Genomic DNA, 57,671 nt, shown 5'->3' on the forward strand with positions numbered 1-57,671 from the left:
CTTTAAACAGCGCTCTACTCCTGCGTATGTGCACTATCATCAGAATCATTTTCTCAACAGTGATGAAGTTTTTGAACTCGATTTTTATCTTCCGGTGAGCTTCTACTAACCGACCTAAAGCTACCTATTTGGCTCGCTAGCGTAAATTCACTTAATCGATGGTTGTGCTGTTTTCTTGAACCAGACTTTGCTCTTTTGTTGAGAAAAATTAGCACAACTAATGGCAGCTAACGATTCTATGCAGGTGAACTAAGATAAAGGTGCTTTGTTGATAATTTACCCCAGTAAATGATGACAACGTACGGATTAAACGATAGCATCCCGTTCTAATTGCAAATAGTTCTTAATATCACTCGCTAGAATATGACCATTACCCACAAAGATTATCTAAAAATCGCTTTCCCTTTCATCATCTCAACGGTGACTCAGCCTCTGCTTGGCGCGGTGGATACCGCCGTGATTGGTCAGCTTGGCATCGCTGAACTGATCGGTGGTGTGGCGATTGGCACCATCATTATGAACACCATGTATTGGTTGTTTGGCTTTTTCCGTGTCAGTACGACCGGGCAAAGTGCGATGGCATTGGGTAAGGGCAGTCGCTCTGATTTAGCGGGTAGCTTGATGCGTCCGTTTGTGCTGTCTGGTTTGGTGGGTTTGATCTTTATCTTGATACAACCGCTCATCTGGCAAGGCGCAATGTGGGTGATAGAGCCTGAAGCCAATGTGGCCGAGCACGCGCACATCTATTTTAGTGTTTTGATTTATGGCGCACCTTTTGTTCTGCTTAACTACACCATTATTGGTTGGTTAATGGGGCAGGCGAAAGCCAAAGAAGTCCTTTACACACAAGTGTTTGGTAACGTGTTGAACATTGTTTTAGATGCGGTGTTCGTGCTTTATTTCGACTTGGGTGTCGCCGGTGTGGCATACGCAAGTTTGATTGCACAAATCACCACCTTTGTGATTGGTATGACGCTGGTGATGAAGACCAGCAACATCTCGATCTCTGAGTTCCTGCAAGGCTCGAAGATGACCAAGAAAGACCTTTCGACAATCATCTCATCAAATACTGACCTACTGTTACGCACGATCTGTATCTTAGTATTTTTTAACATGATGGCGCGCACAGGCTCAAAGTTGGGTACCGATGTTCTGGCTGCTAACGCAATCTTGATGCAAGTAACCTTTATTGTGAGTTACATGTTTGATGGTATTGCCAATGCATCGAGTGTGTTTGCGGGTAAAGCGGTTGGTCAGAAAAATGCTTCGATGTTGGATCGTGTATTAAGACTCAATTTTCAATGGACGGCCGGTTTTATTGCTGCGTTAACGTTATTGACCTTGGTATTTAAAGACAACATTGTTTTCTTGTTTACCGATATCCCAACGCTTGTTGCGCTATACCAAGAGATGGCACCGTGGTTGATTGTGTTCCCGCTGGTGGCTGGCTTTGGTTTAACGGTTTACGGCATCTTTACTGGAACAGGAACTACACGTCCGGTTCGAGACTCTAGCATCGCTACCTTGACGGTATTCTTGGCTGTACAGGCGTTTTCGGTCGATTTGTGGGGCAATCATGGTCTGTGGTTGGCGTTTACTTTGTTCTATCTTGGGCGTATTGCCTTCTTGTATCCGTTCATCGCTCAAGTTAAGCGGAAATGCCTTCCAATGACATAAGTAATAACAGCGACCACAAAGCTGAGGTCATATAGAATCATTACGAAAGCGCCTGACTGTTTCTTGTAGTTAGGCGCTTTTTTGTACCTAACGGATTGTGACCATAGATGGTTTCACAGGCAATTTTTTGCGATCCGGTTCAATGTTCACTTTTCATCATACAGGCTTAATGATAGAGTTGTTATGTTATAACATCTACTTATGAGTACTTGCGTGAACGCCCCACTTTTGTCTGTTGACCGATTAACGATCAAAACCTCTTCGAGAACACTTTTCCAAGATATCCACTTCGATGTGTATCGAGGTGAGCTGCTGGCGATCATGGGCCCATCAGGTATTGGTAAGTCGATGCTTTCACGCGCGATTGCAGGTTTTCTGCCGGAAACGGTTGAGGTTGAAGGTCATATTTCTCTGTCTGGTGAAGCGGTATGTGGTTTGCCTATGCTGCAAAGAACCGCAGCACAACGACCTGCGGTTATCTTCCAAGACGCCCTTCAAGCATTGAACCCTCTCGTTTCCATTGAAGGCCAACTCAGTTTGGCATTGACAGGCACTCGCACTAAGCTTAAATCGCAAGACAAAACCAAGCTCACCGAATTGCTAGTACAACTCGGTTTCCCTAACCCAGAAACCATCTTGCCGTTATACCCGAGTCAAATCTCTGGAGGGCAACGTCAACGAGTGTGCATTGCGATTGGGTTGCTGAGTAACGCCGATATCATCATTGCAGATGAACCAACCAGTGCGTTAGATCCGGTGACAGAGCAAGAGATACTCAAGCTGATTCGCGACAATGTTAAACAGCGACAAATTGGTGGCCTGCTTATCACTCATGACCTGCACAGCGCGCTCGCGTGTGACAAGTTATTGGTGATCGATGATGGCGGAGTGGTGGCTTATGGTGCACCGAAACACGCGCTTGAATCGAGTTCTCACGCTTTCTGCTGTTCATTGAGAGACCTAATCGAATGAGCTCGACCTTATCACTAAATTCAGAAGTCTCACCGTCAATGCCTGTGATTGATTCAGAAACACAAACACCGATTGAGATTAAGTTCGAGAATGTCGGTGTGCATTACTACTCAATACCGAGTTGGTTAGGTGGTAAGGCGTTTAAAGCGCTACAGAACATCGACCTCAATGTTGAAGACAAAAGCCTAGCTATTGTTGGACGCTCTGGTGCCGGTAAATCAACGCTGATTGAACTGCTGTTTGGCCTTAAAGAGCCAACGGTGGGGCGAATCAGCCTGTTTGGTCATTCGCTGCCGATTCGCAATAGCAAAGCGCAAGCCGCGGTGTGTCGCTTGATTCAATTGGTGCCTCAAGAGCCACACACCAGCCTCAATCCTTATTATACCGTTCGACAGATCTTAGCCGAGCCGCTAAGCAACTTAGATGTTTCTGGCAACCATGAAAGCATTATTGAAGAGACGCTGTTGGATGTGGGCTTACCTGCCACTTTGTTATCACTGAAACCTAATCAGCTTTCTACAGGCCAAGCTCAACGTGTGGCCATTGCTCGGGCGCTTGTCGTTAGACCCGCAGTGTTGGTAGCCGATGAACCGACCGCCAGCCTTGACCCGGTGAACCGTCAAAGGCTGTTAGATTTACTCAATTCATTGAAAAAGAAGCGCGATATGCGCATCGTTTTGGTGACACACGATTTAGGCGCAGCAAAGGCGCTTTGTGAAGAAGTTCTGGTTCTTGACCATGGCGAGATGGTGGAGCATGGACCGACACCTCAAGTGATGAGCGTACCTGCTCATCCCGCGACTCAGTTGCTGATTCAATCTCAGCCTCTTTCGAAATCTACTTGTTAATACAACCTTATTTATTACGAAATACAGCTTATTAACAAAATACAGCTTATTAACGAAGCACAGCTTACAGAGAAAAATAACTATGCGTTTTAATTCAATCAAACTAGCCTGCGCTCTAGCGCTGGCTCTGCCTTTGACGGGCTGTTTTGACTCTCAACCAGAGTCGAGCGATGCGGCGGTCAAATCTGAAATTCGTGTTGCGATGATGCAGCCACCAAGAACAGGTCTATCACCACTTTCTGATGACGCGTTCAAACTATCGCGTTGGAGCACGGCTGAAACGCTAGTTAACCTGAGCCCAACTTCAGAAGCTGAGCCAATGCTGGCAACAGATTGGAAACACGTTGATCCACTGACTTGGCAATTCACGGTTCGCCAAGGTGTTAAATTCCACGATGGCTCTACATTAACGGCAGAGTCTGTTGTGAACTCACTACAGAAAGCGTTGGAAGCGGCACCTAAGCCACGCATCCTAGATGGCGTAGAGCTAGAAGTGAAAGCAATGGACAACTACCGCGTAGAGATCAAAACCAGCTTTGATGACCCTCTTCTACCAAGTCGTTTATCAAGCCCTCAATTAGCGATTCTTGCAGCAAGCGCGTACCAAGAAGATGGTCGAGTTAGTCCAATGGGTGCAGGTACAGGTCCGTTTGAGTTGACTGAAATCAACGGCACAACTAGCGCGAAACTAAAACGTTTCGATGGCTACTGGGGTGAAAAAGCGCAAGTTGAATCTGTGATTGCTGAATACGTTCCTAACGGTTTTGCGCGCGCTGCGGCTCTAAGAACAGGCACGGCAGACATCGTTGAAGCGGTGCCAGTTTCACAAATCGCGACCATTGATCCTGACCTGCTTTACGAAGTAGCAATGCCTCGTACCAATACGCTTTACCTAAACAACAAGTCGGGTGTATTTAGCGATATTAACTTACGTAAAGTAGCGGCTGCTGCGGTAGACCGTGAACAAATCGTGAATACCGTTTATGAAAACCACGCGGATATCGCGCAAGGCCTATTAGGTCCTGCACTTGCTTGGGCTGAGCCGATCCGACCTGAAGGCCAAGCAATCGACAAAACGCTAAAAGCAAACGGTGAAAGCATTGTTATCGGTACCTTTACCGACCGAGCTGAGCTTCCAGAAGTGGCAGCGCTGCTTAAACAGCAACTTGAAGCGGCTGGTTTCAAAGTTGAGCTGGATATTCGTGAATACGCTCAGATTGAAAACGATGCACTGTCAGGCAAGTTCGATGCGTTCATCCTTTCTCGTGCAACCGTTCTAGATTCTGGTGACCCAGTGGCTTACATGATGAGTGACTTTGGCTGTAAGGGTTCATTCAACCTTGGTCAATTCTGTTCTCAAGAAGTAGACCAAGCACTGACTCACGCTGATCTGCAACCACTAGGTGCACTGCGTCAGCAAGCGATCATCGAAGCTGAGCAAAAAATCCTGAACGACTTCGCTGCTATTCCACTGCTTCACGAACGTGTGATTCAAGGCGAGAGCGAGCGTGTAAGCAATGTAGTTCGTGACCCAAGTGAACGTCGCTTGGTTGATCAAACGACACAAGTTAACGCGGCAACACAGGTTAACTAAATAAATGCTATCTGCTGAAACTCTGCGTCGAACCTTATTTATCTTGACGCCTTGGCTATCAAGAATCGCCTCACTGATCGTGGTGGTGATTCTTGTTGGCTTGATGCCTGACATTGCAGGCATCGACCCAAGCCAATCCATCCTGCGTGCGAGAGCGGGGCAACAACACCTGCTTACGCCTGAAGCTTTAGCGGCGGTACGTGCTGATCTTCAGCTTGACCGTTCGGCAAGCGAGCGCCTGATCGACTGGGTAGGAAGTGCCTTTTCGGGTGACTTAGGTAAGTCATGGATCGATGGATCTTCGGTTGCATTAGGCATTCAAAAGACAGCGTCTACGTCTTTGTTTCTGATGTCTAGCGCATTGGTGATGACTTTCGTACTGTGCGGTGCAGGCTTACTGGCTACCTTGCGCAGTTGGAAGAAGGGCAAACTAGGGCAGAGTTACAGCAGTTTAAGCACCGTATTAATATCCTTGCCAGAGTACGTGGTGGCCTCGGTATTAATACTGGTGTTCTCTATCTGGTTAGGTTGGCTACCACCGTATGGTTGGCAAGGCTGGCAAGACATTTGGCTACCGAGCTTAGCGCTCGCACTGCCTGCTAGCGGCCTGTTTAGTCGCCTACTCAGAGACAGTTTACAACGCGTTCTTAATGAACCTTGGGTGATCACGTGGCTCAGTGCCAACGTTCACTCCAATCAAATTATTCGCTTTGCGCTGAAAAGAGCGCTGAGCAGCCTGATCCCACAGATCGCGATGATCGTGATCGGTTTGACTGGTGGCGCGGTCGCGGTTGAGCTTATCTTCTCGATTCCGGGTATCGGACGCATGATTCTTGGTGCTGCTAAGGCGCAAGATCTACCTATGCTGCAAGGCGGCTTATTAGTATTGCTGCTGTTTTCGATTGCCGTGAGCAGCATGAGCTTGTTTGTTCAGCAGTTGATTCTTGGTCACAGCCTGAAAAGCGGTAAGCTCATCAGTAGTCACTCTTCGTTTCGTTTTACGCAGAGCCGAGCTAAACGTGTTACTGCTTTTGCGATCTTCTCGTTCCCAATTACTATCGTAGTTTGGGCAGCATTTCGTGACCCATATACCAGTCAATTTGCTCGCTTAGCGGATCCAAGTTGGCAAGCTCCATTGGGTGCGGATGGCATTGGTCGAGATCTGTTAGCGAGAATCGGTTCAGGTATGGTTTCGACCTTCCAAGCCGGTATGTTGGCGACGTTTTTGAGTTTGGTGACAGGCATTATCATGGGTTTCAATACCCGCTTTAGCCAAGGTCTTATCGAGATAACTAAGGGTATCCCTTACATCATTGCAGGGTTGCTAGTTGCGGGCTTAACGGGTATGAATCCGAACAGCGCATTAATCGCGATAGTATTGGTATCTTGGGCGCCATTGGCGGCTCATTGCTCAAGCTTGATAGTGGAAGCAAAGGCTCAGCCTTATACTCATCTCGCGCCGCTGTGGGGCACGAGCAAGCTGAGAATCTTCCGTTTTTATCTGTTGCCTTACGTATTGCCACCGTTGCTAAGACACGCGATGTTGAGGCTGCCGGTGATAACACTGAGTCTGACCTCGCTGAGCTTCATCGGGTTAGGGGCCAAACCACCTGAACCTGAGTGGGGTTTGATGATTGCAGAGAACCTGCCATACATTGAGCGCGCACCATTAGCAGTAATGGGCCCAATTGTTGGGCTGATTTTATTAGGTGTGGCCATTAATATGATGTTTGATGATTAACGAAAAGAGTCGGTTGCTTAAGTTTTCGACGGGTGATTGGATTGGGTATTCGATTTAGTATTTATGTTGTAATCTTAGGCCTGCTTTTTGGAAGCGCTTTTAGCGCTGCTCGAAAGTTAAACAGACCCTAGTTAAGTGTAAAGGATTCAACATGTATCTCGTTTTGTATTGCCACAATATTGGTATGACCGATTTTTCCTTCTTTGAAACGGAAGACTTTGACAAAGAAGATGGCTATATCGTAAGAGGTAAATGGCCGAACGAGAAAGCGTTTCGTGACTACTTAACTAAAGAGTTTGGTGACATGATCGAATTCAAAGTGATCGACTTAATCGCCAAAGGTGCAGAAGCAGAACACTACTCACCAGAGGAGTTGATGAGCTTATCTCTCTAACTGTCAGCTCGTAACAACTAGCTAAATAACGTTTTATCAAACGAATAAAGAAATGGCAGCCTGATTGGGCTGCCATTTTTTGTTTTAAGCTAGAGCGCATCGCTCGGAGTAAGCGCGAAGCTATTGCGCCACTTCGTCAACCAAGTACAAGATTGATTGATACGGAATGCCACTGTGATGTGATAAACCAATCTCACAGGTTCGGCTGTTGCTGAATCCGCGAGTGCAGTTGCTCGGCACTTGTTCTTTGAGTGGATGTACTGCCGCCTCATTCAGCTCTGGTGTGGTAAAGCCTTTATCACCCGCCCAACCACAACATTGAATATGCTCTGGAACAATCACTTCTTCGGTACAGGCTTTAGCAAGGTTTAACATTGCACCTTCTAAACCCATTCGGCGAGAGCTACAAGTGACATGCAGCATCACTGTCTCTTTAAGTGGCTCAAATGTTAGATGTTCAAGCAAATATTTGTTCACAAACCCTGTCGGCTCTAGCACCTCTAGTGGCTTGGTGAATTGCTCAATACTGCGTTTGGCACATGGGCTGGTGTCCATTAGTACTGGGTATTCACCTTGACGACTGGCTTGCCATAGCACTTCTTCCAACTGCTGAGCCTTCGATTGAGCTAAGTCGGTCATGCCTTTGCTGTCATAAGGCATACCACAACATTGGTCATCGAGCTTCTTCGGAAGAATAACCTCAAATCCGGCTTTGTTAAGCAAAGACATGGTCACTTCAGTAAGAGGGCGTTGGTCGCCCGCATCACTCTGCTGTCCCATGGTGCGACTCGCACAGGAAGGGAGGTAGACCACCTTCTTATGATTGCTTGAGGATTCTGCCGTCACTGGTGATGAGACTAGCGAGTGGCTATTGGATTGCGGCATCTCAGGCATCCAAACGGGTGTCGCGCCTTTAGTCATTGAGCGTAGGCCGTTGGTTAGCTTGCCGACGGTATTTGCGCCTAGTACTTTGCTCGCCACTTGGTTGGTTTTGAGGCCAGCCTTGGTCAGCTTGGTGGTGGTCGAGAAGTGACCTGCTGTCCACTTAGCAATTGGAGTGAACTTTTCATATTTAGCGATACGAAGCTTCTTCACTAAATCGCCAGTGTTGATGCCTACAGGGCAACGCTCGGCACACAGGCCTGTTGCGGCGCAGGTATCAATACCTTGGTATTCAAACGTCTTCTCTAGCTCGCTTGCTTCTATCTCTTCTCCTGCCGCACGACGGCGTTGTAGCTCGCGATATAAAACAATACGTTGGCGAGGTGATAGAGTCAGCGTACGAGACGGACACACAGGCTCACAGAATCCACATTCGATACAGCGGTCGACAAGGTCATCAGCTGCAGGCATCGGCTTTAGGTCTGTGATGTGGGAATTTGGATTGTCGTTGATGATAACGCCGGGGTTGAGTAGCCTTTCTGGATCGAACAGTGCTTTGATCTGTTGCATTAAGGCATAGCCATCTTTGCCCCATTCCAATTCTACATAAGGTGCCATGTTACGGCCCGTACCGTGTTCCGCTTTCAAAGAGCCTTGGTATTTCACAGCGACTAGCTCGGCAACGTCATCCATGAATCCGCCGTAACGGTCGATCTCTTCTTGGCTATCGAAGCCTTGGGTAAACACAAAGTGCAGGTTGCCTTCGAGGGCGTGACCAAAAATGATCGCTTCGCTGTAGTCGTATTTGTCGAACAACTCTTGCAGCTCTCGAATACCATTAGCGAGGTTTTCGACAGGGAAAGCCACGTCTTCAATGATAACGGTCGTACCGACTTCACGCACGGCGCCAACTGCTGGGAACATGCCTTTTCGAATCCCCCACAGAGTCGCGACTGTCTTTGGATCGGAAGTGAAAGGCACCGATTCAACAATCGTGTATTCAGTCAATGCGTCCAAAATTGATTTACATTGTAAATCTAAGTCCTGCTGGGAGCTGGCGTGTGATTCAACCAAAATAGCCGCGGCTTCTAGATCCAAGCTTGGCATAAATGCAGGCATACCCGGTTTATCAGCCACTGAACGCAGTGCTCTGCCATCCATCAATTCAACGGCAGCAACGGGTGTTTTTGATAGCGTAGTAACGGCTTTACTTGCTTGTTCGATGTCGGCAAACACCAACAGGGCCGAAGCTTTGTTTGGGTGTTCGATAACCGTGTTGTAGGTGATCTCTGCGATGAAGCCTAGCGTGCCTTCTGATCCAATCATCAGGTGTTTGATGATCTCAATTGGGTCGTGGTAATCGACCAATGCATTAAGCGCGTAGCCAGTGGTATTTTTGAGGCGGTACTTGTGGCGGATTCTGTCTGCCAGTTCTTGATTCGAGCTAGTCTGTCTGTGTAAATCAACAATACCTTCAAATAGCGCTTTGTGTGATTGCTTGAACGCCTCGACGCTGGCGTTATCTGCTGTAACAAGTAGGGAACCATCACTCAATACGATTTTCATGCTCTCGACGGTGCGATAAGAGTTTTGCGCAGTACCACAACACATGCCACTGGCGTTATTCGCCGCTATACCACCGATTTTACAAGTATTGATTGAAGCTGGATCTGGGCCGATTTTACGTTGGAAAGGGGCAAGGTATTTGTTGGCATCTGCGCCAATCACACCGGGCTGAAGAATGATCTGATTGCCGTTATCGACAATCTCGTGGCCTCGCCAGTCGTCGGTTAGAGTGATGAGTACCGAGTCTGAAACGGCTTGCCCTGAAAGGCTAGTGCCCGCGGCGCGAAAGGTAAAATGAATGCCCAGCTCGCGACAGCTTTGAATGGTGAATATGACTTCGTCTAAGTTTTTGAGCCTTAGAACCATTTTCGGCACCAAGCGATAAAAACTCGCATCGGTGCCGTAAGCCAAGCGCTTTGCCTCTTGCGTGACAATGCGTTCCGTTTCTATTTTTTGAGCCAGTATCGCTTCAAGCTGCTGATAAGCTTGTGCGTCTATTACTCGCTCATGAGATGTGTTTGTCTCCATCTTTGCTTCCTTGTGCTTCTTATTTGGCACTGATTTGTTTTTAAACGGTGTCACAACGGCAGTGGAATTGCTGTGACACCGATTGAACTTCAGTCGAAGTAGACCAAAGCATTAGTTTGAATCTAAATCAGAATCGTGGCGTCTTAATCTAGCCCTACCAATGATTCACGGGTTAAGTCTTTGATTGTCTTTGCGCCCGTCAGTGTCATGGCTACGCGCATCTCTTTGTCGTACAGATCAAGTAGGTTCTCAACGCCTGCTTGTCCTTGTGCTGCTAATGCGTAGACGAAAGAACGGCCAAGTAGGGTGCAGTCTGCGCCCATCGCCATCATACGAACTACATCTAAGCCAGTACGAATACCAGAATCGACCAGAATCTTGGTGTCGCCTTTTACTGCATCTGCAATTGCAGGTAATGCTTTAGCACTTGATAGAACGCCATCAAGCTGACGACCACCGTGGTTTGAAACTACGATACCGTCTGCGCCAAATCTCACGGCGTCTTTTGCATCTTCTTCATCAAGAATGCCTTTGATGACCATCGGGCCGTCCCAGAAGTCACGGATCCACTCTAAGTCTTTCCATGAAATCGACGGGTCAAAGTTGTCACCCAACCAACCGATGTAGTCTTCCAGTTTGGTTGGAGAGCCGCGGTAAGTAGAGATATTGCCAAGGTCATGCGGTTTACCTAACAGGCCAACATCAACGGCCCAGCTAGGATGACGCATAGATTGAAATACGCGGCGTATTGCTGCATTTGGGCCACTCATTCCTGAGTGCATGTCACGGTAGCGAGCGCCGGGTACAGGCATGTCTACCGTAAAGACCAGTGTTGTCACGCCAGCCGCTTTTGCACGTTCCAATACGTTCTTCATGAAGCCGCGATCTTTTAACACGTAAAGCTGGAACCACATTGGGCGTTCAATCTTAGGTGCGACTTCTTCGATTGGGCATACCGATACGGTCGACATCGTAAAAGGGATGCCCTTGTTGTCGGCTGCTTTTGCTGCTTGGACTTCGCCACGTCGTGCGTACATACCCGTTAGGCCAACCGGAGCTAATGCAATCGGCATCGCCAGCTTTTCGCCGAACAATTCGGTTTCTAAATTTAGGTCCGACATGTCATTAAGTACACGCTGCTTGAGCGCGATCTCTGCAAGATCGGCCGTGTTGCGGCGTAGGGTATGTTCTCCGTAAGAACCGCCGTCAATGTAGTGAAAAAGAAACGGTGGTAATTTTGCTTTTGCTGCGGCGCGGTAATCAGTCGATGCGGATATGATCATAATTTCAGTCCTAAATTCTTGGGATGTTGCCCTTCTGTGAGAGCTTGGCTTGGGCTGCTTGTTATTCTTGATAAAGTGGCGTTAATACCCGAGGGTGTTGATGTGTTTTAGTATCCATTCCGAAACTCATCAACTGTCTTATTAGACGGTGTTGCAGTCGGGGAATTGAGTATTAACGCCAAGTGCTTTTGTAACGACTTATGGTTTACATAAGTGCGTCTGTCATTTTGAAGCCGTAGATAACCACTAGGCCGATGATTCCTGTCATTACTAAGTAGTAGAACGTTGGGATGATAGTCTTACGTAGTGTTGCGCCTTCGCGTCCTAACAAGCCTACGGTTGCCGATGCGGCTACCACGTTGTGAATCGCAATCATGTTACCTGCTGCAGCACCAACGGCTTGCAGAGCAACAACCACAGCACTAGAGATAGACAGTGTTTGTGCTACTTCGAATTGGAACTGGCTGAACATCATGTTTGAAACGGTGTTCGAACCTGCAATGAAGGCACCTAACGCACCAACTGTTGCGCTTAACGCTGGGAATGCGCCGCCAACTAGGTCAGCTGCAAAGTTTGCAGTGGTTACTGGCATACTTGCTAAATCAGCGCCGTTAACACCAGAGTTAATGAAGATACGCACCATTGGGATGGTGAACACCAGTACAAAGCCTGCGCCAATCAGAGTCTTGCTCGACTCACCAAAAGCTTTAGCTAGTGGTGTTGTGCTGCGTGATTGCATGAGAACAGCAACCAGTGCGACGAATACCAAGATACCGCCAGGTAGATACAGAGGTTGAATCGCAGTGCTTACGCCTGTCTCGCCTAGGATGTTGCTGAACGAAAGGCTAACGCTCTTAAGCAGGCCTTTGAACTCAGGGCTCACACGGCTAGCAACTAGAGTGACAGCGAGCAGCACGTAAGGTGCCCATGCCATCGCCATGCTCATCTTTTTATGATCTTTGTTGTCGTCTAAATCGATCTTCAAAGAACCTAGCCATTCTGCTGGCCATTTATCTTCGCTTTCAAAATCCCATTTTGATTTAGGTACTAGGAAGCCACGTTTTGCTGCCGTTACAACAATTGCAAGGCCAACCAAACCACCAATTAGTGATGGGAATTCAGCGCCAAGGAAAACACCTGTTAATGCGTAAGGAATGGTGAAAGCGGCACCTGCGAACAGTGCGAACGGTAGGATATCAAGACCTTCAGTCCAGCTCTTGTTCTTACCGAAGAAGCGAGTCAGCATCATCGCCATCAATACAGGAATCATCACACCAACGCAGGCGTGGATGATCGCTACACTTGACGTAATTTGCTGTAGATAAGCGTCCCATGTTGAACCATTTGCAATCAGGCTTTCACCAATGTTGTGCGTATCCAAACCTTTGTTTACGCCAACAATGATAGGTGTACCAACCGCGCCGAATGATACTGGCGTAGATTGAATCATCATACCCATCAGTACCGCGGCTAATGCTGGGAAGCCGATGGCAACCAACAATGGAGCGGCGATTGCAGCGGGTGTACCGAAGCCAGATGCACCTTCAATGAATGAACCAAAACACCAAGCGATGATGATCGCTTGTACACGACGGTCTGCTGATATGTCAGTAAAGCCGTTACGGATGGTGGTGATAGCTCCGGTGTGTTTCAAAGTGTTTAATAAGAAGATGGCGCCAAACACAATCCAGAGAACCGACACGGTTATGCCGAAGCCTTGGAATACTGAAGCTAACACGCGAGTGCTAGACATATCCCAAGCAAATAGGGCGATAGCAACGGTTAATGCAAATGCCACTGGCATCGCTTTTTTTGCTGGCCAGTTAAGGCCAACCAGCAGAATCGCTGCAACAACTATTGGCGAAAAGGCCAATAGAGCTAGTAGGGTTTCACTCATGGGTACTTCCTCGTACTTGTTTTCAAACGTTCATGTTTGAAGTGAATAACACGTTATTAGTTTTGTAGGTGTAATCTGAATCTCGAGGATTCAGTTGTTGTAATTAGAGTCGCTTTATTTGTAATCGATGTGATTGCAAAAGCTGTTTTTGTAATTGTTTTGTTAATTTGGCGTGAATTTACCCCTTTATTTTTTATTGATATAGGGAAATAATGAAAATAATTAATTCCAAAATTGGCATAATCAGATGCGAGCAGACGATTTGATCCTGTTTTCACAGGTCGTAGAATTGGGCAGTTTTAGTAAGGTTGCAGAGCAAAATAACCTTACAAATTCGGTAGTTAGTAAAAGAATTGCACGTTTGGAAGAAGAGATTGGCGTGCAATTATTGTATCGAACCACGCGTAAATTGACGCTTACCGAGGCAGGTAAGGCAATGCTACATAGCGCCAAAAATGTGAAGCAGGCGGCTCAAGAGGCTATGGACGCAGTTTCAGGCTTTGGTGAAAATGTTAGTGGTCATATCAAAATGTCAGTGCCTACTATCTCGGGGGATTTGATTCTTGCAGACGCTGTTGCCGAGTTTTGTAATATGCACCCAGGTTTAACGGTCGATATGTCTCTAAACAATCGCTTTGTCGATTTGGTTGAGGATGGTCTCGACTTGGTCATTCGAACCGGTTATTTGGAAGATTCCAGTTTAATTGCTCGTCATATCCTTGATTCGCAATGGGTGGTGTGTGCTTCTCCATCTTATATCGCCAAAAACGGTAAGCCGATGCAGCCCAAAGATTTGGTGGATCACAACTGCCTGCAATACGCTTATCAAACAACGGGCGCTAGTGAGTGGCAATTTCTACATAGTAAAGATGGCTTTACTGATAACGACAAATACATAGTGCGTGTTTCAGGCTCTTTTTCTACCGATAACGCGACAGCACTGCGTAAAGCCGCGTTGGGCGGTCATGGTGTTGCGTACGTGCCGCGTTGTCTGGTGTATCACGATATTAGAAATGGGCAGTTGGTGGATATCTTTCCAGATTTAGTTGGCAAGAAGCTCGGTATCTATGCGGTGTACCCCTTTACGCGCCAGCCACCGAACAAGATTAAGTTATTGATTGAACACATCAGAACACGTTACCTGACGATTTCACATTATTTTTAATAAGGATCACGATGAGCTATTTAAAAGAGTATCAATATCCAATCACCAACAAACAGATCGTCAGCGATGACTATTTTAGCCAGATAATCGAAGACCCGTATCGTTGGTTAGAAGACGACAGAAGTGATGAAACCGCCCAATGGGTGGAGAGTCAAAATGAAATCACGTTCGATTACCTTGCTCAAATTCCGTATCGCGCTGAACTGCGAGAAAGGCTGGCGAAAGCGCAAGACTATAAAAAGAGCTCGCAGCCGTTTGTACGAGGAGATTACACCTACTTCTATAAGAACGATGGCTTGCAGAATCACAGTATTCTCTATCGTCAGAAAGAAGGTCAGCCGATGGAAGTATTCCTAGATCCGAACACTTTCTCGGAAGATGGCACTACATCTCTGGGTTCGGTGTCGTTTTCTAAAGATTACAGCCTAGTGGCGTACAGCATTTCAGAGGGTGGTAGTGACTGGCGTAAGATCTTTGTGATTGATACCGAGACTAAAAAGCAGCTTGAAGCCGAAATCACAGACGCTAAATTTACCGGTATTTCTTGGTTGGGTAATCGTGGCTTTTATTACTCTAGCTACGATAAACCAGACGGTAGTCAGCTTTCAGCTCGTACTGATCAACATAAGCTGTATTTTCATGAATTGGGTACCGAGCAAGCCAGCGACAAAGTGATTTTTGGTGAAAATAGTACTGAGCAACATCGCTATGTTTCGGGTTACACCACCGAAGACGACCGCTATTTGATTATTCTTGGGCAAGAGTCGACGTCGGGAAATCGCCTGTTCTATATCGATTTAAACTCACAGGAACAATCACTGAACACGCTGATTGATCATGTTGATAGCGACACTTACCTCATAGATAATCGAGATGAAGTCTTTATTCTGTATACCAATCTCGATGCGCCGAACGGCAAGGTGGTGAGCTTTGATAATCGCAGTAAACAGTGGCTTGATATCATTTCCGAAAAACCACAACCATTAGATATCAGCGCAGGTGGCGGTTACTTATTTGCACATTACATGGTGGATGTGGTGTCTAAGATTGAGCAGTTGGATTACCAAGGAAACATCGTTCGTGAAATCCACTTACCAGGTCTCGGAACGACCAGCGGCTTAGGTGGAAAAAAAGAGCAAACTCAGCTTTATTACACCTTTACCAACTATGTAACGCCGCCAACGATTTTCTCTTTTGATGTTGAATCAGGCAGCTCTGAAATCTACCAAAGCTCTGAGTCTCCGTTTGAATCGGACAAGTTTGAGTCTAAACAAGTCTTCTATACCTCGAAGGATGGCACTCAGGTACCTATGCTTATCTCTTATAAAAAGGGATTAGTGTTAGATGGTAATAATCCAACTATGTTGTACGCCTATGGCGGCTTTAACGTGAGCCTAACGCCTTCTTTCTCGGGTACGGTGGGCAGTTGGTTGGAATTGGGAGGTGTGTATGCAGTGCCGAACTTACGTGGTGGTGGCGAATACGGCAAGGCGTGGCACAAAGCTGGCACTCAGCAGCAAAAGCAGAATGTGTTTGACGACTTCATTGCCGCAGCCGAGTTCTTAATCGCAGAAAAGTACACCAGCCGCGACAAGCTGGCGATTCGCGGCGGTTCTAACGGTGGTTTGCTGGTGGGTGCTTGTATGACACAAAGGCCTGAGCTTTTCCAAGTGGCTCTGCCTGCTGTTGGGGTGCTAGATATGCTGCGTTACCACACCTTCACGTCTGGTGAAGGCTGGGCGTACGACTACGGTACATCAGCGCAAAACAAAGAGATGTTTGAATACTTGCTTGGTTACTCACCCGTTCACAATGTAGTACATGGCACAGACTATCCAGCGACTCTGGTGACGACCGCAGATCACGACGACCGCGTAGTACCAGCGCACTCTTATAAGTTTATTGCTGAATTGCAAGATAAGCATAAAGGCAGTGCGCCCGTCATGATTCGTATTGATGTCAATGCAGGCCATGGTGCCGGAATGCCGTTGAGTAAAGCGATCGATCTCACTACTGATATTTATGCATTTACTCTGTTCAATATGGGAATAGAGTCCATAGATTCACTTTAGCGAATACTTGATCTTAGATAATTAGGTATTTGACTCAGACCAAAAGCCCTCAAAATCTACCTTAGATTTTGAGGGCTTTCATATATATGAAAATCAATCAAAATTGCACCCTGTTCTTGTCTCTTTACCACACCCTTTTTCGTGATAGTGGCCACCATTACTGATGAAATGAAAGCGATTTCAAGCTGTATTATTGCGAATTTCTACGTCTATCTACCTGATTGTAAATAGATAACTATATCTGGTGATAACTCTAAAAGTTTCATGGCATTTGGGCTGATTTATCAGTGTGAACAGCAACTAACTTTTCAACGCTTTCATTGCTTAATATTTCCCTGTCCGATGAAAACTCAAAAAAATAATAGGGAAATAAAATGCAAAAATTTAAGCTTTTGCCAATAACAGTCGCAGTGGCGGCATCGCTTGCTTCACTCTCTTCTTTTGCTGCTGATACTGATATCGAAGCATTAGAAAAACGAATTCAAGAGTTAGAATCTAAGGTTGTAGAAATTGATTATGTGAACGATCAACAGCCAGCAGTTCTGACTCCAGACACGAAAGTGCCAGAAGGGATTGTATTCTCTGGTTACGCTCGTTACGGCGCACATTACTCGGATGGAGACAATCGCTATGTTGAAGTTGGTAGCTCAGGCCGCTCTCTTGGTCGTTTAGGTAACGAAGCCAACGGCGGTGAGTTTCAATTAGGAAAAATTTTTCAAGCAGATAGCGGTGCGAAGTGGGACGTAGTGCTCATGCTTGATGATTGGAACAACGATCAGTGGGGTTCTTCTGGCGGCGTAAACTTGAAGAAAATGTACGCTGGTGTCACTAATTTCGTTGAGAGCCAACCTGAGCTATACGCATGGGCTGGTCGTGATTTCCATCAGCGTCCACAACAAGGTTTGAACGATTACTTCTGGATGTCTCACGATGGTCAAGGTGCGGGCTTTAACAACTTAAACCTTGGTGGCATTAAGCTAGACATGGGTTTTGTTGGTGCGGTTGATAGCGAAGACGGTGCTCTAGGTAATGATTCAGGCCGTTATGGTATTACGTCGAAACTTCACGGCATCAATGCTGGTATTGGCAACCTAGATTTGTATGCTAACTATGGTTTCGCGTCTGAAGAAGCCGATACTATCGGGAATAAAGTAAGCGATGAAAATGCATGGCAAATCGGTGCAACTCTTGGCTTAGGTGATTCCAACAAGTTAGTTGCTAAATACGCTGACGGTGCTGATAACTCAGTATTTGAGTTAGCGGGCGATAAGCAAGTTATCTATGTAAGTTTAGAAGGTAACTACGCAACGAGCGATCAATTCATTATTGATTACCTTATATCGTACAAAGATATCTCTGGTGACGATGCAACAGAGCAGAGCGAATACGCTGGTATAGTTCGTCCACAATATCAATGGGATGACACGCATTCTACATGGTTAGAAGCGGGCTACGCGATGGAAGATCGTGATGATGGTTCTGAGAAAAACGGTTGGAAAGTCACGCTATCTCAAAACGTATCACTTGGTGGTCTACCTTGGAGTCGTCCAATGCTACGTTTCTACACAACAGTGGGTGATGTGGAGACTAAAGGCACAACTGAAACGGTTACTGCAGATACACTTGCATTCGGTGCAATGTTTGAAGCTTGGTGGTAATCACAAGCTAGAAACAGCAGCTCTTTGAATTAGGCATATTTTCAAAGAGCGATGCTTTCAAATATCCATGCTTATTAAGAGCATACGTTGAAATACCTATGCTTTTAAAGAGTAAGTAATACTGTCCATTTTAGCCCTAAAGGCAGATTGATTAGGGCACGTTTCAATTAACTCCATTCTTGGGCACATTTTTGTGCCCTTTTTTTCGCCACTAGCTCAAGGAATAACTATGAGACTTTCTTCCATTGTGTCTCGAGTTTATCTGGGTTTTTTTGTACTGATCGCAATTATGTTAGCCTCTGCGTGGCTAAGTATCAGTAGCAATAAGAACATCACAACTCGAATTGAAAATATCACACAGCAAGCCACTCCACTAATGCTTCAATCGTCGGCACTTACTATTGGATTCTTGGACATTAATCGCAGCACGATTCCCTATTTATCCGCCAATTACATTGATGAACTCGAGCCATTAAAGCAAACCATTTTGAATAATATCAATCTGTATCAGCAGCAATTAAATTGGTTTGAAGGCAAGGACGCAGCAGGTTCACCAATTGAATCCATGCTCAATAAAATTAATGAAACGGGAGAGTCTACGTTCGAGAAGATCGAACAAGTTTTGAATCTCTATGTATCGTATTTGGATGGCAAAGACCTTGGCTCGATGAAACAAGAGCAATTCCAGTCTGTCGTGGGGCAGCTTAATAACAGCTTAGTGAATCAATTAGCGAGTGCGGATTCGGAGAACACGCAAAAAGCAGTCGAAGCCTTGTTGGTGCAATTGAGTTTGATTGCCGCAGAAGCAAATGAGGCCTTTTCGCTGCAAACCTCATCTGAGGTTCGTAGTATCGAACGCCGTCTGCACAGTCGTAAAGAACGATTTGAAGAAGCGGTCACTGACCTAGAGGCATTAAATCCAGTTTTGATGCGACGTAGCAAACAGTCTTTGTCGTTACTCGCTTTGCATGCCTTTTCTGAGCAAGGCTCAGTTGCAACCCACATGGAGACTGTAAAAAGACATGAGGTTATCGCGCAACAAAGAGTGGATATAGAACAGCTAATTGACGTTCAGTTAGCTCATTTCGATGAGCTTTCTATGTACGCGGAAAACACCGCGACACGTTTATATCAAGAGTCGATAGATTCGTCTAATCAGGCGCTTTTGATGCAATTCATCATCTCGGCATCATCGGTTTTCGTTGCTATGTTGATCGGGTTGAACATTGCCAAAGGGATCCGTAAGCCAAGTAAACTTGTGCAAAGTGCTTTAGACCAAGTCGCCAATAAGGATCTGAGCTCTAGGGTTGAGTATCGATCAAGCAATGAATTTGGTTCAGTCAGTGACAAAGTTAATTTGGTGATTAGCCATCTAGCTCAAATGATTGAGAACATGCGTAATTCGTCGATGCATTTACAGCAAGCTTCCTTGGAGAACCAAAGCACTAGTCGTTCACTACGTGAAGCGATGCAAGACCAGACCAATCAAACTGTGATGGTGGCAACTGCGATGGAGCAAATTGAGTGTTCTGTAACGGAAATAACCCAAGCGGCCAATCAAACTTTAACCCTAGTGACCGAAGCGGTGTCCAGTTCAAGTGATGGTCAAAAGACCATGGATAAAAGCGTTGAGATGATGAGTGGTTTAGAAAGTCAACTGGCTGAATCGACAGTGACTATTGCTCAGCTGGAAAAAGAGAGTGCTAGCATTGGTTCGATTCTCGATGTGATATCGGGGATATCAGAGCAAACGAATCTATTGGCACTTAACGCGGCCATTGAAGCGGCACGAGCAGGAGAGCAAGGAAGAGGCTTTTCTGTGGTTGCCGATGAAGTTCGAGTATTGGCTGCGAAAACCAACGCATCGACTCAAGAGATTCACCATAAAATTGAACAACTGCAAACCAGTTCTAAGCTAGCCGTTGAACAAATCAATCAATGTGTGGTGGGTATGGTTCAATGCGTAGCACAAACTGGGGAGGTCAACCACTCAATCTCTAAGGTGTTTGGTCTTCTCAACGAAGTCGAACAAAGAAGCCATCAGATCGCTACCGCGACCACAGAGCATCAGGTTGTGGCTTCTCAAGTCACGCAAAATATCAGTCAGATACATATGTTGGCAGAAGAGAACTCCGAGCGATCTCAGGTACTTTTCTCACATGGCCAACAGCTTGAAGTGATGTCTCAAGAGCAATTCTCGTTAACGCAGGAATTTAAGTTAGCGGAGCATCCAAGTCACAAGGATTAGTCACAACATCGAGTTTATCGGAGATTTCGCGCCCAGCCTTATGCTGGGCTTTTTGTCTCTGGGTACGTGAATTACAGAAGGAGTGAAATGTTCTCATACAATTTCGTATTGCCCTTGAAACAATAAGGTCAATTTTGTTCCGTATATTACCGTCTGCTGTGGGGGCTGCACCAAATAGTGCTTTCAAAAAAAGGGGGACCTAGACGGATTTTTTGAGTTTACGCATTAATAATAGAACAGCGTTCTTATTGCTTTAGCCATAATCTCATGAAACAGTTTCATGGTATGAAGGGAATCTGTAAGCGCTTTCATGATTTCCATAACTGGCCTTTTTAGCGCCGGGTTTAGTGTGATGACACTCACTTCAACTAAAACGTATTTTCTTAATAATCGTTTTGTAAGCGGTTACAAGCTAATGAAGTATCGAGGTTCGAGTGGCGACAATTAAACACGTATCAGAACATGCAGGTGTGTCTCAGGCGACAGTGTCTAGAGTTATTAATGGCACCAGTAGAGTCAGTCATGACAAGAAGCTAAAGGTTGAAAAAGCGATCAAAGAGTTGGGGTATCGTCCGAACTCCATCGCTCAAGCCTTGGCTTCAAGTCGTACAGGTAGTGTTGGTGTTGTTGTTCCAGAACTTGGCGGTTCGTTCTATTCAGGCATTTTGCATTGTATAGAAGAGAACTTACGCCGCTTTGGTTACCACGCTGTCGTCACGGCGGGTTCTAACACTGAGCAAGGGCAGCGCGAGTCTGTAGAGTTTTTATTGGGGCGTCGAGTTGATGCTTTGATTCTTCATACTCAACTGCTGAGTGATGACTATTTAATTGAATTGGAAGAACAGGGGACCCCTGTGGTTTTGATTAACCGCTTCATCCCAGAAATGGCGATGAGTTGCATAGACATTGATAACGAAGTCGGGGGGCTACTCGCTACTCAATATCTTTTGCAAAAGGGACATACAGATATCGCGTGTATTACCGGGCCTTTAGATAAAGCAGATGCTAGGGGGCGTTTGCAAGGTTATCGAAAGGCTTTGGAAGAAGCGGGTGTGCCATACGATGAAGCTTTGGTCTCAGAGGCGGGGTTTACCGAAGAGACTGGTATCAGCGCTATGAAGAAGTTGATCAACCGCAAGTGTCGGTTCACGGCCGTATTTGCTTCAAACGATCACATGGCATTTGGCGCATTCGAAGTCTTACATCAGGAGGGATTGTCTGTTCCGAAGGACGTCTCACTGGTGGGCTTTGATAACACCATCTTCGCGCGTTATCTGACCCCTAGTTTGACCACCATTAACTTCCCCATTGAAGAGATGAGCATTGAAGCAGTGCAGCTCACTCTACAAAAGCTAAAAAAAATAAAACATGACGTGAACTTTAAATTGCTGCCGACGTTGGTCACTAGAAACTCGGTATTGGATTTACCAGTTACCCTATAAAAACATTAAGGATAGAACATGAAATTTAAGACCTTAGCGCTTTCATGCGCGGTTGCTTTAGGATTAGGTACAACAGCTGTGAATGCCGCTGACAAAGAAATTCGTTTTGACGGTTTCCCTGATTTTGATAGCAGCCTAAAGGTATTGCTGCCTGATTTCGAAAAGGAAACGGGGATCAAAGTCGATTACCTAATGAACAACCACGGTGACCACCACACGAAACTAACAACGAACCTTGCAACGGGTTCTGGTGCGGGTGACGTGATCGTAGTGGATGTAGAAAAAATCGGTCCATTCGTGGGCTCTGGCGGCCTAGTTAACCTGTCTGAAAACTACGGTGCAGATAAGTACGAAGAACGATTCGCACCTTACGCATGGGCACAAGGCAAAGGCGCTGATGGCAATATGTACGGCATTCCGGTCGACCTTGGCCCTGGTGTGATGTACTACCGCACTGACGTATTTGAAAAAGTGGGTATTGATGTAGAAGAAGCAATCAAAGATTGGGATTCATACATTGCTGCTGGTGAAAAGCTGAAAGAGCAAAATGTACAACTGATTGCTTCAGCGGCTGATGTAGCACAAGCGATTATCTTCACGACCGTTCCTGAAGGTGAAGGTCTTTACTTCGATAAAGATGGCAACCCAGTTGTGACATCAGAACGTTTCGTTCACGCTTTTGAAGTAGCGAAAGAGATCCGTGACAAAGGCTTAGACGGTCGTATTCTGGCTTGGTCTAACGAATGGTACGAAGGCTTTCGCAACGGCACATTTGCAACTCAACTTTCTGGCGCTTGGCTTCTTGGTCACCTAAATAACTGGATTGCTCCTGAAACTAAAGGTAAGTGGGCAGTAGAAAACCTACCTGATGGCATCTACGGCAGCTGGGGAGGTTCATTCCTTTCTATTCCAACGCAATCAGAGAATCCTGATGAAGCGTGGGCTCTTATTAAATACATGACGACTGAGCGTGAAGTTCAGCTTAAGCACTTCGAAACGATTGCTGCTTTCCCGGCGAACATCACCACGTATGACGATGAATTGTTCCAAGAAGAAGTGGAGTTCCTAGGCGGACAAAAAGCTCGTCTTATCTTTGCTGAAGTCGCACAGAATATTAAGCCAGTATCTCCAGCGCAAGGCGATCACGTTGCACGTTCTATTATTTTAGAGAACGCATTGATGGAAGTACTTGATGAAGGTAAAGACATCGAAACAGCGCTTAAAGAGGCTGAGCGTCTAATCAAACGTCGTACCCGTAATCTTTAATTTGTTCTTTTTTTAAGTAAGTGAGGAAGCGTGGATAACGCGCTTCCTTTTCTAAGAGGTCGTTACTATGAATCATACAGCGAGCACAACGATAGAACCTTCGGAGCAAAGCTTTTTTTCTCGCCTAAATTTGAAAGCGCTTTCACCGTATGGATTTCTTCTGCCGTTTCTGATCATTTTTTCTGTATTTGGGATCTTCCCGCTGTTGTTCTCTGTTTATCTGTCGTTCCACGAGTGGAACCCGGTAAGAGGCATGGATGCGATGGAGTTCGTTGGTTTTGAAAACTATCACATTGCATTGACTGACCCATGGTTATGGCGTTCGTTGAAGAACACATTGTGGCTAGCGGTTACGTCAGGTGTGGCTCAACACTTGGTTGCAATTCCAGTGGCTTACATGCTGGTTTCAATGGGTAACCGTATGCGTCACTGGCTAACATCGGCGTACTTTCTTCCGTTCATTACATCAACGGTCGCAGCGTCACTGATTTTCTTCAACATGTACTCTCCTAACTCAGGAATAATCAACCAAACGTTAATGGCTCTCGCCGATAGCACACTGTTTGGCTGGGCATTCGCTTGGGTTAACGATTTCCAACCCATCCGTTGGTTAGACGATGCCACTATGGTGAAGCCGTCTATCGCAATCATGGTTTTCTGGAAATACACAGGTTTTAACATTGTTCTGTACACCACAGGTTTGATGACGATTCCGAAAGACATTTTAGAAGCCGCTCGTATGGATGGTGCTAATGCTTTCCGCCGCTTCTGGAATATCTCACTGCCTATGATTCGTCCGTTTATCTTCTTCGCTATCACAATGACCATCATCGGCAACTTGCAGATGTTTGAAGAACCGTTCGTTTTAACACGTGGTACGGGTGGTACAGGTCAATCTGGTTTAACCATTTCGATGTACCTCTACAAAGTGGGTTGGGAATGGTTAGAAATGGGTACAGCGTCAGCAATCTCTTGGCTGCTATTCGCTCTCATCGCAACGTGTACCTTGGTTCAATTTATATTCTTCGGTAAGAAAGGCTTAGGGGAACATTAATATGTCGACATCAATTAAGACAAATACCTCACCACTAAGTGGCCTAATGCCAAGCGAACGCAGCATGTACATCATGACTAAGATCTTGATGGTTATGCTCGGCATATTACTGGTTGTTTCAGCGATTATTACGGTATTCCCGTTCGTGTGGTCAGCCTTGCTTTCAACACGTGATCGTTCAGAAATTTTTGGCTCGGGCATCAGTTTTGCCATTGGCGATAGCTTAGCGGTTAACTACGCAAAACTGCTGGAAATCATGCCGTTTTGGAAGGCGATGTTTAACTCTATTTACGTGGCCTTCCTAGGCACAACTATCTCTCTGCTGTTCTGTAGCATGGGTGGTTACGCGTTTGCAGTGTTTAAGTTCCGCGGAAAAAACGTGCTGTTTGGCATGTTGGTTGGCTCGATGGCGATTCCGCCGGTGCTTAGCTTGATCCCTTACTTCATGATCGTGAAATTCTTAGGCTTGTTGGATAACCACATGGCGGTATGGCTACCGTTCACCACCACACCATTTGGTATCTTCCTCATGCGTCAGCACGTGATTGCATCGATTCCAAAAGAGCTACTTGAAGCGGCGAAACTGGATGGCGCTGGTGAGTTTAGAACGTACTGGAGCGTGGTACTGCCACTGATGAAGCCTGCACTCGCAACATTGGCTATCGTTCAGTTCGTTTTCTTCTGGAACATGTTTATGCAGCCTCTCGTGGTGCTCAACAACCCAGATAACTATGTTATTACGCAAGCGCTTCGAAGTGTTCAAGGTATTCCGAATACGCCATGGGGCGCGGTAATGCTAGGCACCACAATTTCTATTTTACCGCTCGTGATTACTTACTTGTTCGCATCAAAACAGATGATCAGTGGGTTAACGTCCGGCGCAGTTAAAGGTTAGGTTTAAGGGTTATAACAATGAATAAATTTCAACTTCCAAGTGATTCAAAGTTACGCAGTAAGGAATTTGTATTCGGTGTCGCGACATCTTCATACCAAATTGAAGGCGGCGTAGCAGAGGGCGGTCGCACACCGTCTATCTGGGACACGTTCTGCAAAAAGCCGGGTAAGGTTGATAACGGAGACAATGGTGACGTGGCGTGTGATCACTACCATTTGTGGAAACAAGATATCGAGATGATTCAAGGCTTAGGTGTTGATGCATACCGTCTCTCTATTGCATGGCCGCGCATCCTGCCACAAGACGGCGTTGTTAATCAGCAAGGCCTAGAATTTTACGGTGAGATTATCGATGAGTGTCATGCTCGCGGCATGAAGGTGTATGTGACGCTGTATCACTGGGATCTTCCGCAATACCTGGAAGACAAAGGCGGCTGGCTAAATCGCGAAACATCTTACAAATTCGCAGAATACGCAGAAGCCGTAAGTGACTATTTTGGTAACAAAATTGACGTTTACACTACTCTGAACGAACCGTTTGTCTCTGCATTCCTTGGTTACCGATGGGGCGAGCACGCGCCTGGTATCAAGGGTGAAAAAGAGGGCTACTTAGCGTCTCACCATCTAATGTTGGCACATGGTCTGGCAATGCCGATTCTTAGAAAGAATGCACCTCACGCTAAGCATGGTGTGGTATTCAATGCGACACCAGCTTACCCATTAACGCCGCAAGACCAAGGTGCTGCGGATTACTGTGAAGCGGAAAACTTTCACTGGTTTATTGACCCAGTATTGAAAGGTGAATACCCACAGTTAGTGGTTGAACGCCAAGCGATGAACATGCCGATGATTTTAGAAGGCGATCTCGACATCATCAGTGCACCAGTGGATTACATCGGTATCAACTACTACACACGCAACGTCGCTCGTTTCAATGAAAACGGTGATATTGAGTCTGTAAAACAAACCGATGCTGAGCACACCTATATTGGTTGGGAAATCAACCCGCAAGGTTTAACCGATTTATTGATAAGACTGGATGATCGTTACGAAAATATGCCGCCTATCTACATCACAGAGAACGGCGCAGCAGGTAACGACGAATGTGTTAACGGACAAGTGATGGATGAGCAACGAGTTCGTTATTTCCAAGGTCATATCGAAGCGGTGCATAACGCAGTAGAAGCGGGCGTGCGAGTCGATGGTTACTTCGCCTGGAGCCTAATGGACAACTTTGAATGGGCGTTCGGCTACTGCCAACGTTTCGGCATTATCCACGTTGATTACCAAACCCAAAAAAGAACATTAAAACAGAGTGCTATCGCATACCAAAATATGCTTCTAGAGCGCGCTGAGGAGAACAAGTAATGGCTAAAGTTGAATTTAAGAACATCAAAAAATCATTTGGCGACGTTGAAGTTGTAAAAGAGTTTGATTTTACGGTTGAAGACGGTGAATTCGTTGTTTTCCTTGGCCCATCTGGCTGTGGTAAATCGACTACGCTACGTATGCTTGCTGGCCTAGAGAGCATCAGCTCTGGCGACATCGTCGTTGGCGGTAAGCTGATGAATAAAGTCGACGCGAAAGATCGTGACTTAGCGATGGTATTCCAAAGCTACGCGCTTTACCCACACATGACGGTTTATGAGAACATCGCCTTTGCACTAAAACTGAAAGGCATGCCGAAAGCAGAAATCGACGTAGAAGTACTGAAAGCAGCAAAAATGCTTGAACTTGATCCGTTACTGAGCCGTAAGCCGAAAGAGCTTTCTGGTGGTCAACGTCAGCGTGTTGCTATGGGCCGTGCGATGGTTCGTACGCCTAAGGTTTTCTTGTTTGATGAGCCGTTATCTAACCTTGATGCAAAACTGCGTGGCGTGATGCGTGAAGAGATCAAACACCTACATCGTGAACTAAAAACCACAACGATCTACGTAACCCATGATCAGATCGAAGCAATGACGCTGGCCGATCGCATTGTGATTTTAAAAGATGGTTATGTGGCACAAGTCGGTACGCCAACTGAGGTGTTCCAACGCCCTGCTAACAAGTTTGTCGCGCAATTCATTGGTAACCCATCAATGAATATGCTGGAAGCGAAATTGACTGAAACAGAAGGTGAGTACTTCGTAGAACTTGGCGATGTAAAAATTCCACTGCCTGAGCGATTCAAATCTTTGGCGTCGAAAAACCTAGCGCTGCATTTTGGTGTTCGTCCAACAGACATTCACCTACGTGCTGAGCAAGTGGACCACGATCGCGTACTGCCATTCCCTGTGAAAATAAAAGACAAGGAATTACTGGGCGCAAGCATTCTTCTGAAAACAGAAATCGGCGGTCAACCGTTAATGGTTGAAACTCAAGCGGCTGAAGTAGACGTGAAAGAACTGACACTTTACTTGGACTTGGATGCATTCCACCTGTTTGACGCGCTAAGCGAAAACTCGCTAGCGAGCTAGTTCGTTAAATAAAGCGAGTTCGAGACAACAGATTCAAATGGTTCAGTCAGCCATCGAGCTGATATCAACCAACTTACGACAAATTGTTTGGCCCTTCCTGATTTGGGAGGGGCTGGGGATAGTGATGATGAAATTCGGATATTTTGACGATAAAAACAAAGAATACGTAGCAACCACACCGTGTACACCGATCAAATGGTGTAACTATGTGGGCACATTAGATTTCGGTGGCATTGTAGATAGCAACGGCGGCGTGTTGTTGTGTAAAGGCGATCCGGCACTCAACCGCATCACCAAGTACATTGCTCAACTGCCAAACTCAGATTTCAAAGGCTCGACCTTATACCTTAAGGTGCGTGATGAAGCAGGGAATGTAGAAGTGTTTTCTCCTTTTTACACACCAACTCTGAAGCCATTGGATAAGTTTGAAAACCATACGGGTTTGTCTTACACCACCATTATTGCGGAAGCATTCGGTGTGCGCTGTGAAGCGACCTTCTTTGTGCCAAAGTCTGACCAAGTACTGTTGCAAGACATCAAAGTCACCAACATTTCAGATAAAGCGCTGCACGTTGATGTGGTACCCGTGTATGAGTTCACTCACTTTGATGCACTTAAGCAACTATTAAACGCAGACTGGGTTCCACAAACTATGACGCTTAAAGCGCATCAGCAAGAGTCGGGTCATACCGTGCTTGAGCAATACGCTTTCATGAAGCGTGATTACGCGGTTAACCTTATGACAGCGGATCGCCCTGCGACTTCTTTTGACGGTGATCGCCAGTCGTTTTTAGGCAATTTGGGATACGGTACATGGGCAGCGCCAGAAGCGCTAAACAATGATGAACTGGGTAATACTGAGTGCTTGCGTGGCGATAACATTGGCGCACTAAATCTGCGCTTGGGTTGGTTATCACCAGAGCAGACAGAACGTACGATTGTACAAATCGCGCAAGAACAGAGCCTAGAAGCTGCACTGCCTCTATTGGCTAAATATCGTGACCATCAAGTGGTCGATTCTGCTTTCGCTGAACTGGCTGAACATTGGGATGGTTACCTACAAGCGGTTCAGGTTGAAACGCCAGACCCAGCAATGAACTCAATGCTTAACGTACATAACCCACGTCAGTGCCACACAACCAAGAACTGGTCTCGTTACCTGTCTCTGTATCAGCTTGGCTATGGCGCTCGTGGTATCGGTTTCCGTGACTCTTCTCAAGATACTTTGGGTGTGATTACTCACATGCCAGAAGAGGCGCGTGAGTTCATTGAGCGTCTCTTGTCTGTTCAGAATACTAACGGTTCTGCGATGCATCAGTTCTTCCCATCAACGATGGAAGCGAACGCGGGTGACTCTCGTGAAGAGGAAGATCGCCCTGATTACTACGGCGATGATCACCTGTGGATCATCTACGCGGTAACTCAATATGTGAAAGAAACGGGTAATGCAGACTTCTTGAATAAAGAGATCCCGTTCTATCAAAAAAATAAAGCGGGCAACCCAGTTGAAACGGGAACGGTTTGGAACCACCTGTGCCGCGCGATTGAGTTTACTTACACCAATACCGGTGAGCACGGTCTACCGCTATTGGGTTTTGCTGACTGGAATGACACGGTGAACCTGCCAACAGGTGCTGAGTCGATGATGGTAGCTAACATGTACGGTAAGGCATTGCTCGATATGTTGGATTTGTGTGAGTTGCGCGGCGAAGCGAAATTGACGGCTAAGTTCAAAGACCAATATCAGCAAATGCAGAGTACGGTCAACGAGTGTGGTTGGGATGGTGAATGGTTCGTTCGTTACTTTGATGAACAAGGTTTGCCAATAGGCTCTCACAAGAACGAACAAGGGCAGATCTACACTAACGGTCAAAGCTGGCCTGTGATTTCTGGTTTCGCGACTCAAGAGCGTGCAACGCAAGCGCTAGATTCTGTTTACAGCAAGCTGAACACGGCCAATGGTATCAAGCTTTCAACTCCTGGTTACAACGGTTTTGATCCACAGCTAGGTGGCGTATCAACGTATCCACCCGGCGCTAAAGAGAATGGTGGTATCTTCTTGCATTCAAACCCTTGGGTAATGATCGCAGAAGCGAAAATGGGCAACGGCGAACGTGCGTATGAGTACTATCGTCAAATCAACCCAGCTTCTAAGAACGACGACATTGACACCTTTGAATCTGAGCCTTACTGCTATCCTCAAAACATCTTGGGTGACGAACATAAACAGTTCGGTCTAGGCCGTAATGCTTGGCTTTCTGGTACTTCATCTTGGACCTACGTTGCTGGTACGCAATGGATTCTGGGTGTCCGTCCTGAAGTAGATGGTTTGCTGGTGGACCCTTGTATTCCGTCTGAGTGGCCTGAATTCAAAGTGCGTCGTCAGTTCCGTGGCGCGACATACCATATTCATGTCTCTAACCCGAATAACGTGTGTAAGGGTGTGGTTGAAATGAAGGTAAATGGTGACCTGATTTCAGGTAACAAGGCGCCAGTGTTTACATCTGGTGAGCACACCATCGAGGTGATTTTAGGCTAACAAAGAGAAGGGCGCTTTATGCGCCCTTTATTGGTTTTTGGTTTCTCTTTAGTGTCGCTTTATTTTTGTTGCATCACTGTGGTTGATAGCTAACTTGGCATTGCCAAGTAAAGGTTTGAGATTGATTCGGGCTAAGCGTCAATAGGCCAATCAGGTTATTGAATGTATCAGCTGGGCAAGTCATTGGTTCTATTGCAATACTTTGCTCGCTAGTCGGCGTGTACAACTGAACGAATGGGTAGCTCGCATTTTGTTGGTAACGAATAGCAGCAGACGAATCTGAGAGTGTCAAAGTAAGTTGGTTGGTTGCAGCCGCTTCAAATTCAAAGCAGTGGTTCAGGCTTTGATTAGTTAGGGCGTTATTCAGAGATGAACGGTCAAAAGCACGCTTTTCACCATTTGGCAGGTCGTTCTCGTGTATGACCTCAGTACAAGGTGACATAGTGAGTTCACACTGTTCTAACTCAGTACCGAGCGAGAAATAAGGGTGCCAAGCATCGCCGAACGGGAATGCAGAATCACCAAGGTTAGAAACAGTTGTTGAAGACGTGAGTCTACCCTTGATGTCGACAGTGAAGGTGACTTCAAGTTTGAAAGAAAACGGGAATCCTGGGTGCAAAGACGACGTTTGATATTGCAACGTCACACTGGCTGATTCTTCGTTGGTTACGCTGTTTGTGATTGAAAAAGGTTGGTTGTAAAGCAGGCCATGTACGGCGTGATCAGACCAAGGAAAGTTAGCCGGGAGTTGATGGTTTTGGTTATCGAAACTGTAACGTCCTAAGTTTAAACGGTTTGGAAAAGGGAATAATTTAGCACTACGGGAAAAGAACGGATATTGGTTGATCAGTTCATCATAATTCTGATAGCCACAAATAAAAGAGAATGGACTGTTATTTACGATATATTTATTAATAACAGCACCAAATCCGTTAATTATTTGAAGTTCTATTCCATGTTTGTGATTTATTAATGTGACAGAGTCAATATTCCCAAACTTTTCATTTATAATTTTAAACATGTTGATGTCTCCATTTTTTAAAAGATATTAACAAGAAAAATAAAATATTCAATGGTGGTTTTAACATGAAGAATAAAATTCCATATACAAGATATTCAGGAAATTCAGAACACCTGTGTAAAAAAGGGGATGCTGTAGAATTTATTCAACCTTGGTACACGCCGATTTCGACCACGCCAGAAAATACCGGAATGGCTGTGGGTGGTATTGGCAATACATTTACACTGACGCCTAACGGTAACACTCCAAATTTCAGTTTTATTCCTGGTATATTTGTTGATTGTTCAGAGCAAGATATTAATTTTAATGATTTTTATGCTTCTGTGATGAATGTGCCAACCATTGATACACTTCAAGTGTTGAACGAAAAAGAGTTGAGCGTTCATCTCAATTTTTATCCTGCTTTGTTCGATGGAAAGAAAATTGACAGTAAAGATATACCAAATGCGATTACCTTCATTCAAGCAGCATTAAAAAACGGTAATTTTTACCAAGAAAATAAAGATAATTTTATAAAGTGGAATGTTGAGCTATCGAATAAAACGAAGTTATTGATTGAATTAGATTCAACTTCTATTGTTTGTCAGATATATGTAGCGTTAGATTTCTTTAATGGTTTATTAATAAATTATACAGCTAAATCATTATCACTTACTGCAGGGGGTAATAATGAAACCGATAGTGTTAATGGTAGAGATATAGAATATCAAGCTTTGTATCCATTGGCTGAATATAAATACAGTAGCTTCGATGATATTAATATAAAGCGTAAGGTCGTCTCTCCGATCGTTAAAGAGAACAAACGTCTTTGTTCTTTACCGATGCACTGGAATCACTTCGAATTAACCAATAATTCATCGCAAACACGCGTGATTACGCTTGCTCAGCCTCTACAAAACTTAATTGGCTCAACCTACCAAAAAGGTCGCGATGGCATTCAGGATTCTGCTTGTACCTTGTCTCAAAACCCAATTGCTCAGCAGCATCAAACGGTTAACTTAAAGGGTGAAAGTCACAGCTTTACAGGTGTTCAGTTGTCTAGCCAGTCACCTTATCAAAGTGATATTGAAGGTGAAGTGGTATTCGGTGTTCAAGCTGATAATCGCCTGACTGAATCTGGCAAGGTATCGGTGTCTGTGAAACCGACGTTTTATACATCTAAAACGACAAAACAAACCGAATTTGCACTGAAAACAGGCCGTACAAACACTGAGTTCCAAACAGGAATTTACACAGGGCGTGAAGCACTGAGCGCTTTGGTTGTGGTGCAGGTTGAGCTAGAAGCGGGAGAGTCTGTTGACTTGCGTTTTGCGCAAGTAATGGCACACAGCAAAGTTATGCTTAATGGTTGGCATTCAGAAAAAGCTTATACGCAATTCTACCCGCAAGCTAAGCCAGCTTTGCTAATGTTAGAGGATGTATTGCCAGAGCTAGAAGCGATTGAGCAACAGATCGTGAAGCAACAAACGGCTTTCCTAGAGCAAGCTCAAAGCAAGATATCACAGCCTGATTCTGCACTGCGCTATGCCACGATGGCGATGAATTCATTGTCCTTCTTAGCGGAATCGACAGTATGGGATAAAGAGGACAAGTTCTTAGTGAAAGAGTGTGTCGACTACCCATTCTTTAACTCTCTGGACGTGTATTTCTACGGCTCATTCTCGCTGCTTTACTTATTGCCTGAGCTTGATGGTTGTGTGATGAAAGAGTTCTCGAAAGCTATTTTAGCCGAAGATTTCACTCAGCGCCGCTACTGGGAATACGAAGCGACACCGAATGCTGAATTGATTGATGAAAAGTACCAAGGCGTACGTGCCATTCGAGGCGCAGTAATCCACGACTTGGGCAGCCCATTCGATATCCAGCCTGACGCCTACAGCTGGCATAATGTGAAAGAGTGGAAGGACTTAGCGCCGAAATACATTCTGATGGTGTATCGTCATTATCAAAATACTCAAGATCTGTCTGTGGTTAAAGAGTGCTGGCAAGCCGTGACTGAAAGCATCGAATTCTTATCGAATCTTGTTGCTGAAGGTGATGACTTACCGCTTACTCGTGGCACAGACGACACCTTTGACAACTTAGCATCTCACGGTATTTCTATTTACTGCGCGAGCCTTTGGGTAGCAGGACTTCAAGCTGCGAATGAGCTTGCTCTATTGATGAATGAGAATGAATTGGCTGCTGACTACTTAGCTCGTTCTAAGAAGGCCTTGGCCACTGTCGAGCAAAGCTTATGGGATGATAAAGAAGGTTACTACCATTTCTTCGTCACTCCGGTTCAAGCTAAGCATTTAACGGGACAAGGCTACCAAGTATTGGAAACCTTGGGGCTTGCGCTGACTGGCGATGCGATTGCCGATAAGAACATTCTGAATGATTATCTTAACCAAACAGATACTTCAATTGATGTTAGTAAGGTATGTCAAAGAGTCTCTAAGAAACGCTTACTGAGCGAAACAGCTCCTCAAGCCTTTACACAAGAGTATTTAAATTTAGTGCCAGATTCTGACAACAGTTTTGGTGATGCACTATTAGCCGACAGCTACTTAAAGCTCATCGGTTTAGAGGGCATTTTCCCAGAAGACAGAATACAACGAGCACTAGACTATGTTTATAAGCACAACTTTGAGATCAACAGCCCTAAGCTGGGTGTAGCAAATATGACGCTGGCCGATGGTTCCCCACATGAAGCTTTTCAGGCGCAAGATGTGTGGATTGGCGTTCAGTTTAGCGTAGCGACTGCGTTGAATTTGGCGGGTAAATCGCAGCAAGCGGAAACCTTGATGGATACCGTGTATACCGCGCTTTATGACTATTCAAAGATTCCTTTTGCTGCACCAGAAGGGTTCAATTGTTCAGTCTCTATTGATGAGAACGATCTGACAGAATCATTTGAATTGTCACAAAATGATGCGAATAGTTGGCTTGTGGCACTTAAATTTCAAAACTGTGTCCTATCTGACGGTCGAGTTAATCCGAGCCTGACTAAAGACACTGATAAGTTTGTTAGTATGCTGCAAGGAGAAATCTCGGTTGAACATGCTATCGTTCTTCATAAATGGTTATTGAGCACGGGGTTGAAATACACCGCAGGTCGCTACTTTAGACCGGGGATGATATTCGCCTACTTGTATTAACTTCACGACACGACTTTCAACCAAAGCAGTGGTATGCAGGTTGAAACGGGTGGGGAGCTATAGGCTTCCCATGTGTCACCTGATTAGGGTATCGAGATGCGTACAAAAACAAAAAAAACCACCGTATACGATGTAGCGAGACTGGCAGGGGTATCTCCCAGTACGGTTTCTCGTTTTCTTAATCGAACGACTTATGTGTCGGATGATAAGAGTCAGAACATAGAACAAGCGATCAAAGACACGGGTTATAAACCTAACTTTCAAATGCAAGAGAACATCAACCGTCGCTCACTGACGATTGGTGTATTAGTTCAACACCCTGATAGCCCCTACACCAGTCGCATTCTCAATGACATGGAGAAAACTCTGATTGCTCAAGGTTACTCTTTGGTGATTGCGACAGGACATTGGCAGAAAAAACTGGAATTACATGCGCTGGAGTATCTGGCGAAAAGTAATGTTGATGGCATGATCATCGTGACCGGCAGTGTGACTAAAGAAGATATTGCTAAATACGCTCAAGACATCCCGGTCGTGGCGGTGGGGTATGACATTGTTGATGATAATATTCGTACGATTAACATTGATAATGTGCTGGGAGGTTATATGGCCACTTTGCATCTTCTCCAGCAAGGGCATGTAAATATCGCTCATATCAAAGGGCTTTCTAGTCAGCCTGATTCTGGAAATCGCTTTGAAGGCTATAAAAAAGCACTTCAAGAGGCTGGCATAAAAGTGATGCCCAAATTGGTTAAGCAGGGTGATTTTAGTAGTGAGTCTGGGTATGAGAAAACCGTCGAACTGATCGAGTCTAAGATTCATTTTTCAGCTCTGTTTGCAGCAAATGATCAAACGGCTTATGGCGCGATTAAGGCGCTGCATGATCATGGTTATAAAGTGCCAGAAGATGTATCAGTGATTGGGTTTGATGACTTACCAACCTCCAAGTATTTCACACCAGCGCTAACCACCTTGAGACAGCCGATTGAAGAGATTGGAGAGGTGTGTGCTCAGTCGATTTTGAATCTATTATCTGGTGAGAGGCATGAGGCTCGATTGCCACCGATTGATTTGATTGTGAGAGAGTCGACCAAGTCTTTGTATCGTTAGTATGCCATGAAGTGATTTGATGCCAGGGAATGACACTTCGAGATGAATTATTTCCCTTCAGAAACGAAAAATGTCGCATCCATGCGACATTTTTCTTTTGGCGGCCAAACCAGTTTTGCTATATCCATTCTAGATTGCAATCCATTAGATGCTTTTTCAGAATGTAGTTATAAGACGCTGTTAATGTTGATTAGTTCCCTTTACGCTGCATTTTTTTTAGATTTATTTTCTAAATCGAATGACGCAGCGATGAGTTTTTTGGTGTAGTTATTTTTCGGGTTGTTGAAAATATCTTCCGCAGAGCCTTCTTCCATCACTTCCCCTTTCTGCATCACCAAAACACGATCCGACAGTGCTTTCACTATCGAGAGATCATGGCTGATGAAAAGGAAGCCGATGTTGTGCTTTGCTTGAATGTCTTTCAACAGGTCGATTACTGTGAGTTGTACCGAGCGATCGAGTGCTGAAGTCGGCTCATCAAGTAAAATGAAAGAGGGTTCAAGAATAAGTGCACGAGCAATCGCGATACGTTGTCTTTGTCCGCCAGAGAACTCATGCGGATAACGGTTAATTGAATTGGGTTCTAGACGCACTTCAATCAGCGCTTTGCGTGCTCGTTCCAATCGTTCTTTCTTAGAGAGTTGAGGTTGATGCACCGTTAAGCCTTCGGTGATAATTTCTCCAACTGTCATGCGTGGTGACAAAGAACCATAAGGGTCTTGGAACACCATCTGTACATCTTTCTTGAGCTTATGACGTTCTCTGTCGGTTAATAAACTGACATCTTGGCCTTTATAAACAATGCGTCCGGTACTTGGTAGTAAACCGATTAACGCTCGTCCCAGTGTTGACTTGCCTGAGCCAGATTCACCCACAATGCCTAACGTTTCACCTTGTTTAAGGGTCAATGAGATGCCTTTTACAGCTTCGAAGTACTGACTCTTACTTTTGATAAAGTGCGATTTAACCAAGAATTGGACCCGTATGTCTTCAGCATTTAACAATTCTTGGGCTGATTCATGGACAGGAATCTTAGCGCCTTTCGGAATCGAGTTAATCAGCATGCGTGTGTAATCGTGCTTAGGGCTATCGAATAGCTCTTGAGTCTGCCCCTCTTCAACCAATTCCCCTTTGCACATCACTAGTACCCGGTCGGCAAAGTGCTTCACTACACCAAGGTCATGGGTGATGAACAAAATCGCCATGCCCATCTTGCTTTGAATCTCTTTGATTAAAGAGAGCACTTCCGCCTGAACCGTTACGTCCAATGCGGTTGTGGGTTCATCGGCAATCAGAATGTCAGGTTCATTGATCAGCGCCATTGCGATCATGATGCGCTGTAACTGACCACCTGAAAACTCATGCGGATACTTGGTGTAAGCCTGCTCTGGCATTGGTAGATGAACAAGCTCAAACAACTCAAGTACGCGCTGTTTGGCCTTTGACTTCGATACCTTACGGTGACACATGATGGCTTCAGCTACTTGAATGCCTACACGCATATATGGGTTCAAAGAGGTCATAGGCTCTTGAAAGATCATGCCGATTCTGTCACCCCGGATTGACTGCATTTGGCGTTCTGTTTTTTCTAGTATCGATTGTCCTTCGAACTCTATTTGAGATTGAGGGTCAATAATGGCGTTATCAGGAAGTAAACGCATCAGCGCGTTGGAAGAGACTGATTTACCTGAACCCGACTCACCAACAATGGCCAAGGTTTCGCTGGAGTTAAGGGTAAAGTTAACCTTTTTAACCGCATCAATGATTCCATCATTGGTTGTGAAGCTAACGGAGAGGTTATTGACTTTGAGAATGGCCCGGTCCGACATGATATATCCTTATCAATTTAAGACATTTGGTGAAGATTGAACTTCTGACGTTGTTTTAAGTTGCCCAAAATGATGATGAGCACGTTGAATTTGTTCTAGTTCCAGCATCCAATGCGAACTGCGCTGAGCACTGCAAAAAGCGATCAGGTGATTGAGTAAATCTTCACTCTGTTTTTCTAATAATCCAAAGGTACGTTGAATCAGCTCAGTGCTTTCAAGCGAGATAAATTGCATCAGTGCGTACGACTGATTCAATGTATCGAAGGCTTGCTGCTGTTGACCTAGACGATTGAGAATCTCTGATTGAGCAACACTTGCGTCTCTAAGCCCTGCAAGTAAACAAGCAAACTGGCAAGGTTTAATGTCGCTTTGATACGCAGCATCTTGGATGTGATGAGGAAGAGAAATAAGAACATCATTGTATAGGCGCTGCGCTTCAGGCCAGTGACCTTGTTCCATTAATTGTTCAGCTTTTAGGTAGTGCATCCAGCATCGTTCAATTTCCATATCCACATCCTCAATTTATAGTATTTTAAAATGTTAATGATATTTATTATCAATTGCAAATTAAAATCATTTGCATGTTAACTTGATGAATAAAATAACCCCTGGTTCGTAAAAATGACTCAAATTGTGTGTTATTTGTTCGGTTGAACAGCGATGCAGCGTAAGTCACTAAATTTAGAGGAAATTACATCTACACTGATTTTATCTACACCCAAGTAATGAAGGACTAAGGAGGCGGCGATGGCGATGCAAAGACTCAATACAGAACAGCTGTATCAGGTAGCAGATCTAGACAAACTACCATGTAAGTCGACCAAAGAACTGGCTCCAATTGACGAGATCGTCGGGCAAGAACGCGCTCAAAAGGCCGTTGAGTTCGCGATGTCAATCAAGGAAAAGGGTTACAACATTTATGCGATAGGGCGAAATGGTCTTGGTAAACGTACCATGATCTTGCGCTATCTAAACCGACATCCTCAAGAAGTGCAGGAGCTTTTTGATTGGTGTTATATCGCTAACTTTGAAGATATTCGTACACCGAAGGTACTTAAGTTACCGAGTGGCGTGGGCAGCAGCTTAAAGCAAGATATTGAGAAGTTGATGCGTAAACTGCTCAAAGCAATGCCTCTTGCATTCGATAATGAGATGTACTTTAGCCGCGCCGATAGGCTCAAAAATCAATTGGCTGCTAAACAACAAGCGGCATTAGAAGCCATTAGCCAAGAGGCAAAAGACAAAGGGATCAACCTGACGATTACAACACAGGGTGATTATCAGTTTGTCGCAATGAATGGTGATGAGCTTCATACTGAGGAGAGCTTCGATCTACTTTCATCGGAAGAACAAGACGAATTTGATAAAACCATCGATATTTTAGAGGTTGGGTTAAGAACCATTTCTCGTGAATTGACGGAGCTTGAAGAGACGTATACAGAGAAAATCCAAAAGCTCAATGATGATACCGCAAGAGATGTGATCACTCACTTCATCAAGCAGTTGAAGAAGGATTACAGTCAATATCCTGATATCAAAAAATACCTCACAGCACTGCGTAAAGACATCGTCGACAACGCTGACATTTTCTTAGAAGAGAGCACGGAGCAAGCTGAGGTTGCGACGGCTTCGTTGGATAAGAAAATGCCGCGTCGCTACAAGGTTAACGTCATTGTTAGCCAGAAAGAGCAATCTCTACCGATTGTTGTTGAAGAAAATCCGAACTATCACTCTCTGTTTGGTTATGTAGAAACGGCGACGTTTAAGGGTACTGTATTTACTGACTTTTCATTGATTCGCGCAGGTAGCTTACACCGAGCGAATGGCGGCGTACTGCTAATGGATGCGGTGAAGGTACTTGAGCAGCCGTACGTTTGGGAAGGTTTGAAGCGAGCGCTACGCTCACGTCAATTGAGCTTCACTTCGTTAGAAAAAGAGGTGACGTTAACGGGAGCGGTATCGCTAGATCCTGAACCTATCCCGCTGGACGTTAAGATCATCCTGTTTGGTGATTATCGTACTTACCAACTGCTGCAGCACTACGATGCGGAGTTCGGTGAATTGTTCCGTGTGACGGCTGATTTTGAAGATGAGATGAAGCGTACTGCGGATTCTGAAATGCATTACGCGCGCTTTATTTCGAGCATCGTGCACGACAACAACATGCTGCATTGTGACCGCAAAGCAATTGCTCGCATCATTGAGCACAGCTCCCGCCAGGCTGGCGATCAAGGTAAGTTATCGTTGCATTCGGCGCATATTGCGAACCTACTTCGAGAGTCGAACTACGTTGCTAGAGGTGCGAAATCGAACCTGATTCGGGCTTCACACGTTGATCAAGCATTGTCTAACCAGCAGATGCGTGTTGGCCGATTGCAAGACAGCGTAATGGAAACTTTCACTAACGGTACAACACTTATTCATGTTGATGGTCAAGCAGTTGGGCAAGTGAATGCACTTTCTGTACTGAGCACAACCGATCATATGTTTGGCGCCCCTAACCGAATCACGGCAACGACGGCCTATGGTGACGGTGAGGTGATTGATATTGAAAGAAATGTAGATCTCGGCGGCAGCATTCACTCGAAAGGCGTGATGATCTTGTCGGCCTACCTTTCTTCTGTATTTGGTAAGACAGCGAAAGTCCCACTCACCACTAATATCACCTTCGAGCAATCATATGGTGGTGTCGATGGTGACAGTGCGAGTATGGCTGAGTTCTGTGCGGTGGTTTCAGCGTTTTCTAAGCAGCCAAACCGTCAAGATATCGCAATTACGGGCTCTATGAACCAGTTTGGTGAGTCTCAGCCAATTGGTGGTGTGAACGAGAAGATAGAAGGCTTCTTTGATGTGTGTGAAATCAAAGGGCGCTCAAACGAACAAGGGGTGATCATCCCACGCTCGAATGTTCATAACCTGATGCTGCGTAGCGACATCGTAAAAGCAGTTGAAAAGGGCGAGTTTAATATCTGGGCGATTGATCATGTAACAGAAGCGATTGAGTTGTTTACAGGCAAAGCCGCAGGTGAGGCAAGTGATGAGGGGAGTTATCCAATTGATACTATCTTTGGTATCGCTCAAGCTAAACTGAACGCATTGCGTAAATAGCTGAATACTTAGTTAGTTTATGACTAGATAAACAGACAAACAAAAAAATAACAGCCAAAACGCAAAAGCCATCGACTCTAGGGTCGATGGCTTTTTGTTTGGTGCGAATTAGAACGCTAGTGATCGGATTTATTCGGCCTGCTGTCTTAAATAACGATATGGTCTTGGTATCAAACTAGGTTACGCGTTTCGTAAGCAGAGCTTGGTGCCATCGAACTTCAATTTTGCCAACAAGTGTTTAGCGTTAGCTCGACCAATATCATCAAATTCCACACCGTATCGAGCGTAGTGCGTCGATTTTTGCAGATTACAGATGACACCCCTCAATGGTGGAATCAGTGGGCCATTGTAGTTTTCAGGTGTAATCTCGATAGACACTCGGTCGGCAATTTGAATCGCACGAGAGGTTGGTGAGGTAACAAAGCGACAACCACTTTTTGATAAGTCTCTTATCTCACAATTTGCTCGTTGGTCGTTGAAAATAATTCTTGAAGCTAAGTTCACTTCGTAGCGTGTTTCTTTACGCAGTTGAGTCACTTGCATCGTACTTGGCGTTGAGAGTACAAGAATAGGGAAGGGTTCACCAACCTTATGGTGGATTTGGCTTCTAAAGTGGATAAGCGCGCCTTCACCTCGCAAAGAGTAAGCACGAGCCGTCATCCAAAAACCTTCTTGAAAGAAAAAATTCAGGTCTTCGTTGGATACCTCGGGAACCTCAACCACAATACAGTTATCACTGTGCGTTCCGATAAATTTGGTGGTGGCGAGAAACTTAGTGCCAACCGGAGTCGAGACATTTAATGTCAGTTCACTGCCGTGCTCAATCATGGCCAGTGCATCGGTGCTGTTTATCGTAGAAACGGTGCGGTTACGAGGATCTTGAAGTGCCTGATTATGCTCCAAAGGCTTCTTCAGTGGTGCGTTCATTATATGTTCTCCATGCGCCAACATGCGTCTGTTAGATATTGATGACTTGCTAACAAGGGGTAATTACGTGCTAGATTTAGTAGGTGTACTTACATCGATTTATAGAGTGTCTTTTCTTTGGATGGATTTTATATTAACCCAGAGAATTGAAATTATTTACTTTGTTTGTAAGTACTTAGTTTTATTTATATGCACTTGCGTTAGTCTATTACATGGAACTCATACTTCAAACTTTAATTGTTTGTCGTATCAATTATTTGTAGGAGTTGAGAATGAAGGCAATAAAATGGGTTCAAGATGAGAACCAGATCACAGTTGAACTCGAACCAAACCAATTTGCAGTCGTTAAGTACCACAAACAAGGGGATGTGCTTCATATCACCTCGACTCGTATCCCTGATGAACTGCAAGGCAAGGGCTTTGGTAAGGTGATGATGGAATCTATTTTACCTGAAATAGAACAGGCAGGTTTTAAGATCGTTCCAGTGTGCAGTTATGTTGTTCACTACATGCATAGGCAGAAACAATGGTCGCATCTTTTAGCGTCTGAGGCATAAATGGTACTTATGTCTCAATCAATTGTGCCAAAACCAAAGCCATCAAAACAACTTAGCCAAACTGAAGCCGATTCGAGCCAATCGGTTCCCGTACTTTATCAGAAAATTGCCAACTCGCTCGGATGCAATGAAGTCGTTGATATACAAGTTATTCAACGCTTGTGGGGCGGTTACGGCGAGTTAGTTCGCTTGGTCTTTGTTAAAAATAACAGTGCTTCGATGAACAGCGTCATCGTTAAGCATGTCGTATTGCCAGATAAAGCCGAACACCCCAAGGGGTGGAACACCAAATTATCTCATCAGCGAAAGGTGCACTCTTACCAAGTTGAGACGAAATGGTATCAATCGTTCACCCAACAGTGGGACGAACGTTGCCCTATACCTACAGGGTTGCACTGTGAACTAGAAGAGAATGAGTGGCTAATTGTGATGCAAGACTTAGCGGATATAGGCTTTCCGTTAACTTCTCAGTTTGATGTGTTTGATGCTTTTGATGTTGTGGAGACCGAAGATACTCAGTCTGAACGAGCTTCTGGTTATACACTAGAAGAACATAAACAACGCGATGCTTGCCTAAAATGGCTCGCTAACTTTCACGCAAAGCACATCAATGTAGATCAAGAACAATCAGCCTCATTGTGGCAAGTCGGCACATATTGGCATTTAGACACACGTCCTGATGAGTTAAACACTTTGACTGATTTACCCTTGAAGAACCAAGCCAAGCACATCGACCATTTACTCAAAAAGTGTCCGTATCCAACCTTGGTACATGGCGACGCCAAGCTTGCCAATTTCTGTTTTGATTCAGAAATCCAAAACGCAGCTGCCGTCGATTTCCAATATGTGGGTCACGGTTGTGCGATGAAAGATGTCGCTTTGTTCATGAGTAGTGCGGTGAGGCCGCAAGACTGCGCTGAACTTGAGTCACAGGTACTGGATATTTACTTCCGACACTTGAAAGAGGCATTGGCGTACTATCAGCCACAGCTTTCGTTCTATGAAGTCGAATCCGCTTGGCGACCAATGTTCTATGTCGCATGGGCCGACTTCCAACGTTTCGTAAAAGGCTGGAGCCCAGAGCATTGGAAGATTAACCCGTATACTGAGCAGTTGACCTTACGAGTGCTTACTCAATTAGACGAACAGGAGTCCGTCAATGTTCGATAGAACTGCGAGCTGGAAAACGCCGCAAAACTTTTTATTACTGATTTCGATTGTTGTTCCTATCGCGTTTTCGAGCTGGATGGCACTGCTTAATAACTTCGTGATTGAAAAAGCGAACTTTGATGGTGCGGATATTGGTTTATTGCAAAGTGTTCGTGAAATACCTGGTTTCTTAGCGTTTACCGTAGTGTTTGTGCTGGCCTTCATACGTGAACAACGCTTTATGTTGATATCGCTAGCGATGCTCACTGTAGGCACCGCGATTACGGGTCTGTTCCCTTCACTCACTGGTCTGTTGCTGACTACGATTTTGATGTCGACGGGCTTCCACTATTTTGAAACGCTGAAGCAGTCTTTGTCACTACAATGGTTGAGTAAAGAAGAAGCACCAGAGATGTTAGGTAAGATGATCTCCGTTGGCGCGTTGGCATCTTTAATCACTTATGGCTCCATTTGGGTGATGTTAGAGCAACTCAAACTCGACTTTGCTTGGGTGTATGGCATCACTGGCGGAATTGGTTTTGTTTTAGTTTTGGTGATGACCTTTGGTTTCCCTGAATTTCAGACTAAGACCCAACAAAATAAGAAACTGGTATTGAGAAAGCGTTACTGGCTCTACTACGCACTAACGTTTATGAGTGGTGCAAGAAGACAAATCTTCACCGTATTTGCAGGCTTTCTGATGGTAGAGAAATTCGGTTACTCGGCAGCTGACATAACGCTATTGTTCTTAATCAACTACCTATTTAACTTCTTGTTCGCAAAACGTATTGGTCGATTTATTGGTGTGGTGGGTGAGCGTAAGGCGCTGATTTTCGAGTATGTCGGTTTGATTGGTGTATTTGTCGGTTATGGCTTAGTGCAAAACGCAGAGTGGGCGGCAGCACTTTACGTGGTCGATCATTTGTTCTTTGCATTGGCACTAGCGATCAAAACTTACTTTCAGAAAATTGCAGATCCGGCTGACATGGCATCAACCGCTGGTGTCTCTTTCACCATCAATCATATTGCAGCGGTCGTTATTCCAGTGGTGTTTGGTGTGATTTGGTTGTCTTCTCCTGCAACGGTTTTCTATATTGGTGCAGTGATGGCCGTGGTTTCTCTAGCGCTATCTTTAAACATTCCGAAGAAACCTGAAGAGGGCAACGAAGTGCGAATGTTTAGCTGGCGCTAATGTTGGTCTCGATATTATAAAATAAGCAAAAAGCTCCAATAGTGATATTGGAGCTTTTTGTTTATGTGGGATATGTATATCTAATCCGCAAAATAGGTTTCACGCGGATCAGTTTCTTACGGTTTTTAATTCGGTACGCAGCTTGAAAATTCCCTTTGGTGCCTTGGTGAGTAAAATGCCGCAAAGTAGGGGGATCATCATAAACAATGATTGTTCAGATAGAACTTCACCGTTGACGTAACAAGATATTAGCAGCGCTACTACCGGGAAAATCAAAAAGCAGATAGACGCTTGGAAAGGGGTCGAAACCTGTCCTAATTTGAAGTAAGCCACAATGCCGCCAACACTCGCGACAAAGCCTAGGTAAACCACGGCTGAGATTGAATCCCCAGTGAAGGATTCAACATTCACGTTTTCACCTACAGCTGAAACAGCGAATAAGAATAAAGCAGCAATCAGGCTCGGTACGGCGTTGTAGGTCAGTACTTCAATACCTTTGCAGTGCTTTTGAACCAGCACATACATAACTGCGTGAATCGCAACAGCAAGGCCTAAGCAAACCGTGCCAATTAGGTAGTCATCGCCACCCATCTGCATTTCGTTGCCAAGGATTAAACATAGGCTCACAACAGCAGTAATCAAACCGAATATCTGGTGCTTCGCCAGTCGTAGACTTAAGAATAAGCCAGACATCAGCATCACAACCACAGGCATGTTGGCGAAGATGATCGACGCTAAACCTGAAGAGATGTATTGCTCGCCATAGATCATCAACGTAAACGGAATCGCGAAATACATCAGCGCAACAATAAGCAGCCATTGGCGCTTACCTTTAGGGAACAGCAGTGGTTGGTTGAAGACTTTCGCTAATACCGCAAGCAGAGGTGCTGCAAGTAAAAAGCGTAACGCAGTAGCAAAAATAGGTGGGATAGAATGCAATGCTACTTCCATAGCGAACCAAGTGGTTCCCCAAATTAAGCAAACAGAGACAAAAAGCAAGATAGTTAGAGACTTCGAATTCATGGTGACTACTCATTAATAATTATTTTAAATCATAAGCTTGTGGCGCCTTAATGACGTGGCACAGTATAAGTAGGTCGTCGGAGAAATTTTTTGTCTTTTTATCTCTAATTGAAATGAAATATAGAAATTAAATCTCTAATGTAATCTTTTTTAATGATTTATTTTCACAAAGGCAGGGTGAGTTAAAGTTATTGTTCTTTTTGAGGGTTTAATTTAGTTCAAGGAATGATCAACTCGGCGAGTATGGCTGCTGGATTATTGTTTTTAGCGTAGCAGCAAAAAGCGCGCCCACAATGAGGCGCGTTCTTGATCAATACGTTTAAGAGACAGTGTCTACTGCGTAACAGGCTTAACTTGTTTGGACTGTCTTACTGCCAGAATAAGTTGCGGTAGTAGTGACATCACGATCATGCCTGTCATCAGTGAATACTGTACTGGAGTAAAGGATTCACCCATCAACACCATCCCCGTAACGATGCCAGCCACTGGGTTAGCGATGCCACCGAAGGTGAAATCAACCACAGACATACGTTGTAGTAACCATACATACATACCGTAACCAAGCGCAGTATTTAGCCCAATTACCCACAATAGACCCATTGCATTGCGAGAATCGAAATGAGTGACAGCATTAACATAAGGTTGCGGGTCGATGAACGCATGAACGCCAGACGCGACAGATAAAATCGCACCGCCTAGAATCAGCTGCCACGTTAATACCTTCCACCAGTGCATGCGATTACCCAGTGATTTGGTAAGACTGCTGCCGATCACAATACACATGATTGCGGCGAACATGGCACCTAAACCGATTGGATTCAAAGCGATTTGGCTTGGGTTAAACAGTATCCACGCTAAGGTGATCAAGCCAATACCAGACAGGGCTTGAATTAAATGCGGGCGCTGCTTTTTCACTACCCAATGGAAGATCATCGCGAACACAGGCACAGAGATCATACCCACGCCAGAAATCGCTGAAGGCAGCGTTAGTGCCATCACGAAGATCAGGCCAAAGAAGGTCGCAATATTGATAAGACCCAATGTTAAAATGATCTGCCACTCGCCGTTTTTAGGCAGTGTCGGCTTTACTGCTAGCAATAACAAACCAGCAGGTAACGCACGCAAAGCACCTAATAATAATGGTGGCCACTCCTGTAGCGTAAATTGCGTCACTGCATAGGTTGTTCCCCAAAAGAACGCGGGGATCATTGCTAATAATATGTTCATTTAAAATATCTTTACGTTAAGATAACTATTGTGTGAACTGTATACTGAGAACTAGTGGTTGTAAAGTATCTTTATGTTAAACTAGTTTGAAGTAAACAAGACTAATCACGGAGCTAGATTGCAAATGGATGCTATCGACCGCGTTGTAGAGCAATGGGCAAAGGAAAAGCCCGAATTAGAAACTGAGCCTATGGCAATGATGGGCCGGATTATGCGTATTGCCAAGTATATGGAGACGCAAGTTGCCGAGCTTCATAAAAAATACGACATGAAGCTGGGTGAGTTTGATGTGCTGGCGACGTTGCGACGTTCTGGAAAGCCTTACCGACTGACTCCGTCAGAATTGATCGGCTCGATGATGCTGACATCAGGCGCGATGACCAATCGCCTTGATAAGCTAGAAGCGAAAGGGCTGATCAGTCGTGAGCACAGTAAAGAAGACAGACGCAGCGTGAGTGTTCAGTTAACAAAAGATGGTCTTATTCTTATTGACCAAATGATGACTGAGCATGTTGAAACGCAGAAGAAGCTTGTGAAATCTCTGTCTGCGAGCCAGAAGAAAAATACTAACCAGCTGCTGAAAACATGGTTGAGTGCTTACGAGTAATTGACTGGCTGGAGCGGCTTGCTGAATTTATTGAACTGAGCTAACTTAATCTGATTTGAAAACCGAAGTGATGAGCTTCGGTTTTTTGTGTTTGTTAAATGGGTTTACATCTCTGACTCATTTAGATGGCTTAGGTTGAGCCGAGGCTCTCCAGCACTTCTCTAGCTTTTTCAAAGCAAGTGTTTTAATGAATTTAAGGCAATGGTAACCGCATTGAGGTTGTTCAATCTTCGGATTTAGTCAGTAATTTGTATGCGAGCATGTCTACTAAAATTTCAAACAAGTTGTTCTATTTTTCTCGTTATCATCTTAATGCTAAGTCGAATAACCTATCGGCAATGAAACTTATCAAGGCTTAGAACTATGAACACTAGATTGAACGACACACTAACTTTTTTCGCTCGTATTTTATTGGCTTACTTGTTTATTCAAGCGGGTTGGGGAAAGCTATTTAGCTATGAAGGAACCGCGGGATATATGGCATCTCAAGGAGTTAGTGCTCACTTGTTGCCTTTGGTTATCTTGCTTGAACTCGGCGGCGGGCTTGCAATTTTAGCTGGATTTATGACTCGCTTTACAGCGTTCTCGATTGCATTTTTTTCTTTAGTCTCTGGTGTTATGTTTCACTTCGACCCAAGTTCGTCGGGTCAAATGATTCACTTCTACAAAAATGTCTCTGTTGCTGGTGGGTATCTAGCGTTAGCGGTACTTGGCGCGGGATCGTTTAGTGTTGATTACTGGCTGTCTAACAAGCTAAAGCAAGATACCAAATGGACGCGCTTAATGGTTTTTGTTCGTTAGTGCTCTTTGTCTAATCACACGTTATTCGTTATTCGTTAGTGTTGTTGGCGCAACTTATGAATCAAAAAACCGAAGCCTAATCGCTTCGGTTTTTTTGTTCCTGTCTAAGAATTTCAAGTACAGAGAGTTAGCGAGTTAAGCTTGCAGCATCTCATCACTGAACAGTTCTGCGCAGCCAATACCATTAATGGCGCAGCTTTCATCAATGTCTGAAATGTCACCGCTCACGCCGATAGCACCCAATACCGTTTTATCCTTGTCTCGAATCAGTAGCCCCCCAGGAACTGGCACCATGTTTCCGTGCGCGAGCACGTTTACGGCGGAGATAAATGCTGGTCGGTTGTCAGCATCTTGGGCGAGTTTTCTAGAGGAACAACCCAGTGCGAGTGCCCCCCACGCTTTAGCGATCGCGATGTCTGGTCGCATCATGCTAGAGCCGTCTTGACGTTGCAGAGAAATCAGCTTGCCACCGCTGTCTAAGACGGCGACCGTCAAAGGTTCTGTGTGGATTTTGTTTCCTGCTTTTAAGGTTCCATCGATGATGGTTAACGCTTGTTGTAGAGTCAAACTTCCCATGTTATCTCCTAGTTTTTCAAGGGGCATATGTACCAAGCTCAGCCAGCCAATCATTACTCTTGTTTGTGAATATCATTGACTGGTTCAGCTCGGTACAAGAGTCCTAACTGGACTCTTGTAATAGCCCATAGCTGGGTAAAGTTAGGAAGGCAGCGAACTCTTCGGCTGTAGAAAGTTGATAGAAAAGATCAGCTGTCTCTTCAAATCGACCTGCTGCATAGCGCGAGTCACCGACTTCATGTTTTATCGTGTCTAACTCCTGGTAAAGCCAAGAGTGGAACAATTGTTTGGTAAAGGTTTGGCCGTCATCAAGCGTGACGCCGTGGTGGATCCATTGCCAAATATTGGCTCTTGAGATCTCTGCGGTGGCGGCATCTTCCATAAGGCCGTAGATAGGTACACAGCCGTAGCCTTGAATCCAAGCTTCGATGTAATACAGCGCAATACGGATATTCTTGCGCACGCCGGCTTCGTCGCGGCTGCCTTCACAAGGCTTTAGCAACGAGTCTGCATTGATCACATGCTCCGGGCTTTGAAAATCCATTTGGTTTACTTTGCCATCTAAGTGCTTATCAAAGATCGACATTGCCAAATCAACCAGTGCAGGGTGCGCGACCCATGTGCCGTCGTGTCCGTTCTGAGATTCTCTTTGCTTATCTTCGATAACCTTGGCGGTTACACGCGCCATTTCTTGCGGATCTTTCGCTGGAATAAAGGCCGACATACCACCCATCGCCAGTGCGCCGCGAGCATGACAAGTACGCACCAACAGTTGGCTATAGGCATTTAGAAACTCTTGATCCATGCCGATCCCGTGGCGGTCAGGCAGGATGCGGTCTTTATGGTTTTTCAGCGTTTTGATGTAGCTGAAGATGTAATCCCAACGGCCACAGTTCATTGCCACGATATGATCACGCATTGCGTACAAGATCTCTTCCATTTGGAATACGGCTGGAAGCGTCTCAACCAAAACTGTCGCACGAATGGTGCCTTTGGGTACGTGGAAATAGTTTTCGGTGAAGCTGAAAATATCGTCCCACCACTGTGCTTCTTCCATGCTCTCAAGCTTGGGAATGTAGTAGTAAACCCCTAAACCTTGTTGTGCTCGTGATTGATAGTTATGGAAAAAGTACAAGGCGAAGTCCATCAAGCAACCGCCGATAGGCTGATTGTTGAATTGGATGGATTGCTCAGGAAGGTGGATCCCTCGTGGGCGTGCGATCAGCAGTGCAGGATCGTCGTTTAATTGGTAACGCTTCTGCTTCTTCTCATCGAAATAACTAATGGTGCCAAGGTTGGCGTCTCTTAGGTTGATTTGCCCTTCGACCATATTGGCCCAAGTCGGGGAAGAGGCATCCTCAAAGCAACACATGAAGACTTTCGCGCCTGAGTTTAGCGCGTTGATCACCATCTTTCTTTCGATAGGTCCGGTGATCTCTACGCGGCGATCCAGTAACTCTGGCGGCGGTGTTGCCACTTTCCATTCATTGTTCTGACGAATGGATACGGTGTCCTTTCTGAAATTAGGTAACTCACCGTTGTCATATTGAGCTTGTTTTATGTCACGGTCATTTAGCAGGGTATGACGGCGATCTCCAAACTTATTAACAAGGGCTTCTAAGAACTTTAATGCATCTTTAGACAAGATCTCTTTGTACTCGGAGTTGTCCATCTTCCCAAGTACCTGCATACACAGCACATCTTCTCTCTCTTTCACGTCATTCATCATTGCTTGTCTCCTTTGTACAATACGATGTCATTTTGTATACAAAATTATCTTTTTAAGGATATTTATATGGTAGAAATTGTAAACAAGCAAACGGTATTTAACATTTATTTATCATTTAATCTTTTTGTAATTTATTTTTACGTAAAGAAATTTTATGTAAAGCAATGAATTGTAAGCTTTTCAGGGGAAGTGCGTACTTAATGTGATGGGTTGATGTAACAAGATTGTTTCATTCTGGGGTTGATAAATAGCGAGGATGGTTCATAGTACACAAAAGTTAGGTTAATTGTATACAATCTGAACTGGAGGTTCGAATGGCAATTATGAAAGCGATTGAAGCAGCGGTAGAAGTGCTTAAACGTGAAGGTGTAGACATCGTATTTGGTGTTCCCGGCGCAGCAATAAACCCTATGTATGCGGCTATGAAAAAACTCGGAGGAATCGACCACGTCTTAGCTCGCCACGTAGAGGGTGCATCGCATATGGCTGAAGGGTACACACGTACCAATCAAGACAATATCGGTGTGTGTATTGGTACTTCTGGCCCTGCGGGAACGGACATGATCACGGGACTTTATTCGGCGTCTGCAGATTCAATCCCAATCCTATGTATTACAGGTCAGGCCCCGCGTGCCCGCCTTCATAAAGAAGACTTCCAAGCGGTTGATATTGAATCTATCGCTAAACCAGTCACTAAGTGGGCGACTAAGGTTCTTGAACCGGCTCAAGTGCCACGTGCATTCCAAAAAGCCTTTCATTTAATGCGTTCGGGTCGTCCGGGTCCAATCCTGATTGATCTACCGATTGATGTTCAGCTGGCTGAGATTGAATTTGATATCGATACCTATGAACCGCTAGAGCCTTATAAGCCACAAGCAACACGCGCTCAGGTTGAGAAAGCATTAACCATGATGTCTCAATCGGAAAAACCGCTGATCGTATCGGGTGGTGGCGTGATTAACGCTGGCGCGTCTGAATTGTTGCAACAGTTTGCCGAGATCACTGGTGTTCCTGTTATTCCAACCTTAATGGGTTGGGGATCGATCCCGGATGATCATGAGTTAATGGCGGGTATGGTGGGGCTACAAACTTCTCACCGTTACGGTAACGAAACCATGCTGAACTCTGATTTTGTGTTTGGTGTTGGTAACCGCTGGGCTAACCGTCATACCGGTTCTGTGGATGTTTATACCGAAGGCCGAAAGTTCGTACATGTAGACATTGAACCAACCCAAATAGGCCGCGTGTTCTGCCCAGATTTAGGCATTGTCTCTGATGCGAAAGCAGCGCTAGAGCTAATGGTTGAAGTGGCGCAAGAGTGGCGTGATGCTGGCAAGCTGCCAAACCGAAATGCTTGGGCAAGTGAGTGTCAGGAACGCAAATCGACCATGCTGCGTAAAACCAATTTCGATGAAGCGCCAATGAAACCGATGCGTGTTTATGAAGAGATGAACAAGGTATTTGGTCGTGAAACTTGTTATGTGAGCACGATTGGTTTGTCGCAAATCGCTGCCGCTCAGTTCCTGCATGTTTATAAGCCGCGTAACTGGATCAACTGTGGTCAAGCTGGCCCACTAGGTTGGACAACACCAGCCGCATTGGGTGTAAGAGCAGCTGATCCAAATCGCGATATCGTTGCCATCTCTGGTGATTACGATTTCCAATTTATGATCGAAGAACTGGCGGTAGGTGCTCAATTCAACCTGCCATACATTCATGTGTTGGTGAACAACTCGTATCTAGGTTTGATTCGCCAAGCACAGCGTCAATTTGATATCGATTATTGTGTACAACTGGCGTTCGATAACCAGAATGCGCCAGAACTTGAAGGCTACGGTGTTGACCATGTAGCCGTTGTTGAAGGTTTAGGCTGTAAGGCGATTCGAGTTCGTGAGCCAGACCAAATTGCGGCGGCGTTTGAGCAAGCTAAAGAGCTGATGAACAAGCATAAGGTACCGGTTGTTGTTGAGTTGATTCTTGAGCGAGTGACCAACATTGCGATGGGCGTGGAGATCAACGCCATCAATGAATTTGAACCGCTTGCCGAAAGCCGTGGCGATGCCCCAACAGCGCTAGCGTACAAGTAATCATTAAGTCATGTGTATCCGTAGAGCTGAGGTTTAGCTCTATGGAAAGTCTCCAATAGAGCGAGGCTTGCTAAGCAACCGTAGCTCCACCAAATAACCGTTGCTTCACTAAACCGTCATAGTTTTACCAGATAAAGAATAAGGACAGAGTCATGGCAAAATTTGCAGCAAACTTGTCAATGTTATTCACGGAAGTTGATTTTATGGATCGCTTTGAAGCTGCCGCAGAAGCGGGCTTTCAAGGTGTGGAGTATCTTTTCCCTTACGCTTTTGATGCTCAGGCAATCAAAGCAAAGCTCGACGCTAATAACCTAGAGCAAGTGCTATTTAACTTGCCAGCGGGTGATTGGGATGCTGGTGATCGTGGTATCGCGGTAGACCCAACACGAGTTGAAGAGTTTCAAGCGGGTGTACCTAAAGCCATCGCTTACGCTAAAGCACTCGGTTGTACACAAGTGAATTGCTTGGCCGGGATTGTTCCGCAAGGTGTGACCCAACAAGACGCGCAATCGGCGTTTGTGATTAACCTGCATTACGCGGCAAACGCGCTAGCAGCAGAAGGCATCAGCTTAGTGATAGAAGCGATCAACACCCGCGATATTCCGGGCTTCTTCTTGAACACCACAGAGCAAGCCAAAGCGATCATAAAAGAGGTAGGGAGCGATAACCTTTCTATCCAATACGATATTTATCACATGCAAATTATGGAAGGCGATCTTACGCCGACCATGCAACAAAACATTGGCCAAATCGCACACGTGCAACTGGCGGATAACCCAGGCCGACACGAACCGGGTACTGGCGAAATCAATTACCCATTCGTACTCAATTATCTTGATGAGCTTGGCTATCAAGGCTGGGTTGGTTGCGAATACAAGCCAAAAACAACGACGACAGAAGGCCTTGGTTGGCTACACCAGTACCGTTAATTGCGTCTGGTAACCCTCAAACGTTAAGGAGAACAACATGTCTAAAATTGCATTTATAGGAACTGGCATCATGGGTAAACCTATGGCGAGTAACCTTCAAAAAGCAGGTCACGATTTGATTCTGTCGGATCACTTTAATGCAGCACCTGCCGATCTTGTGGCAGCGGGTGCAACGATCTGTCATTCACCAGCAGAAGCGGCTGAAGCAGCAGATATCATTATCCTAATGGTGCCGAATACCCCTCAAGTTGAAGATGTCCTGTTTGGTGACAACGGTGTTGAGAAAGGCCTAACGGCGGGCGGTGCAGCTGGAAAACTGGTTATCGACATGAGTTCGATCTCGCCAATCGCGACCAAAGCAATCGCAGCTCGAATCAACGAAGGCGGCGCGTCATACCTTGATGCTCCGGTATCCGGTGGCGAAGTAGGCGCGATCAATGCTGCGCTGACTATCATGGTGGGCGGTGAGCAAGACGCCTTTGATAAAGCACGACCTCTGTTCGAAATCATGGGTAAGAACATCACGCTAGTAGGCGACAACGGCGCAGGTCAAACGTGTAAGGTCGCAAACCAGATCATTGTGGCACTGAATATTGAAGCCGTATCTGAAGCCTTAGTGTTTGCTTCAAAAGCCGGTGCTGATCCAGCACGAGTCCGTCAGGCGCTACTAGGTGGCTTTGCTAACTCTAAGATATTGGAAGTACACGGCGAGCGCATGGTTGAAGGCACATTTGATCCTGGCTTTAGAATCTCGCTTCACCAGAAAGACCTGAACTTAGCGCTAACGGGCGCTCAAGAATTGGGTGTCGCGCTGCCGAATACGGCTAACGCTCAAGAGCTGTTTGGCGAGTGCGCCGAAATGGGCGGTGAAGGTTGGGACCACTCTGCGCTTATCCAAGCGATTGAGAAACGTTCTGACCACTCGATTCGTTAATTAATTCGGGCTGCTATTGATTCGTAGCCCACCTGTTTGTTTATAAATCGCGTAGTTTCGTCTCCTTTTATACGCGTTCCTGATACGAGGCAGAGGTTGAAGTTGTTCCTTTCCAACTTGATCTTAGCAGGCACCCTTTAGCCTTGTATCGGGGTTCTTTTTTTCTCCGTCAACTAAGGAGTGGCTGATGGACATTGATGCTAAGCAGTTTCTACAAACCCTTTTCTCAAGTGCTGTTAATCAGGCGCTACCTAAAAATCACATCGAACCTTTTCTTCCTAAAGACATTTTTTATCGCTCAGCTAACCAAGCTGGGCGAACTGTGGTAATTGGCGCAGGAAAAGCCGCCGCGTCGATGGCCGCTGAGCTAGAGGCCGTCTGGCAAGTTAAGCAACAGCAAGATCTCGCACTGCGTGACCTTGAAGGTCTCGTCGTGACCCGCTACGAACACACTGCACCTTGCGAACACATTGAGGTGATCGAAGCGGCGCACCCCGTCCCGGATGTCATGGGCTTAGAAGTGAGCCAACGTATGTTGGAATTAGTGAACGGCCTGAGTGCTGACGACACCGTTATTTGTCTACTGTCTGGCGGCGGCTCTGCTTTGCTAAGTTTACCCGGTGGCGATATCAGCTTGGCAGAGAAGCAACAAATCAATAAAGCGCTGCTTAAATCTGGCGCAGCCATTGATGAGATGAACTGTGTTCGCAAACATCTATCTTCGATAAAAGGCGGTCGCTTAGCCAAAGCTGCTTATCCAGCAAGAGTTGTGTCATTGGCGATTTCTGATGTGCCGGGTGATGACATCAGTGTGATTGCCTCTGGCCCAACCGTACCCGACACCACCACGCGTTTTGATGCGATGGCAATTTTAGAACGTTATCAAATAGAAACACCACGCTCGGCATTTGAATGGTTAAATAATCCAGAGTCAGAAACCGTAAAGCCAGATGACGTATGTTGGAAAAATGCAGAGCACCATATTATCGCCACCCCGATGTCGGCATTGGAATCCGCTGCAGCAGAAGCTGAAGGCTTAGGCATTCCGGCTTATCTGTTGAGTGATTGTATAGAGGGAGAAGCGCGAGATGTTGCGAAAGTTCACGCTGCATTGGCTAAGCAAGTGGCCAATCACAAGCACCCATTTGCGACGCCTTGCGTGATACTTTCCGGCGGCGAAACCACGGTAACAGTTAAGGGAAATGGTCGCGGTGGGCGTAATTGTGAGTTCTTGTTGAGTCTATATAACGAGCTCAAGGGCCAAGACAATATCTTCGCTTTGGCCGCTGATACTGATGGGATTGATGGCGTGGAGGACAATGCGGGCGCGTGGATTACCCCACAAACATGGCAGCAAGGTTCGAGCTTGTCGCTTAAAGCGCAAGACTATCTCGATGCCAACAACAGCTACGATTTCTTCAAGCAAGTCGATGTGCTTCTTACCACGGGACCGACGTTGACCAATGTGAATGACTTCCGCGCAATATTGATTCTATAACTTGAACAGTTCAAAAACACGGTATGGAATGGTCGCTTCTTAACAAATAGAGCGGCCATTTTATTGTTATCGATGCGGTGACCTTGAGTTCTGGAATTATCTTCTGGACTAATAAAGCACGTTGATTACTATGGTTTTATTGATGAGCTGTAAGGGGGGCAATATGTCTAGGATCAGACAAAAGAATCAAGATTTAATCATCGAAGTCGCGTGTGAACAATTCGCTACTCATGGATATGCCGCAACAAAAATGGCTGATATCGCGAAAGCGGCCGACATCCCTAAACCTAATGTATTCTATTATTTCAGCTCCAAAGATAAGCTCTACAATGCCGTTCTAGAAACCGTCACTCAGCCCTTACTGGAAGCGTCACGTCCGATTGAAGAGCTCAGCGACCCTGTTGAAGCCCTATCTCAATATATTCAAACTAAGTTGATCATCTCTCGTGACCATCCACACGCCTCTAAGGTATTTGCAAACGAAGTGATGTCTGGCGCTAAAGTATTGCCGAAAGAGATTGGTGACGAACTGTATAAGCAATCCCAGATGATCCTCGATAAGTTCTCAACGTGGTCAGCACAAGACTTAATGGATGACGTTCCTGCACACCACCTGATGTTCACCATCTGGGCAGCCACCCAAACCTACGCCGATTTTGGCTGGCAGATTTGTAGCGTGATGCAGAAAGAGCAGCTCGATGATAAAGACTATGAAGATGCCGCTGAATTCATCACCCAGCTAGTGATTAAAGGGTGTGGGGTGAAAGGCTAACGTTGTTTGAACGTTTATTTAGGTCTGCGATTGCAGGCCTTTTTTGTTTGTGCATGTGAGTGAGCATATGTGCAAAGCTACTTTTGTGACCTGTTGTGCAATAACTTATTTATCTTGAATTTGGCTCGATTAGGTATGCCATTTTATTTAAAGTTAGCGTTATAGTATCGGCAAAAATTCAATTACCTCATTTTTATTAAAGCTAGAAGCTAATATTAGACTTCTATATTTATTACACGCACAACATTAAGGTTTAGCAATGACGCTTAAAAGCTTGGCATGCACCATCAGCACAGTTCTACTGGCAGGTTGTGGTTCGACGGTCGCGACGCAAACATACAACGCCGATCTGATCATCACCAATGGACAGGTTCTAACAATCAATTCAGAAATGGATGTGATTGAAGACGGTGTAGTTGTGGTGAAAGATGACCAGATCATCGCTGTTGGTAACGAGGATTTGATTACTCAATACCGCGCTGAAAAGGTGATTGACGCTCAAGATGGAATCGTTATGCCGGGCATGGTCAATGCTCACAACCATTTGCCTATGATAGCGTTTCGTGGCTTGGGGGAAGAGGGCATCTCGAATCGTCTGTTTGCTTACTTCTTCCCACTTGAGGAAGAAAAGCTAAGCCGTGAATTGATTTACAACGCAACCAAACTTGGTTCTATCGAGTTGGCGCAAAGTGGTGTCACGACTTACGCTGACATGTATTACCACATGGACGAAATGGCTAAGGCGACCAAAGAAGTCGGCCTGCGCGCCGTGCTGGGTGAAACCGTGATTAAATTCCCAGTGGTTGATGCCAAAGAACCTTACGGCGGCATCGAGTATGCCAAAGGCTTTATTGAGCAGTACAAAAACGATGAGTTAATCACACCTGCTTATGCACCACACGCGGTGTACACCGTGAGCAAAGATAAGCTGCAAGAAATCAATAAACTGTCGGCTCAATACGATGTACCCGTGTTGATTCACGTTGCTGAATTCCCGAATGAAGAAAAGCGCATCAAAGACGAAACCAAAGCGACATCGCCAGTTGAATACATGGATGAAATCGGTGTGCTTGATGAGCGTGTCGTGATTGCTCACGGTATCCACCTGTCAGAGAACGATCAAAAGCTACTCAAGCAAGCTGACGCGGGTATCTCATACAACCCAATGGCGAACGCCAAAGGTGCGACAGGAATAGCTCCTGCGTGGGAAATGTACCGAGCTGATATGCGTATCGGTTTAGGCACAGACGGGCCAATGAGCTCCAACCAAGTTGAT

At 45.4% G+C, this 57,671-nt stretch carries 43 protein-coding genes (2 of these 43 running past the window's edge); 32 read left to right on the plus strand and 11 right to left on the minus strand.

The window, feature by feature from the left end; translation table 11 throughout:
- The 7 genes from L8S15_RS11995 to L8S15_RS12025 all read left to right on the plus strand — a co-directional run.
- Positions 1-109, plus strand: partial view of an AraC family transcriptional regulator gene (locus L8S15_RS11995; RefSeq protein ID WP_016766925.1) — the 3' end only. 761 nt of this gene lie to the left of the window's left edge; the window shows 109 of its 870 coding nt (coding positions 762-870); its start codon lies off the left edge, out of view; it ends in the stop codon at positions 107-109.
- Between the two features lie 254 nt (positions 110-363).
- Positions 364-1,677: an MATE family efflux transporter gene (locus L8S15_RS12000; protein WP_010432590.1), complete on the plus strand. Its 1,314-nt coding sequence runs from the start codon at positions 364-366 to the stop codon at positions 1,675-1,677.
- 213 nt (positions 1,678-1,890) lie between these two features.
- On the plus strand, positions 1,891-2,649 hold the full coding sequence (locus tag L8S15_RS12005) for an ATP-binding cassette domain-containing protein (protein WP_102421506.1): 759 nt from the start codon (positions 1,891-1,893) through the stop codon (positions 2,647-2,649).
- Positions 2,646-3,497 (plus strand): ATP-binding cassette domain-containing protein, encoded by an 852-nt coding sequence (locus L8S15_RS12010; RefSeq protein WP_102421507.1) that lies wholly within the window; start codon positions 2,646-2,648, stop codon positions 3,495-3,497. Before L8S15_RS12005 ends, L8S15_RS12010 begins: the two co-directional genes overlap by 4 nt.
- Before the next feature lie 82 nt (positions 3,498-3,579).
- Complete coding sequence (locus L8S15_RS12015; RefSeq protein WP_010432601.1) at positions 3,580-5,091, plus strand: ABC transporter substrate-binding protein; 1,512 nt, start codon at positions 3,580-3,582, stop codon at positions 5,089-5,091.
- 4 nt (positions 5,092-5,095) lie between these two features.
- Positions 5,096-6,832, plus strand: coding sequence for an ABC transporter permease subunit (locus L8S15_RS12020; RefSeq protein WP_102421508.1), 1,737 nt, complete (start codon positions 5,096-5,098; stop codon positions 6,830-6,832).
- A 151-nt stretch (positions 6,833-6,983) separates the two neighbouring features.
- Positions 6,984-7,226, plus strand: a complete 243-nt coding sequence (locus L8S15_RS12025) for a hypothetical protein (RefSeq protein WP_010432606.1) — start codon at positions 6,984-6,986, stop codon at positions 7,224-7,226.
- 120 nt (positions 7,227-7,346) lie between these two features.
- Here the strand turns inward: L8S15_RS12025 and L8S15_RS12030 are convergent, their stop codons facing one another.
- The 3 genes from L8S15_RS12030 to L8S15_RS12040 all read right to left on the minus strand — a co-directional run bounded on the left by L8S15_RS12030 (position 7,347) and on the right by L8S15_RS12040 (position 13,382).
- A complete protein-coding gene (locus tag L8S15_RS12030) occupies positions 7,347-10,202 on the minus strand; it encodes an FAD-binding and (Fe-S)-binding domain-containing protein (RefSeq protein ID WP_280573233.1) in 2,856 nt (951 codons plus the stop codon).
- 143 nt (positions 10,203-10,345) lie between these two features.
- Positions 10,346-11,485 (minus strand): FMN-dependent L-lactate dehydrogenase LldD, encoded by a 1,140-nt coding sequence (gene lldD / locus L8S15_RS12035; RefSeq protein WP_010432610.1) that lies wholly within the window; start codon positions 11,483-11,485, stop codon positions 10,346-10,348.
- 205 nt (positions 11,486-11,690) lie between these two features.
- Positions 11,691-13,382 (minus strand): L-lactate permease, encoded by a 1,692-nt coding sequence (locus L8S15_RS12040; protein ID WP_010432612.1) that lies wholly within the window; start codon positions 13,380-13,382, stop codon positions 11,691-11,693.
- A gap of 247 nt (positions 13,383-13,629) precedes the next feature.
- On the opposite strand from L8S15_RS12040, the gene L8S15_RS12045 reads away from it, so the two are divergent.
- From L8S15_RS12045 to L8S15_RS12095, 11 genes are all read left to right on the plus strand, one after another.
- Positions 13,630-14,547, plus strand: a complete 918-nt coding sequence (locus L8S15_RS12045) for a LysR family transcriptional regulator (RefSeq protein WP_016766934.1) — start codon at positions 13,630-13,632, stop codon at positions 14,545-14,547.
- Between the two features lie 11 nt (positions 14,548-14,558).
- The gene (locus tag L8S15_RS12050; protein WP_016792730.1) at positions 14,559-16,619 is read left to right on the plus strand and encodes a prolyl oligopeptidase family serine peptidase; all 2,061 of its coding nucleotides are present in this window, start codon (positions 14,559-14,561) and stop codon (positions 16,617-16,619) included.
- A 374-nt stretch (positions 16,620-16,993) separates the two neighbouring features.
- A complete protein-coding gene (locus L8S15_RS12055; protein WP_010432626.1) occupies positions 16,994-18,277 on the plus strand; it encodes a carbohydrate porin in 1,284 nt (427 codons plus the stop codon).
- Between the two features lie 229 nt (positions 18,278-18,506).
- Positions 18,507-20,525: a methyl-accepting chemotaxis protein gene (locus L8S15_RS12060; protein ID WP_010432629.1), complete on the plus strand. Its 2,019-nt coding sequence runs from the start codon at positions 18,507-18,509 to the stop codon at positions 20,523-20,525.
- A 434-nt stretch (positions 20,526-20,959) separates the two neighbouring features.
- Positions 20,960-21,967, plus strand: coding sequence for a LacI family DNA-binding transcriptional regulator (locus L8S15_RS12065; RefSeq protein WP_010432632.1), 1,008 nt, complete (start codon positions 20,960-20,962; stop codon positions 21,965-21,967).
- 18 nt (positions 21,968-21,985) lie between these two features.
- On the plus strand, positions 21,986-23,233 hold the full coding sequence (locus L8S15_RS12070; protein ID WP_280573247.1) for an extracellular solute-binding protein: 1,248 nt from the start codon (positions 21,986-21,988) through the stop codon (positions 23,231-23,233).
- 67 nt (positions 23,234-23,300) lie between these two features.
- Positions 23,301-24,287 (plus strand): sugar ABC transporter permease, encoded by a 987-nt coding sequence (locus tag L8S15_RS12075; RefSeq protein ID WP_102421509.1) that lies wholly within the window; start codon positions 23,301-23,303, stop codon positions 24,285-24,287.
- A 46-nt stretch (positions 24,288-24,333) separates the two neighbouring features.
- Complete coding sequence (locus tag L8S15_RS12080) at positions 24,334-25,182, plus strand: carbohydrate ABC transporter permease (protein ID WP_016766938.1); 849 nt, start codon at positions 24,334-24,336, stop codon at positions 25,180-25,182.
- 17 nt (positions 25,183-25,199) lie between these two features.
- The gene (locus L8S15_RS12085; RefSeq protein WP_065100645.1) at positions 25,200-26,549 is read left to right on the plus strand and encodes a GH1 family beta-glucosidase; all 1,350 of its coding nucleotides are present in this window, start codon (positions 25,200-25,202) and stop codon (positions 26,547-26,549) included.
- Complete coding sequence (ugpC, locus tag L8S15_RS12090) at positions 26,549-27,640, plus strand: sn-glycerol-3-phosphate ABC transporter ATP-binding protein UgpC (protein WP_010432646.1); 1,092 nt, start codon at positions 26,549-26,551, stop codon at positions 27,638-27,640. Before L8S15_RS12085 ends, ugpC begins: the two co-directional genes overlap by 1 nt.
- A gap of 124 nt (positions 27,641-27,764) precedes the next feature.
- Positions 27,765-30,179 (plus strand): glycosyl transferase, encoded by a 2,415-nt coding sequence (locus tag L8S15_RS12095; protein ID WP_016766940.1) that lies wholly within the window; start codon positions 27,765-27,767, stop codon positions 30,177-30,179.
- Between the two features lie 73 nt (positions 30,180-30,252).
- On the opposite strand, the gene L8S15_RS12100 is transcribed toward L8S15_RS12095, so the two are convergent.
- Positions 30,253-31,200, minus strand: a complete 948-nt coding sequence (locus tag L8S15_RS12100; RefSeq protein WP_280573253.1) for an aldose 1-epimerase — start codon at positions 31,198-31,200, stop codon at positions 30,253-30,255.
- A 65-nt stretch (positions 31,201-31,265) separates the two neighbouring features.
- On the opposite strand from L8S15_RS12100, the gene L8S15_RS12105 reads away from it, so the two are divergent.
- Together L8S15_RS12105 and L8S15_RS12110 are read left to right on the plus strand one after the other, a co-directional pair.
- Positions 31,266-34,340: a GH116 family glycosyl hydrolase gene (locus L8S15_RS12105; protein WP_016787532.1), complete on the plus strand. Its 3,075-nt coding sequence runs from the start codon at positions 31,266-31,268 to the stop codon at positions 34,338-34,340.
- A gap of 96 nt (positions 34,341-34,436) precedes the next feature.
- Positions 34,437-35,450: a substrate-binding domain-containing protein gene (locus L8S15_RS12110; RefSeq protein ID WP_010432657.1), complete on the plus strand. Its 1,014-nt coding sequence runs from the start codon at positions 34,437-34,439 to the stop codon at positions 35,448-35,450.
- A gap of 200 nt (positions 35,451-35,650) precedes the next feature.
- Here the strand turns inward: L8S15_RS12110 and L8S15_RS12115 are convergent, their stop codons facing one another.
- Both L8S15_RS12115 and L8S15_RS12120 read right to left on the minus strand, forming a co-directional pair.
- Positions 35,651-37,279, minus strand: coding sequence for an ABC transporter ATP-binding protein (locus L8S15_RS12115; RefSeq protein WP_280573256.1), 1,629 nt, complete (start codon positions 37,277-37,279; stop codon positions 35,651-35,653).
- 12 nt (positions 37,280-37,291) lie between these two features.
- Positions 37,292-37,786 (minus strand): hypothetical protein, encoded by a 495-nt coding sequence (locus L8S15_RS12120; protein WP_010432662.1) that lies wholly within the window; start codon positions 37,784-37,786, stop codon positions 37,292-37,294.
- Between the two features lie 240 nt (positions 37,787-38,026).
- On the opposite strand from L8S15_RS12120, the gene L8S15_RS12125 reads away from it, so the two are divergent.
- Positions 38,027-40,387, plus strand: coding sequence for an ATP-binding protein (locus L8S15_RS12125; protein WP_016795463.1), 2,361 nt, complete (start codon positions 38,027-38,029; stop codon positions 40,385-40,387).
- 180 nt (positions 40,388-40,567) lie between these two features.
- Here L8S15_RS12125 and L8S15_RS12130 read toward each other — a convergent pair whose 3' ends face one another.
- Positions 40,568-41,314: a flagellar brake protein gene (locus L8S15_RS12130; protein ID WP_010432668.1), complete on the minus strand. Its 747-nt coding sequence runs from the start codon at positions 41,312-41,314 to the stop codon at positions 40,568-40,570.
- A 272-nt stretch (positions 41,315-41,586) separates the two neighbouring features.
- Here L8S15_RS12130 and L8S15_RS12135 point away from each other — a divergent pair, with 272 nt between their 5' ends.
- Genes L8S15_RS12135 through L8S15_RS12145 form a run of 3 tightly spaced genes read left to right on the plus strand, consistent with a single transcriptional unit; the run spans position 41,587 to position 44,212 of the window.
- The gene (locus L8S15_RS12135) at positions 41,587-41,871 is read left to right on the plus strand and encodes a GNAT family N-acetyltransferase (RefSeq protein ID WP_016766944.1); all 285 of its coding nucleotides are present in this window, start codon (positions 41,587-41,589) and stop codon (positions 41,869-41,871) included.
- On the plus strand, positions 41,872-43,041 hold the full coding sequence (locus L8S15_RS12140; protein ID WP_102297867.1) for a phosphotransferase: 1,170 nt from the start codon (positions 41,872-41,874) through the stop codon (positions 43,039-43,041). It begins immediately after the preceding gene.
- A complete protein-coding gene (locus L8S15_RS12145) occupies positions 43,031-44,212 on the plus strand; it encodes an MFS transporter (RefSeq protein WP_010432674.1) in 1,182 nt (393 codons plus the stop codon). The genes L8S15_RS12140 and L8S15_RS12145 overlap by 11 nt, the downstream gene beginning before the upstream one ends.
- A gap of 108 nt (positions 44,213-44,320) precedes the next feature.
- On the opposite strand, the gene L8S15_RS12150 is transcribed toward L8S15_RS12145, so the two are convergent.
- Together L8S15_RS12150 and L8S15_RS12155 are read right to left on the minus strand one after the other, a co-directional pair.
- On the minus strand, positions 44,321-45,235 hold the full coding sequence (locus tag L8S15_RS12150; protein ID WP_010432675.1) for a DMT family transporter: 915 nt from the start codon (positions 45,233-45,235) through the stop codon (positions 44,321-44,323).
- A 333-nt stretch (positions 45,236-45,568) separates the two neighbouring features.
- Positions 45,569-46,462: a DMT family transporter gene (locus L8S15_RS12155; RefSeq protein ID WP_102297870.1), complete on the minus strand. Its 894-nt coding sequence runs from the start codon at positions 46,460-46,462 to the stop codon at positions 45,569-45,571.
- Positions 46,463-46,586: 124 nt separating this feature from the next.
- Between L8S15_RS12155 and L8S15_RS12160 the strand changes: the two genes are divergently transcribed.
- Positions 46,587-47,069, plus strand: a complete 483-nt coding sequence (locus L8S15_RS12160; RefSeq protein ID WP_010432677.1) for a MarR family transcriptional regulator — start codon at positions 46,587-46,589, stop codon at positions 47,067-47,069.
- A gap of 363 nt (positions 47,070-47,432) precedes the next feature.
- Positions 47,433-47,870 (plus strand): DoxX family protein, encoded by a 438-nt coding sequence (locus L8S15_RS12165; protein ID WP_046209006.1) that lies wholly within the window; start codon positions 47,433-47,435, stop codon positions 47,868-47,870.
- A gap of 135 nt (positions 47,871-48,005) precedes the next feature.
- Here the strand turns inward: L8S15_RS12165 and L8S15_RS12170 are convergent, their stop codons facing one another.
- A complete protein-coding gene (locus tag L8S15_RS12170) occupies positions 48,006-48,446 on the minus strand; it encodes a heme-binding protein (RefSeq protein WP_008220964.1) in 441 nt (146 codons plus the stop codon).
- Between the two features lie 103 nt (positions 48,447-48,549).
- Entirely contained in the window at positions 48,550-50,175 is a 1,626-nt protein-coding gene (gene aceB, locus L8S15_RS12175; protein WP_154724180.1) for a malate synthase A, read from the minus strand.
- Positions 50,176-50,489: 314 nt separating this feature from the next.
- Here aceB and gcl point away from each other — a divergent pair, with 314 nt between their 5' ends.
- The 6 genes from gcl to L8S15_RS12205 all read left to right on the plus strand — a co-directional run.
- Complete coding sequence (gene gcl, locus L8S15_RS12180) at positions 50,490-52,262, plus strand: glyoxylate carboligase (protein WP_154724181.1); 1,773 nt, start codon at positions 50,490-50,492, stop codon at positions 52,260-52,262.
- A gap of 152 nt (positions 52,263-52,414) precedes the next feature.
- Positions 52,415-53,191, plus strand: coding sequence for a hydroxypyruvate isomerase (gene hyi / locus L8S15_RS12185; RefSeq protein ID WP_016766951.1), 777 nt, complete (start codon positions 52,415-52,417; stop codon positions 53,189-53,191).
- A 37-nt stretch (positions 53,192-53,228) separates the two neighbouring features.
- Positions 53,229-54,125, plus strand: coding sequence for a 2-hydroxy-3-oxopropionate reductase (locus L8S15_RS12190; RefSeq protein WP_010432690.1), 897 nt, complete (start codon positions 53,229-53,231; stop codon positions 54,123-54,125).
- Between the two features lie 187 nt (positions 54,126-54,312).
- Complete coding sequence (locus L8S15_RS12195) at positions 54,313-55,623, plus strand: glycerate kinase (protein ID WP_016790085.1); 1,311 nt, start codon at positions 54,313-54,315, stop codon at positions 55,621-55,623.
- Between the two features lie 163 nt (positions 55,624-55,786).
- Positions 55,787-56,395: a TetR/AcrR family transcriptional regulator gene (locus L8S15_RS12200; protein WP_010432697.1), complete on the plus strand. Its 609-nt coding sequence runs from the start codon at positions 55,787-55,789 to the stop codon at positions 56,393-56,395.
- A gap of 259 nt (positions 56,396-56,654) precedes the next feature.
- Positions 56,655-57,671, plus strand: the 5' portion of a protein-coding gene (locus L8S15_RS12205) for an amidohydrolase (RefSeq protein ID WP_102336861.1). The gene runs 420 nt beyond the window's last position; 1,017 of the gene's 1,437 nt are visible here — the first part of the coding sequence; it begins with the start codon at positions 56,655-56,657; its stop codon lies beyond the right edge, outside the window.

Source organism: Vibrio sp. S/42/10, assembly GCF_029890535.1.
GTDB classification, from domain to species: domain Bacteria; phylum Pseudomonadota; class Gammaproteobacteria; order Enterobacterales; family Vibrionaceae; genus Vibrio; species Vibrio cyclitrophicus.

Excerpts from the sequence above, each read along its gene's own strand:
- L8S15_RS12000 (WP_010432590.1), top strand. The coding sequence starts at position 364 with ATGACCATTACCCACAAAGATTATCTAAAAATCGCTTTCCCTTTCATC.
- L8S15_RS12010 (WP_102421507.1), top strand. The coding sequence starts at position 2,646 with ATGAGCTCGACCTTATCACTAAATTCAGAAGTCTCACCGTCAATGCCT.
- L8S15_RS12015 (WP_010432601.1), top strand. The coding sequence starts at position 3,580 with ATGCGTTTTAATTCAATCAAACTAGCCTGCGCTCTAGCGCTGGCTCTG.
- L8S15_RS12020 (WP_102421508.1), top strand. The coding sequence starts at position 5,096 with ATGCTATCTGCTGAAACTCTGCGTCGAACCTTATTTATCTTGACGCCT.
- L8S15_RS12025 (WP_010432606.1), top strand. The coding sequence starts at position 6,984 with ATGTATCTCGTTTTGTATTGCCACAATATTGGTATGACCGATTTTTCC.
- L8S15_RS12030 (WP_280573233.1), bottom strand. The coding sequence starts at position 10,202 with ATGGAGACAAACACATCTCATGAGCGAGTAATAGACGCACAAGCTTAT.
- lldD (WP_010432610.1), bottom strand. The coding sequence starts at position 11,485 with ATGATCATATCCGCATCGACTGATTACCGCGCCGCAGCAAAAGCAAAA.
- L8S15_RS12040 (WP_010432612.1), bottom strand. The coding sequence starts at position 13,382 with ATGAGTGAAACCCTACTAGCTCTATTGGCCTTTTCGCCAATAGTTGTT.
- L8S15_RS12045 (WP_016766934.1), top strand. The coding sequence starts at position 13,630 with ATGCGAGCAGACGATTTGATCCTGTTTTCACAGGTCGTAGAATTGGGC.
- L8S15_RS12050 (WP_016792730.1), top strand. The coding sequence starts at position 14,559 with ATGAGCTATTTAAAAGAGTATCAATATCCAATCACCAACAAACAGATC.
- L8S15_RS12055 (WP_010432626.1), top strand. The coding sequence starts at position 16,994 with ATGCAAAAATTTAAGCTTTTGCCAATAACAGTCGCAGTGGCGGCATCG.
- L8S15_RS12060 (WP_010432629.1), top strand. The coding sequence starts at position 18,507 with ATGAGACTTTCTTCCATTGTGTCTCGAGTTTATCTGGGTTTTTTTGTA.
- L8S15_RS12070 (WP_280573247.1), top strand. The coding sequence starts at position 21,986 with ATGAAATTTAAGACCTTAGCGCTTTCATGCGCGGTTGCTTTAGGATTA.
- L8S15_RS12075 (WP_102421509.1), top strand. The coding sequence starts at position 23,301 with ATGAATCATACAGCGAGCACAACGATAGAACCTTCGGAGCAAAGCTTT.
- L8S15_RS12080 (WP_016766938.1), top strand. The coding sequence starts at position 24,334 with ATGCCAAGCGAACGCAGCATGTACATCATGACTAAGATCTTGATGGTT.
- L8S15_RS12085 (WP_065100645.1), top strand. The coding sequence starts at position 25,200 with ATGAATAAATTTCAACTTCCAAGTGATTCAAAGTTACGCAGTAAGGAA.
- ugpC (WP_010432646.1), top strand. The coding sequence starts at position 26,549 with ATGGCTAAAGTTGAATTTAAGAACATCAAAAAATCATTTGGCGACGTT.
- L8S15_RS12095 (WP_016766940.1), top strand. The coding sequence starts at position 27,765 with ATGATGAAATTCGGATATTTTGACGATAAAAACAAAGAATACGTAGCA.
- L8S15_RS12100 (WP_280573253.1), bottom strand. The coding sequence starts at position 31,200 with ATGTTTAAAATTATAAATGAAAAGTTTGGGAATATTGACTCTGTCACA.
- L8S15_RS12105 (WP_016787532.1), top strand. The coding sequence starts at position 31,266 with ATGAAGAATAAAATTCCATATACAAGATATTCAGGAAATTCAGAACAC.
- L8S15_RS12110 (WP_010432657.1), top strand. The coding sequence starts at position 34,437 with ATGCGTACAAAAACAAAAAAAACCACCGTATACGATGTAGCGAGACTG.
- L8S15_RS12115 (WP_280573256.1), bottom strand. The coding sequence starts at position 37,279 with ATGTCGGACCGGGCCATTCTCAAAGTCAATAACCTCTCCGTTAGCTTC.
- L8S15_RS12120 (WP_010432662.1), bottom strand. The coding sequence starts at position 37,786 with ATGGAAATTGAACGATGCTGGATGCACTACCTAAAAGCTGAACAATTA.
- L8S15_RS12125 (WP_016795463.1), top strand. The coding sequence starts at position 38,027 with ATGGCGATGCAAAGACTCAATACAGAACAGCTGTATCAGGTAGCAGAT.
- L8S15_RS12130 (WP_010432668.1), bottom strand. The coding sequence starts at position 41,314 with ATGAACGCACCACTGAAGAAGCCTTTGGAGCATAATCAGGCACTTCAA.
- L8S15_RS12135 (WP_016766944.1), top strand. The coding sequence starts at position 41,587 with ATGAAGGCAATAAAATGGGTTCAAGATGAGAACCAGATCACAGTTGAA.
- L8S15_RS12140 (WP_102297867.1), top strand. The coding sequence starts at position 41,872 with ATGGTACTTATGTCTCAATCAATTGTGCCAAAACCAAAGCCATCAAAA.
- L8S15_RS12145 (WP_010432674.1), top strand. The coding sequence starts at position 43,031 with ATGTTCGATAGAACTGCGAGCTGGAAAACGCCGCAAAACTTTTTATTA.
- L8S15_RS12150 (WP_010432675.1), bottom strand. The coding sequence starts at position 45,235 with ATGAATTCGAAGTCTCTAACTATCTTGCTTTTTGTCTCTGTTTGCTTA.
- L8S15_RS12155 (WP_102297870.1), bottom strand. The coding sequence starts at position 46,462 with ATGAACATATTATTAGCAATGATCCCCGCGTTCTTTTGGGGAACAACC.
- L8S15_RS12160 (WP_010432677.1), top strand. The coding sequence starts at position 46,587 with ATGGATGCTATCGACCGCGTTGTAGAGCAATGGGCAAAGGAAAAGCCC.
- L8S15_RS12165 (WP_046209006.1), top strand. The coding sequence starts at position 47,433 with ATGAACACTAGATTGAACGACACACTAACTTTTTTCGCTCGTATTTTA.
- L8S15_RS12170 (WP_008220964.1), bottom strand. The coding sequence starts at position 48,446 with ATGGGAAGTTTGACTCTACAACAAGCGTTAACCATCATCGATGGAACC.
- aceB (WP_154724180.1), bottom strand. The coding sequence starts at position 50,175 with ATGATGAATGACGTGAAAGAGAGAGAAGATGTGCTGTGTATGCAGGTA.
- gcl (WP_154724181.1), top strand. The coding sequence starts at position 50,490 with ATGGCAATTATGAAAGCGATTGAAGCAGCGGTAGAAGTGCTTAAACGT.
- hyi (WP_016766951.1), top strand. The coding sequence starts at position 52,415 with ATGGCAAAATTTGCAGCAAACTTGTCAATGTTATTCACGGAAGTTGAT.
- L8S15_RS12190 (WP_010432690.1), top strand. The coding sequence starts at position 53,229 with ATGTCTAAAATTGCATTTATAGGAACTGGCATCATGGGTAAACCTATG.
- L8S15_RS12195 (WP_016790085.1), top strand. The coding sequence starts at position 54,313 with ATGGACATTGATGCTAAGCAGTTTCTACAAACCCTTTTCTCAAGTGCT.
- L8S15_RS12200 (WP_010432697.1), top strand. The coding sequence starts at position 55,787 with ATGTCTAGGATCAGACAAAAGAATCAAGATTTAATCATCGAAGTCGCG.